Origin of the sequence: Clostridium sp. AF21-20LB (genome assembly GCF_003478795.1) — a bacterium.
In the GTDB taxonomy this organism is placed as follows: Bacteria; Bacillota; Clostridia; order Lachnospirales; family Lachnospiraceae; genus Otoolea; species Otoolea fessa.
This window is the reverse complement of the sequence record NZ_QUGD01000018.1, coordinates 1-54,264: the sequence shown is the minus strand read 5'-3', so window position 1 is coordinate 54,264 and position 54,264 is coordinate 1. Positions and strand designations below refer to the sequence as shown.

Below are 54,264 nucleotides of genomic sequence, written 5' to 3'. Positions count from 1 at the left end.
TAATTCAAAATATAATATTTTTTCTTGTTTTAATATTATATGTTATATAATATTGTATCTAAAGTTATATAATATTGTATCTAAATTATATATCAGTGTACCTTCTTTGTCAATATTTTTCCAAATATCCTTTATGACTCACTCCAATCCATCTTTCTGCTCCCACAACCCTTCACCACGCCGTATCCCGCTCCTCATCACGCAAAAAAACAGACCGTACAACCTATGTTCCATCACATACGCCATACAGCCTGTTTTCATTTTTATCTTAATAAAATCACCAAATAGCTTTCTACCACACCAGAAAAACCCTGCTCTTTCTTCCAATCCCAGAAACACCCGACTGCGTTCCGGTCAAGAATACCATGCCCCACACCATCACAAAAACGGCTGCCACCTCCACATTCTTCCTGTGGAAGTGACAGCTGATGATTCTTTCATCCTCCGTCTGACGCACTATCTGTCCGATGAGAAACTAGCGTCAACCGTTTGATTAGTTTTCTTCTGCTTCCTGATTCTCAAGAGCTTTCATGCTCAGGCTGATCTTGCGGTCTGCCTCGTTGAAATCAACCACCTTAGCAGTGATAACCTGTCCTACGCTCAGTACGTCGGATGGTTTGTCAACATGCTCTCTGGAAATCTGGGATACGTGAAGAAGTGCATCTACACCTGGCTCCAGCTCAACGAATGCGCCGAAATCAGTCATACGTGCTACCTTGCCTTCTACTACGTTGCCTACAGCATATTTCTCAGCTGCGTTTGCCCACGGATTGCTCTCCGGGAACTTTAAGCTCAGAGCAATCTTCTCGCCGTTGATATCTTTGATCAGAGCTTTTACTTTATCGCCTACTTTGAAAACCTTCTTCGGGTTCTCAACTCTGCCCCAGGACATCTCAGAGATGTGAAGCAGACCGTCAGCGCCGCCAAGGTCGATAAATGCACCGAAATCAGTTACATTCTTAACAACACCTTCTACGGTCTGACCAACAGCGATCTTCTCGAATAATTCTTTCTGCATAGCAGCTTTCTTCTCAAGCAGGATCTGCTTGCGGTCGCCGATGATACGGCTTCTTCTTCCGCTCGGATTGAACTCGGTAACTACGAACTCAATCTCCTGACCTGCGTACTTGGATAAGTCTTTATCATAAGTATCAGAAACCATGCTTGCCGGAATGAATACACGGGTTCCCTCAACCTCTACTACGAGACCTTTCTCCATAACCTGTGTAACTTTCTCTTTCAGAACTTCCTTGTTCTCGAAAGCTTCTTTCAGACGTTTCAGACCCTTATCAGCAGCCAGTCTCTTGTAAGATAAAGCAGCCATGCCCTCTCCGTCGTTTACTTTCAGAACTTTTGCTTCCAGTTCGTCGCCGACCTGAACTTTGGTTCTAAGATCTACGCCCGGCTCATTGGTGAATTCGCTTCTTGTGATGATGCCTCGGATTTGCTTCCAGCGATGCTGAGAATGATTTCGTCTTCCTTGACACCGATAACCTGACCGGTAACAGCCTCTCCTGTACGTAATCTCTTGAATGATGATTCTTCAAACATTTGTTCAAAACTTAATTCTGACATTAGTATGAACCTCCTCGATAATTTGATTTGGGGTCGATGCCCCGGCTGTAATACCTACGCTGCGCACAGTACCTGTTATCTCAGGCTTGAAATCTTCCAGTGTCTGAATGTAGTAAGTGTGTTTACATTCCCTGCGGCAAATCTCATACAACTTTTGTGTGTTAGAACTGTTCTTGCCTCCAATCACAATCATAACATCAACCTGTGAAGCTATCTGCCTCGCCTCAACCTGTCTCTCCTGTGTTGCATTGCAAATCGTATTTAAAACAAGTATATCATAATACGTTTTTGAAATTTTTTCAACTAAATCTTGAAATTTATTGTAGTTAAATGTCGTCTGCGCCACGATACAGAGCTTTTCATCCGGTCTGAGTGCCAGATTTTCAAATTCCTCCAGTGACTCGACTGCCAGAGTATACTCATTTCCCCAGCCTTTGATACCCTCGACCTCCGGGTGGTGCTCATTTCCCACGATAATCACGCGGCGTCCGGCTTCGCACTGTTCCCGGACAATCTTGTGGATCTTTTTGACAAATGGACAGGTCGCGTCCACAAGCTCCAGTCCCTGGCGTTCCAGGAGTTCATAGATCTCCCTGCCTACGCCGTGGGAACGGATGACGACCACGCCTTCTTTCAGCTTCCAGTTCCTCCTTCGAATTGATGACCTGTACGCCCTTCTCTTCCAGATCCCGCACCACCTCTTCATTGTGGATGATGGGACCGTAGGTATAGATCGGCTTCTTCCCCGTCGCTATCTGATCATATACCTTCTCGACTGCCCGCTTCACGCCAAAGCAGAAGCCAGCCGTCTTCGCAACTGTGATTTCCATGTTCCTGCCCGCCATTCCTCCTATTCCTCATCGTCTTGGATAAATAAATCCCCTCTGTCTCCTTCATAAAATCCACCTTTGCTCCTGTCTCTCATAGCATCCCGCGAATTCTCCAGAATAGAAATTCTTCCGCCTTTAATCGGCAACTCATTTACCCTCATTGTTATAGTCTATCATACTTTAGACTGCTGGTAAAGTCTAAATCGACGTAAAATTATATAAAATTTACACGATTAACTGATTTTGCAACCGCATTCCGGAATTTACGCCGCATTCAGTCCCCGTCTTCGGAAATTGCCGTTACTCCTTTTGCCTCCCGGCAGCCGGATCGGCGTCCGGATCATCCGACCGGATGCCTGCCAGACGCATAAACTCACGCATCGCCGCCGTCACATAACGCCCCCTCTTGACCGAAAATGTGATCTCCCGCTCAGACAGCGGGTCGTCCAGCTTATAATAGACCAGCCTCGGGTCCTCCGGACGCCACTGTACAATATCAGAACGCACAAACATCGCTCCAACCCCGTTGGAGACGATATTTAAAGAAGTCAGCACCTGATCCACCATCATCACAGTTTTCATCGTAAAACCGCCGTTGCGGCACATTTTCGCGCCTCGTTTATACATATCATTGCCCGGTTTCATCGTGATAAACGGCACATCCTTAAAGTCCTTTAACGGAACCGCCTCCACCTCCGGTTTTAAAAAGGACTTGGACAGAATCTCCTGCCTGGACAGTCGGTATGGCTGCAGCTTCCGGTTAACCGGAAAACTTTCCGGAACTGCCAGAATCAGATTTTCCTTCCGGAATAAATACCGTTTGATCGAAGTATCGTCCTTCTCCATCGCCGTCTCCAACACCAGATCCAGCGACTCATTTTCCAACCCCGCTTTCAGCTCCCGCGTATTTCCTTCTGTTAGGTCAATCGTAACCTGCGGATATTTTGTCTGAAAACGGGCAATCAGATCCGGATACACAAACGAGCAGAAATAAGATGCACCGCCGAGCGCCAGCGTGCCGCCCTGAAGCCCCGCAATATCTTGAAAATACCGTTCCAGATTCCGTTCCAGAAAAAGAATCTTTTCAACGGTACGGATGTAATACGCGCCCTCCTTCGTCACCGTCAGCGGAATCGTACTGCGATCAAAAATCGGCGCTCCCATCTCTTTCTCTGCCTTCCGCACCATGTTGCTGAGTGCTGGCTGGCTGATAAAAAGCTTCTTCGCCGCTTTGGAAAAACTCTTTTCTTTGTAAACCTCATACACGTACTTCATTTCATTCAGCATTTGTCAATTCCCCCTGTCCATTTTCCATCCTGCTTTGCTTAAATGATGTTACGATTCTTGCACACATGACCCGTAACGAATTTTGCCATGGTTCTGCACTTAAATATGGCTGATCCACTTTCCCATATCTCTATGCTAAAATCTGCTATAAACGAATATAACCGCCATATCTAACAGTTATTTTTTATTGTTATTATTTTATCATAAGATTTCTATATCTGTAAACAAATAAACTGTATTTTCCGTCCGTTTTCAGGCAGAATCCAACTTATTTTACAAAACTTCCAGGTGCGTGAATCAGCACTCAAAAGAAGCTGCGAACGCCTGCGCTCTACACATCTAAGGCAGCTAACCTGCGTCCACAGCTTCCATTTTTAATATGGAGGTTTATTCAATTACTAAGCTTTTACAAATTCCTGATGTTTTATATTGCGACTGCTCAAGGGGAAATCACAGCCACAATTCATGCAGTCTTTCATTGACAATTCGTTCTTGATACTTCTTAATATATAGCCATATTATTTGTCGCCCAAACAAACAACCTTGCCGTCTTTTACGATCAGAACCTCTTCTGGTGTTCCCTCGTCGAAGATAACGGTCGGATTGTACTGTACCATGTCGATATGTACGGTCGAGCGTGCCGGCTGTCCATAGTAGAAGCCGTTGCCCATTGCGATGTGGCAGGTTCCTCTTGCCTTCTTCTCTTCCTCAAAGTCTCCGTTGAACATACAAGCCGGGTTAAGTCCAAGTCCGATCTCTGCGATGTTGTCGGAATCTTTAACTTCTGCGATCTGACGGCGGATTTCTTTACAAATCTTCGGATCGCCGCCAACTACCTCTACGATACGTCCTTTTTCGATCCTTAACTCAACCGGTGTGGTCGGGCATCCATAGTAGCAGATAGGTCCATCAATTACCAGTTTGCCATGGGTTGTGTCGATCACCGGTCCTAAGGAAACCTCGCCGTCAGACCATGCCATTGCATCGCCCGGATTTCTCGCGATACCACACTCGATGATCGGCTCCATCTGATTCATTTCCATGTACAGGTCGGTACCAGCCGGTGTGGTGATGTGAGCCATCTTATGACCTCTCCAGATCGCCTGCAGCTTCTCGCCGTCTGCATAAACTGCTTCATAGTCTGCCAGAGCACCGCCGCGTGTGAAGTTGTCGATATTTCTTAAGCAGATGGAAACCTCGCGAAGTTTCTTCTGGTTGATGAGTTCTTTCAGATGGTTATTGTAGATAGCTGCACCGGATGCAGTGGTCATGCCGACAAATACGTCGCATGCATCCATGCCAAGCTCCAGCGACTTCGGAAAAATGGTTGCTTTGTCTTTTCCACGAATCGGCATCATGTATACGCCGTACTCAGCGCCGCAGTTTAAAGCGGCTGCTGCCATCGCCTGGGTCATTCTCTCGTCGGTTTGAGGGTCAACGACAATCAAAACTTCCTCGCCCGGTTTAACAGCCATCAGGTTGCCAAGAAGATACTGTGCACGTTCCATACATTCGATAATTCTGTTATCACTCATAGTTTTAATCTCCTTTTCTTGTTTTGCCTGGTTCCCTTAAATTTTTGCACCTTTGCAAGTGGGAATTATTTCTGTTTTTTTCCTTTTTATCCGGAAAACGTGGACTTTTCAGAACCGGGTGTTCCATATTCCATCTTTGATTCACGTTCTGCACAAATTTGTCGTTTCCCCGCTTTCCGGGTTCCATACATAACTACTGCCCAGATATATTTCACATTTCATACGAATCCGGGATGTCTCTTTCTAAAACTCAAGCTGCCTTTTTGGCTTCTTCCTGATTGAAAATCTCGCGATCCAGTTCGCCCTCCATCTGAGAAATACAGACAGATGCTACCAGGTCGCCTACAGAGTTAGTAGATGTGTGAATCTGGTCGATGATACGATAGATTCCAGCTACCAGTGCGTATGCATCCAGCGGAAGTCCCATCTGCGTCATCAGGGTTAAGCTGATAACCAGACCAATCTGCGGAGTTGCTGCACAGCCAACGCTTAAGAAGGTTGCCTGTACAACCAGCATAATCTGCTGCTGAATACTTAACTCTACGCCGTACAGCTGTGCGGCAAAGAGAACAACGATACCAAAGTATGCACACGTTCCGTTCATCTGAGCGGTACATCCAAGTGGAAGTACGAAACTCGCAATATCTCTCGGAACGCCCATCTTCTTCGGTGCTACTTCCATTGATACCGGAAGAGCTGCTGAAGAAGTACAGGTACTAAATGCGATCATCCAAGGTTCAAACGCTTTGCGCCAGAATTTCATCGGATTTACCTTTCCAATCACGGTAAGGAAAATGCCGTATCCAACAGTACTCATGATGATGCAGGCAAGATAATCGGTTAAAATGAATTTCAGAACCGGTCCGAAGATGGCAACGCCATATTTCGCAAGTGCTACAGTCATCAAACTGAATACACCGTAAGGGATAATTCCAAGAATCATATCGATAACCTTAAACATCGTCCGTGAACAGAGGCTGATAATGTCACATAACTGCTGTGCTTCCTTGCCGATGCTGATGATGGCAAATCCAAGGAACAGGGAGAAGACGATAATCTGCATCATCTCGCCGCTTGTCAGTGCCTGGAATGGGTTGGACGGGATTAAGTCGAGCAGTGTCTGGTAGATACCCGGAAGTTCTTTTACCTCCATTGCTGTCTCTGCCGTTCCCAGCTGCAAGCCGCGTCCCGGTTTGATGATATTGGCAAGTATCAGACCGATGGTTGCTGAAATACCGCCCGTTGCTAAAAACCAGATGATGGTTTTAACGCCGATGCTTCGAAGTTTCTTGATATCGCCCAGCGAAAGTGCCGCGTCGATGATACAGAAGAACACCAGCGGGACGACAATCATCTTGATCAACTTGATAAACAAATCTCCGATGAACTGGAAGAACGGAAGGACATATCCGTTAATGATCTCATTCTCCACGCCGCCCATAAAATTTAAGACGTAACCAAACGCGATACCTGCAAACAATGCAATGAATATTTTCACGTACAACGGAGTTTCTTTTTTCTCCGCCCCATTTTTAGTTTTCTCCACCATGTAATACCCCCTTATGTAATGTTTTTTTATTTCTCGTGTTCCTCATGAGGTTTGACTACATAGTATCAAAAAGCCAGATTATTATAAACAAATATATCAAATTGCGAATAAGTTATAATAATTCAGTGATACAGAGTTAGTTCTGACTTACTTTTTAGGTATTGTTTCCACAATAAAAATAATTTTATTTTTGCAAATCAGTTCCGTGCTGTTTTCTGTAAAATACCAAAAGCGGGTAAAAGTTTTTTCGCTTTTACCCGCTTCTTGCTTGAACCTTCTTCTTAAAGGTTTCTATTTTATTTCGTCTGCATCATCTACTTTTTTAGAAATGGCATTATATGTGAATCATTTTAGCTTTTACTGGTTATCCGAAACATAAACCGCTGCTTCTGTTCCTGCAGTCGAACCAAACACAACCGCCTCGGTCAGCTCATTGCCGGAGAGCACACCTTCACCGTCTACTGCCGCTGACAGGATCGGACCTGCTGCATAAAGACCATTGATCAGCTCGCCGCTATCTTTGTTTAGCTGTTCCGCATTGTTGCTGACAACCAAGGCAGCTGCCTTTCCATCTGCCTCATATACCTGAGATTCCTCAAAAACCGGAATCAGGGAGACATCGGTCGCTACCAGTGCCAGGCAGTCAATTTCCTGATCCTTGCCGTCTACCGTCACAGTGATGCGGTCAAGCGCACCTTCTTCATCGTAAGCGACGCTCTTTAATTCTGTCTTATATTCAACTGGAATCTTCAGCTCTTCGACTTTTTTAAGCAGCGCTTCCTGTGCAAGCTCATTCAGATTTCCCTCTTTTGCCGGGAAACTGCGGGCTACCGTGGAACCTGCCTCCTGTGTCAGATCGCCGTACTCCATTCCCAGTGTGTCGGCAAGCCAGTCTTTCGCCTCTTCGCTGTTCTCCGATACATCTGCCGCCATATCCGAATTGTTCGTATTATTTCCTGCCGTCATAATATCGGACAGATAAATCTCAAAATCATCCGTAAGATTCGCCTGGAACTGCTCATCTGTATTGGCTGCATTGACATACGGCGCCATCTCCGCCATATCTGCCGCCAGCTCTTCGCCCGGTGCCAGAATCAGGATCTTCGACGGATCCATGCCCTCGGCTGCCGCCTGAACCGCCGCGATCAATCCGGCGCTGTCTCCGCCTGCGATGACAAGCTGTGCATCCGATGCTTCTGCCTCTCCGACCGCTTCGGTTGCTTCCTCGCTTGCCGCTGCACTCTCTGTTGTATCTGCCTTACTGCCGCATCCCGCCAGTGCCGCTGTTCCCAGAACCGCTGCCGCCGTCAGAATCCCTGCCTTTTTAACTGTATGGAATGATTTTTTCATAATCGTTCTCTCCTTTCCCTCTCGCCGGAGTTCCTGCAGCTGTCTTCAAACATGCACAGTACCTCCCGGTTGTGGATTTCAGTCTAACATAGACCTGCGGCGAATCAATTAAGGTTTCTTTAATTCTTACGGCGGAAAAAACGAAATTTTCTGTTACTTACACAAATCCGCAATCACCTGTGCAAAAATCTTCGCGCTTGCCACCAGATCACTCACATAGGCAAATTCATCTGCCCCGTGCATCCGGTTGTCCACGCCCGGCATCGACGCGCCAAATGCAACGCCGTTTTTCAGGTCATGCACATATGTGCCGCCGCCGGTGTAGTTGCACTCGCCCTTGTTGCCGGTATAAAGCTCATAAGCATTCAGAAGTGTTCTGACAAACTCGGAATTGCCGTCTACAAAATGCGGCTCTCGCAGCTGCGGGGACTCTAACTTCATGCCGTGGGACGCAAGTTTTGCCTCCACCGGTTTCAACAGGTTGTCATCATTGCCGCCGATCGGGAAACGTCCGTCAAAGTACGCTTCCATCCGTGTCTCCGTCATCGTAAGCATCGTGAATGCCAGAGACAGCGCTCCGGATCCTTCTGCCTGCATCGCCACGCCAAGCGCCTTGCCCTCGGTATCATTCCACGGGAAGCACTCAGTCAGGCTGTGAATCAGCTTCGTCTGTCCGCAGGATGCAAATGGCAGGCGATCCAGAAGCAGAAGCAGGGATGCCAGCGCATTTTTGCCTTCCTCCGGTGTCGAGGCGTGTGCGCCCTCACCGATTGCGGTGATCACGATCGCATCTTCCTCTGCCTGAAGCTCAAACTGTACGCCAGTCTCCTTCGTCACGCCCTCTGCCATCGGACGTACCTCTTCCTCGGTCAGTCCTGTAATTGTCGCATGCGCCTTGCCCGGAACAACATTGATCTTGATGCCAGCCTCGATGGACAGGATCCGCGCATTCTCCGTCGATACCTCAAAAGAAGCTGTCACATGCCCCGGGAAACGTCCTTTTTCGATATTGATAACCGGAAACGAAGCATCCGGGGAAAATGTCATCGGCGCTTCCTTCTCCACTTTATAATAATGTTCAATATCGCTGCTGCCGCACTCCTCATCTGTTCCCAGAATCAGGCGGACATTTTTTGTCACCGGGATTCCCAGTTCTTTGACCGCACGCATCGCATACAGAGCTGCTACCGCCGGTCCCTTGTCATCCGCCGTGCCGCGTCCGTACAACTTTCCGTCTTTTACAATCGGTTCAAACGGCTGTGTCACAGTCCAGCCCTCGCCTGCCGGGACAACATCCAGGTGTGCCAGAATATCTAGCTGGTGCTCACCGTCGTTTAAATCGGCGGTTCCTACATAATTATCGTAATTGTTGATGGAAAATCCATACTCTTCCGCCATTTTGAGTGCCTGTGCCAGTGCGCGGCTCGGACCTTCGCCGAACGGATCGCCCTCCTGGTATGCCGAACGCTCGCTGTTGATGCTGCACAGCGTGCATATGTCATCTAACATCTCCTGCTTGTGCGCCTCGATATACTGCTCGATTTTCTTTTTATACATAAATCTTCCGCCTCGTTCTTTTCCTTTGGTTATTATTTGGACAGAATTCCAGCCAGTACCTGGTTCACTACCTTTCCGTCTGCCTTGCCCTTTACCTTCGGCATCAGGGTTTTCATGATTTTGCCCTTGTCAGACGATGCCGGATTTTCAATGCCAAGCTCTGCCAGAACACTTTTGATCACCTCTGCGATCTGCTCTTCGGTCAGATCCTCCGGTGCAAATTCCTGATAAACTGCCAGACGTGCCTGTGCCTCCTCGCGGATATCCGCACGATCTGCCGGAGCCAGTTCCAGAGTCTCCTTCGTCTGCTTGATCTCTTTCTTTACAACTGCGTCCGCCTCTTCCTCAGTCAGCGGGGAACGCTTGTCGATCTCCGCATTTTTCAGTGCGGATAACAGCATGGATAAGGAATCTTTTCTTGCTTTGTCTTTTGCTTTCATGGCTTCTACCATGGCTGCACGTACTACATCTACTCTGCTCATATGAAATGTCTCCTTTTCTGATTTTTTCTATATTTTCACCATGCCCAGGTGGGACGATGGGAACCCTCTCTTGTTTCACCATGCCCAGTGGTGCGATAGGGGCTCTCTCTTGTTTTACCATGCCCAGGGGTGCGATAGGGGCTCTCTCTTGTTTTACCATGCCCAGGGGTGCAAAACCTGCGGTTTCACACCACTGTCCGGCTGCGCCGTATAGCAGAAATCCCCCTTTCAGCGCCTGAAAAATAAATTTTCCATTCGCTGAAACGGTGCTTTCCGCTGCATGGCTTTAGTTACGCCCAAACTCGCTTAACTTAAGCTTCGGATTCCGCTCTTCCACCATTCCCACACTCCAGCTGTTGACAAACAGAAGCAGTGGATTGTCTTTGAGGTCTTTGATCCGCTTCATATCCGAAGTTCCCTGGATCTTGGCTACGTCGATCTCGTCAGCGTTTTCTACCCAGCGGATGTACTCGTATGGAAGTTTTTCCAGCTTGACTTCTACATTGTACTCATTTTCCAGACGGTAGGTCAGTACCTCGAACTGGAGGACGCCGACTACGCCGACAATGATCTCTTCCATACCTGTGTTGAACTCCTGGAAAATCTGGATCGCACCTTCCTGGGCGATCTGGCTGATGCCCTTGATGAACTGCTTGCGCTTCATCGTGTCCATCTGGCGCACGCGTGCAAAATGTTCCGGTGCGAACGTAGGAATTCCTTCAAATTCTACCTTTTCACCTGTACAGAGTGTATCACCGATCGAGAAAATACCCGGATCGAATACACCGATGATATCGCCCGCATATGCCTCCTCGACAATCTTTCGATCCTGCGCCATCATCTGCTGTGGCTGGGAGAGACGGATCTTACGTCCGCCCTGCACATGCGTTACTTCCATGCCTGCCTCAAATTTGCCGGAACAGATACGCATAAATGCGATACGGTCGCGGTGCGCCTTGTTCATATTTGCCTGAATCTTGAAGACAAACGCGCTGAAATTCGGAGAGAACGGATCCACCATGCCGGTTGTCGTATTTCTCGGCAGCGGCGAGGTTGTCATTTTCAGGAAATGCTCCAGGAATGTCTCTACACCAAAGTTTGTCAGCGCCGAACCAAAGAATACCGGGGATAAATTTCCGCGGCTGACACGCTCCATATCCAGCTCATCGCATGCGCCGTCCAGAAGCTCGATATCATCCATCAGCTGCCGATGGTAATCTGGACCGATGATGGAGTTAACCTCATCGCCCTCTAACGAGAACTCCTGAGATGCGACCTCCTTCTGTCCGCCCATTGCTGCTGTGAAAGTTGTGATCTTCTTTGTGGCACGGTCATACACGCCCTTAAAATTCTTACCGCAGCCGATCGGCCAGTTGACCGGGCAGGTACGGATGCCAAGCACGCTCTCGATCTCATCCATCAACTCAAACGGATCGCGCGCCTCGCGGTCCATCTTGTTGATAAAGGTAAAAATCGGGATGTGGCGCATAACGCAAACCTTGAAAAGCTTGATCGTCTGCGCCTCGACACCCTTAGAACCATCGATGACCATGACCGCCGAATCGGCTGCCATCAGAGTACGGTAGGTATCCTCCGAGAAATCCTGATGTCCCGGTGTATCCAGGATATTGATGCAGAATCCCTCATAATTAAACTGTAATACGGAAGAGGTAACCGAAATACCTCTCTCCTTCTCTATCTCCATCCAGTCAGAAACCGCGTGCTTGGCCGCTTTTCTTCCCTTGACCGTACCAGCCAGGTTGATCGCGCCTCCGTAGAGAAGAAACTTCTCCGTCAGGGTTGTCTTACCAGCATCCGGGTGGGAAATAATGGCGAATGTACGCCGTTTTTTGATCTGCTCCGCTATATTTTCCAAAAAAATCTTCCTCCAAACTTACTACCATTCTTTAACTTTGTCTAAACGTATTTATTCTATATTATTTTAAACGAATACGCAAGTCCAAGTTACGGTTCACTCACGCGCGATCGGTAACAGATCTTAAAAACATTTTTCATCTTCTTCTTGATCCTTTTCTTTAAAAAACATATAATCATACTATTAACGTGGATATATAATAAATAGTAACAGTTGAACATATGAAACCGTTGCGATAACTATACAATCAACATTTTATAAGAGATGTTAATTATTGTAGAGATGCAGGAGATATAAAGGAGTTATTTTATGATTCTAGCTATCGACGTTGGAAACACCAACATTATTATCGGCGTGATCGACGCAAAAAAAACGTATTTTGTAGAACGCATCACGACCACCATCGGAAAACCGAATCTGGAATATGCCGTGGCGCTGAAAAGTATTCTTGAAATTTACCATATCGCCCCAGATCAGCTTGATGGTGCGATCGTCTCCTCGGTCGTTCCGCCGCTTAACCGGACGATTCTTGCCGCCATCCGTAAAATAACGGGACTAAACGCAATGCTGGTCGGTTCCGGCATGAAAACCGGCTTAAACATCCTGATGGACAACCCGAAATCCGTCGGCAGCGATATGATCGTAAACGCAGTCGGTGCCCTTGCAGAGCATGAACCGCCAATCATCATCATCGAAATGGGAACTGCTACGACCATGTCTGTCATCGACAAAAACGGACGCTATGTCGGCGGCGCGATCCTGCCGGGACTTCGCGTTTCCCTCGACAGCATGAGCGCCAGCACTGCCCAGCTGCCGCGCATCAGCCTCGATACGCCGCGCCATGTCATTGGCAAAAATACCATAGACTGCATGAGAAGCGGCGTCATATTTGGCAATGCCGCGATGATCGACGGTATGCTGGATCGCATCGAGGCAGAACTCGGAGAGAAAACTTCCATCATCGCCACCGGCGGCATCTCCAAGATTGTCCTGCCGCTCTGTTCGCATACGATCACGTATGATGGGGCGCTGTTGATGAAGGGATTACTACATTTATATGAAAAAAACAGGAGAACCGAATAATCAAAAAGGCTGTCTCTCGGCAGATGCATCTATATGATACATTCTGATGGGAGACAGCCTTTTTATCACAGTTTATTATGCTGACATCTATTCATTACCGGTCACGGTCACAGCAGCATTTATTTTACAACCTTCAGCTTCATATTCTCTTTCTCAATCCGATCCAGCTTCTCGCCGTCCAGACGGAGTGCAAATCCAAACGGATTTACCACGATTCCATTCACGTAATCCAGATATTTTTTCAGATCGCGGAAGCGGACTTCCATTGCTCCAAACTGATGTTTACGGTCAAATTTGCCAAATTCTACTAAATCCGTAAATGCCGGGTAATAGCGTACACCCTTTCCGGTGGTCAGAACCGGCACTGCCGTCGTCTTCTGCGGGTCAGCAACCGGAACCAGCAGACGCGCACCGTAAAGCTCTTTGCACATCAGATCCTGCATCTGCGGGAATGCCTGGTGCTGTACCAGTGCCTGATAGAACTGATTTGCAGAACGGACCAGGGACGGGTTCATCACGATCTCGGATGTATCCTTTGGTTTCTCGATGATGCTGAACAGCGACATGGACATATGATTTTCCTGTCCCTTGTCGATCACAACTGCCTCAAAACCGCTGCGGTAGAGGTCGTTGAAAAAAGAAATACGCTGTAATGGGCGGATCTCCAGTACCTTCGTCTCTACACCGACCATCTCCAGCCCTTTCACGAACTCATCTGCATACTCGCGGCTGGTGTAAAGGAAAGCAGCCGCCTTGCCGTTCTCTGCACCCAGGAAGAAGTTTTTCGTCGCATGGACAGTCACAACAAACAGTCCCGGCTCTCTCTGAAGCAGCTCCAGAACCTCTCCCATCACTTTTTTTATCTGCTTTATCCTGATGTTCTTTCATCAGCTCACGTAATTTCTCCATTTGAATTCCTCCGGCTCTTTTTAATGTACTCTCGGAATCTTTCTGTGCTTGATTTTGTGAGATGATTTTTTGTCAGCTGTGCCCAAATTTCTGAGGCGTACGCGGTGCGTACGTTGATGAAATTCGGGTACGGCTGGCGGAAAATCAGCCACAAAAGCGAGTGCAGAAAAGACTCCGAGAGTACATTTTATCATGCGCGAGGCTCAATCCGCCTGCGCCTGTCTTTTCTACTCTGTCTGCTGTCCATGACTGCCTGAGTGTCGCATCGCCAAGCTGCCTTTATCACTATATCAGATGGAATACTCCGCTCAACCCCAGTCAGATAACCGTCATCTGCTTGATTTTCAGATTCTTTTTGCAGACTATATCCTCTATATTTTAACACAGAGCCGCCAAACAATCAATCAGAAGAATCTCACACAATCCCTATCAACATTCAGCTCAAATAATGCTTCATGCTTTTTAACGCACTCTTCTCCAGCCGTGACACCTGCGCCTGCGAAATATGGATTTCTTCGGCAACCTCTGTCTGGGTCTTTCCCTCAAAAAAGCGCATATCAATAATACGGCGTTCCCGGTCCGGCAGGCGCTGCATCGCCTCCCCCAGCGACAGATCCTCGACCCAATGTTCCTCTGAATTTTTCTTGTCACTGAGCTGATCCATCACGTAGAGCGGATCGCCGCCGTCCGTATAGACCGGTTCGTACAGGCTGACCGGGCTCTGGATAGCATCGAGCGCATATGCAATCTCCTCTTTGCTGACTCCCAATTCTTTGGCAATCTCGCAGAGTGTCGGCTCCTTTGACTGCTTTTTCAGCAGATTTTCACGGGTATAGATCGCTTTGTATGCCGTATCGCGGAGCGACCGGCTGACCCGGATTGAATTGTTATCCCTCAAATACCGTTTCACCTCCCCCAGAATCATCGGAACCGCATACGTCGAAAAACGGACATTCTGGGTAATATCAAAATTATCAATCGCCTTGATGAGGCCGATACAGCCAATCTGGAACAGATCGTCCACATTTTCCCGGCTGCCCGAAAAGCGCTGTATTACACTGAGCACCAGCCGCAGATTCCCCTTGATATACTGTTCTCTTGCCTCCCGATCGCCCTTTAGAATCCGGCGAAACAGTTCTTCTTTCTCCTCATTACTTAAAAGAGGCAGCTTGGATGTATTGACCCCGCAGATTTCCACTTTATAGACCGGCATTTCCATTCCCTCCGTATGATGGACGATCAACGCAAACGGTTGAATCGTTTTGATTTTTGTTTTGTCACCTATACATTAGAATGGACAATTCAAAGCCCATTTATACCCGGACAAATGTGAACCGTTTTCACTCATTCCAATTTCTTGCCTTTTCTGCCGTTCCATAGTAAAATATATTTTCAGGGATTTTTCGATCAATATTATTTATAGAAAATAGAATTCAACCACAAGGAGATCCATTCATGAACACACAAAAAAAAAGCCCGTTCCCTCTACTGGGATATCGTAAAGGGATGGGGCATTATTGCGATCGTGCTGGGGCATACCGGATATTTCGCCGGTGCGTTCGTCTATCTGTTCCACCTGGCGCTGTTCTTCTTTATCACAGGCTATTTTTATAATGAAACGAAATACGGGGATACGCCGTTTCTCTACTTCGGCTCCCGTCTCGCCGGTGCATGGCCCAGGTATATGTTCTACACGCTGTTTTTTGTCCTGCTTCACAACTTTTTTGTAACGCACAGGCTCTATGCGGGACAGGAACTTTACAACCATACCAGAATGCTTACGGCATGGATGAGCAGTCTTTCCTTCAACTCCCCGGAACAGGTTCAGGGTGCCCTCTGGTTTCTGCCGGTCTGGCTGGTGTCCTCCGGACTCTTTGCCGGATGCGTCTGGTTTGGACGCGCAGCTGCCCGCTTTACCCGGAAAGATAATGTCAAGCTTCCTGTATGTGCATTTGCATGCATCCTGATTGGCCTTGCCGGTGTCTTCTTAAATATGAGAAGCTGCCCGCTCCCTTACAATCTGCAGGCGGCGCTGCTCGTTGTTCCGGTCTATCTCATCGCCTGGCTGATGCAGCAGTTTTTCTCCAATTTCCGCCACTATACGGTCTGGTACGGCTGCCTGATAAGCGCCCTGCTTCTGCACCTGACGAACACAAAGCTTCACATTTTCATCGATCTGGCAAGCATGCACATTCCGGGCGTCTTATTTTATCCGATCTCCATCATTGGAATTTACTTCGTCCTTTCGCTCTCCGACCTGTCCGAGCGCATCAGACCGCTAGCAAAGGTCCTTGCCTTTTTAGGACGCCATTCCTTTGACATTATGGCGATTCATTTCACGCTGTTCAAGCTGATCGATTTTGCCTATGCCCGCTTCATTTTGAAGGAAATACCGGAAACGCTTTCCAACTTCCCGGTCTCCTTCCGCTATGAAATGGGTCCGTTTTACATCCTGATCGGTCTGTTTCTTCCAGCACTTATCGGCTGGTGTATAGACCGCATTGCTGCGAAATTTCTTTCTTGAGGCGTTTCATAATCTTCTTTTCCAGCCTCGATATGTATGACTGTGAGATACCCAGAAGGTCGGCAACCTCCTTCTGGGTCATTTCATCTTCCTGCTCTCTCCCCAGACCAAAGCGCAACTTCACGATTTTCTGTTCCCGCGGATTCAGGCGGTCGATCGCCGCATTCAACAGTTTCCGCTCTGTCTCATCCTCCAGATCCCGGTAAATAATATCCTCATCCGTTCCCAAAATATCCGACAGAAGCAATTCATTTCCATCCCAGTCCACATTCAACGGCTCATCGATCGAAACCTCGAGCTTCGTCTTATTATTTCTCCGGAGATACATCAGAATCTCATTTTCAATACAACGGGATGCATAGGTCGCCAGCTTAATATTTTTATCTACGTCAAACGTGTTGATCGCCTTGATAAGACCGATCGTCCCGATCGAAATCAGATCTTCCACGCCCACGCTGGTGTTGTCAAACTTTCTTGCTATGTAGACCACCAGGCGCAGGTTGTGTTCGATCAGCGCCGAACGCGCCTCTTTATCCTCACTGGTTCCAAATTTTCTTAAAACCTCCGCCTCCCGCACACTGTCAAACGGTGCCGGAAGGATATCGGTTCCCCCGATATAATGAACTTCCCCGTCCCGGTGCATCAGAAATGACCGGAACGACGGCATCATTTTTAAACGAAACTGACCTGGAACTGAAACTTTTATAAACATACGCTTTCCCCCTTATGTTGTTCGCTATGGTTCAGACCATAACGGCTGTTTTTCTTCACAACCAATATTTTTCATTGAGCAGCATCTGATACTCGCCCTTCTGCGACAGCGCCTCCTGTGAAATGGCAATCCACGGCTTCTCAATCACCCGCATACCGCCCTGACCGGACACTTCCATCCGCTCCGCCTGATATGCCGGAATCACGCCGCCGCCCTTTCCGACACTCCGAAATGGGATGTATTGGACACCGTCCTCCCAGGAAAAAAATCTCTCTGCCACACACGCATCCAGCACCTGCACCGGACGCCCCGAAAGCGGCATCGTCAGATGGTTGCCTGTGTCGAGAATCGCCTGCACATGCCGCTCCCTGCCTTTGTTAAAAAGCGTTACCGCGTACTGGTGTTCCAGCTTCATACACCGCTGCATACCAAACCGCCACACCGCAGATGGAATCAGAAAACTCCCCCCCGCGGTAAACAGCCAGAACAGAAGATTCACCCGTATTCCAAGCGGCTGAACCAGTTCCATGCAGCCAGCCGCCAGCATAGATGCTATGTAAAGCCCGATCGCGGCTTCTGCCGCCTCCGACTTCCTACGGATGGAAAATGCCGTCCATGCCATCAGCACGCTCATCGTGGCGCTTAGGAGCATCCGCCCGGCATATCCCAGCGGAACCGGAGCTAACACCATTCCTAACGCATACACGGCTCCCAGAAGACTCCCTGCCAACCGCCCATACCGGCGTTCCGGCAGACGCAGGCAATTCTTCACCACCGACAGAAGCAGGAAATCCGCTGCCAGATTTTGCAGCAGGATGACATCCGCATACACACGATAGGTCACTGTCTCTTCCCACCTTTCTGTCCGACACGGGATATTATAAGAAAAAAGTTCCGCAAAATTTGTCAAACCGAGGGCGCAAAACGCCTGTTTTGATCGCCAAAAATCGGGGGAAAAACGTGAAATTTGAATAAATTCGACATAAGTCGAAGGTCTGAATCGACGATAAAAAAGAATGTGCCTTTTTGTGTAATAGGGGATTCCAAGGAATTTCCTATTACACAAAAAAACACGCATCAGAAATTTTCACTTCTAATGCGTGTCTTTTCCAAAAGCAACTGCTTCTGTATATATTTTGTATTTTTACTAAAGCAAGAGCAGTTCATCTCTCACTCTTATATTATTTCTTATTTCTCAGAAAATCCGGAATATTGATCTGTGTTTCCTGGCGCATCGGGCGGAACGGCTGTGCCGGTGCCGACTGCGGTGCTTCCTTCGGAGCGACTGGCTGTGCCGGTGCTGCTGCAGATGGTGCACGGAAGGTCGGTGCCTTGTAGGTCGGCTGCGCTGCCGCTGCAGTCTGTGCTGCCGGCTGAGCGTATGTATTGCCAGTCGTCTTTGCCTTGAACGGAGTCTTGAACTCAGTCATCGCTTTTGCGACCGGTGTGTTCACACCGTGGGAATCCAGTCCAGTCGCAATAACAGTGATCGTCGCCTCATCCTGTGCATTCTCATCGTACATCGCACCGAAGATGATATTGGCATCGTCGCCTGCAAGCTCCTGTACATAGCTGGCTGCGTCATTTGCCTCGATCAGGCTGATATCGCCGGAAATATTGATGATAACGTGGCTTGCACCCTCGATGGTTGTCTCAAGCAGCGGGCTGGATACAGCCTGCTTAACAGCCTCAAGTGCTTTGTCATCACCCTTCGCATGACCGATACCGATATGAGCGATACCCTTGTCCACCATAACGGTCTGAACATCTGCAAAGTCAAGATTGATAAGACCCGGAACATTGATCAGGTCGGTAATACCCTGTACTGCCTGCTGAAGAACCTCATCTGCTTTCTTCAGTGCATCCGGCATCGTGGTACGGCGGTCTACGATCTCAAGAAGTTTATCATTCGGGATAACGATCAGAGTATCAACAGCTGCTTTCAGTTTTTCGATACCATTGAGCGCGTTGCTCATACGGGTCTTTGCCTCGAAACGGAACGGCTTTGTGACAACGCCGACCGTCAGAATGCCCATATCTTTTGCGATACGTGCAATAACCGGAGCTGCACCTGTACCGGTACCGCCGCCCATACCTGCGGTAACGAATACCATATCTGCACCCTTGAGAGCCTGTGCCAGTTCTTCCTGGCTTTCCTCAGCTGCTTTCTCACCGATCTCCGGCTTTGCGCCTGCACCAAGTCCCTTGGTCAGCTTCTCACCAATCTGCATAGCTGTGGACGCCTTGCAGAACTGCAGTGCCTGCTTATCTGTATTGATACCGATAAATTCTACACCGGCAATATCTTCATCGATCATACGGTTGACAGCGTTGTTACCGGCTCCGCCGACACCTACTACTATAATTCTGGCAGAGTTCTCTGCTTCATTTATCTTTATCTCTAACAAGATACTTCCTCCTTCATTTTCCCATCTGTTCCGGTTTTATCATCTTTATACTAAAATTAGGGTCTTTTAAATCTAGCCTACCTAATACTATATTTGATTTTCAGCAAAAAATCAATCGTTTCTTTTATAAATTTTCAATAAACCAGTCACAATGTTACTGTTCACGCATACGTGCCAGTAACGGAATTTGCCGATTCTTCCTAGTTTTTATCAAACCGGTACATCGGATTTGCATTCGATTCATCGTAGCTGTCCAGATAGAGGGTTCCGGACAGATCCGGATAATCCCGCAGAATATCCGTCAGCTCCGAAAGTTTCCCGTTCATCTCACTGTTGCTTCCCAGCTCAACCTTCAAGCTCCTGATTTGAAGCGTCGCTTCCTTTTCCTTATTAAAACGGATCTCGTCCACCGCAACCTCGTTGACCGACAGCACCTGCGTCAGGTTCAGAATCTCGTTGAAAACGCTGATATCCTCGACCGGCAGCGGCTGATGCAGCACGATATGTCCAAAGGAAAGTCCGGCAATCTTCGGCACACCCGGCAATGTCTCGCTTGTGCTCTCCACAATGATGCCGTCCTTGTCAAAATACATCCGGCTGTTCATGTAGGAAACGTAACCAACCACACTCTTCTCGTAGACGATCACCTCCACGTCCGACGGGCTGCGGAACACCAGCTTGTAATCCTGCACGAACGGAATTGACTTGTGCGGCCGGAAGCGGTACTGCAGATAGCAGAACACCGGATTCCGGCTCAGCCGCGAATCGAAAATAGACGCCTCTATCTGCTCTGCCGTATATTGCCGGTTTCCACTGACATGGATTGTATTGATCCGAAGCAGCGACAGACCGACAAAAAACGCGGCTGCCACAAGAAGTGCTGCCGCCGTGATCCAGATATGTTTTTTTCCACGGCGGCGCCATACCTTTTCCTCTGTCTTTTTTTCAATCTGTATCTTCTCTATCTCCATCATCCTCCCGGCGCCGGATCTCTGCTCCTAATGCCCGCAAGTCCCGGCAAATATCTTCATATCCCCGCTCAATATGTTCACATTCTGATACTCTGGTCCATCCGTCCGCCCCCAGGGCTGCCACCGTCAGGGCTGCACCGCCCCGCAGATCACGGGCACGCACCAAAGCTCCCCGCAAGGTTTCCACTCCGTCAATCCGAGCAATGTTCCCGCTGCATTCGATGTTCGCCCCCATTTTTTGAAGCTCCGCCGCTGTGCCAAACCGGTTTTCAAATACCGTCTCCCGCAGCATACTGGTTCCATCTGCCCGTGACAGCGCCGCCATCAAAAACGGCTGCAGATCGGTCGGAAACGCCGGATACGGTCCGGTTTTCACCGATACCGCCCGCAGGCGCTGTCCGCTGTGTACATATATAAGTTCCGGTTCCTGATAAAGCGAAACGCCCATATGCTCCAGCACCCCGGTCAATGCACGCAACTCTTGTGTCTGCACGCCGTCCACGATCACCTCACCGCTGCAGGACGCAGCGGCAAGAAGATAGGTCCCGGCTACGATCCGGTCGCCGCCGATCACAAACCGACTGTCATGGAGCGGCAATCCGCCTTCTATGATCAGCGCATCCGTCCCGATCCCCCGGATCGATGCCCCCATACCATTTAGGAAATGGCACAGCTGTCCAATCTCCGGTTCCCGCGCGCATCCCCGCAGAACCGTCCGCCCCACCGCTGCCACAGCGGCAAACAGGGCATTTTCCACCGCGCCGACACTCGGAAACGGAAAAATAATCTCTGCCCCGCGAAGTCCCGTTGTCTGTGCATGCAGGAAGCCGTCCGGCTCCGGTTCCTGTATTTCCGCGCCCAGCGCACGGAGTGCCCGCAAATGCCAGTCGATTGGACGTTTTCCGATCATACATCCGCCGGGGCTGTAGACCCCCGCCTCGCAAAAGCGTCCCAGGAGCGCTCCCAAAAGCATAATGGACGAGCGCATTTTCCCCATCGCTTTCTGCTCGATCCGCCAGCCATTCATCTTTGAAGTATCGATTTCCAGACGGTTTCCGTGCAACGCACACCGGCATCCCAGAGAATCAAGAATCCCCATCATACAGAACACATCCTGTATTCTGGGGACATTTTCAAGCACGGTAATTCCGCGGTTTAACACCGACGCCGCCATTATCGGCAAAACTGCATTTTTCGATCCCTGCACCGTGAGTCCGCCCTGAATCCGGCACGGTCCGTGAATCTCGATGAAAGCCAAACAATCCCCTCCCACCGGCATCTATGTATTATTATATGCCAACGAGAGAAAATGGTTCTCATTTTCTACATTTCCCGAAGTGAATATGTAACTTCGCCAAATATTCCTACTGCTCCAGCTTAATCTGGTTCGAGACGCTTAACACCATCCCCATCTCCAGCATCAGGAACATGACGGATGTACCTCCGTAACTGATAAACGGCAGCGTAACACCCGTGTTCGGGATCGTATTCGTAACAACCGCGATATTTAAGATAACCTGAATCGCGATGTGTGCCATCACGCCGATCACGATCATCGCACCCATCAGATCCGGTGCATTTCCAGCAATTACCATGAAGCGGTAAATCATAAACATGAAAATCAGAATGACCGAAATCGCGCCAAACAGACCTAATTCCTCACAGATAATCGAAAAAATCATATCATTCTGCGCCTCCGGCACAAAGCCGAGCTTCTGGAGACTCTCGCCCAGTCCCTTTCCAAACAGACCGCCGGAACCGATCGCGTACAGACCCTGGAGCACCTGATAACCGCCGGAACGTGCATACTGCACCGGGTTGACCCAGACATTGATTCGTCCCAGCTGATAATCCTTCAGGATATGGAGCTTTACCAGCAGATGCCCTATATAGGGGGCGACCGCCAGAAGTCCGACGCCGCCTCCGATGCAGAGAAAAAACGGCCATTTGATCTTGCACGCCACAAACAGCATCACAAACACGATGCCGCAGATGATGATACCAGAACTTAAGTTGTTCGCCGTAACTAAAAGTGCCAGCGGCGCCGACAGCGCCACGATAAATCCGACTGCCCGCAGCTGGTTGATCCGCACGCCCAGATTGGCAATCAGAACCGCCAGAAGCAGAATCAGGGAAATCTTGACAATCTCGGTCGGCTGGAACTGGAGCGGTCCCAGACGCAGCCAGCGCTTCTTACCATGCGATGCCACGCCCAGAGGTGTAAAACGCGTCAGAAGCAGCGTCACGTATGAAACGATATATCCCAGCATCGCAAACCGCGCAAACCAGTGATAATCTATCTTGGAGACGATATACATCGCAACAAAGCTGACACCCGCGATGCCCGCCTGACGAAGCATAAAATATCCCGGATTGCCATAATCAAGCTGCGCCTTATAGGAGCTCGCGCTGTAAATCATGATCAGTCCGAATACCGTCAGGAAAATGATGGTAAACAGCAGACTGTAATCATAAAACCGATGTGGTTTTTTCTTTTTAATTTTTCCCGGTTCCGGCATACTTCCACTCCCCTGCTTTTTGTTGTTACAGTTTCGAAATTCTGCCTGCAAACGGCAGTTTTTCCTCAAATCAGGGCTGCCGCAGACAAATGCCGGCTGCGACAGCCCCCTTAAATACATTAAGCCTTTATTCGTTACTGTTCACGCATACGTGCCCAGTAACCTTTATTCTTCCAATACCGAATTGCTGCGTGCTTTGCACTCCGCAATTCTCAAAAGTCACAATTCCTCCTGCAAGCAATCTTGCGTCGGATTTCCGACCTTTGAACCTTGGTATTACAAATTTCTCACAAACTCTTTGAATTTGCGTCCGCGCTCTTCAAAGTTCTTGAACTGCCCCCAGCTTGCACATGCCGGTGAAAGCAGGACGTTATCGCCCGGATTTGCATAGGATGCACATACCTGTACAGCCTCCTGCAGATCTTCCGCGTACATGATATCATTGAAGCCGTGGCGTTTTGCACACTCGGCAATCTTGTCGCGGGTCTGGCCGATCAGTACCAGATAGCGTACCTTTCCGCCAAAGCTCTCGATCCACTCGTCAAACTCGGAATGCTTATCATATCCGCCTGCAATTAATAAGGTCGGTCCCGGCATCGCTTGATCGCCTGCATCGCTGCATCCGGGTTGGTTCCCTTGGAATCGTTGTAGTATTTGACACCAAAACGCTCGGTTACGAACTCAATGCGGTGTTCAACTGCCTTGAATTCCTTGATCACCTTCTGGATCTTCTCCAGCGGAACGCCCATGTTCATACTGATAGCAACCGCTGCCATAACATTTTCATGGTTATGACGGCCAAGTAGCTTCAGATCGTGGATATTGACAATCACGGTCTCTTTCTCGCCGTCGTTGTATACAATCTCATCCTCTTTCAGGTAGAAACCTTGTTTCAGGGTACGCAGACTGGAAAAATATACCACCTTGATGTCTTTTAAAGTCTCACCAAATTCACGCAGTACCGGATCCTCATAGTTCAGGACGCAGACATCGCCCTCTTTCTGGTTCTTGGTAATGCTCTCTTTCGTCTCGATGTAGCATTCCATCGTCTTATGACGATCCAGATGATCCGGGGTAATATTTAAAATAGCGCTTACATTCGGGTGGAAATCGGTCATGGTCTCCAGCATGAAGCTCGATACCTCTGCAACAGTTACGGTCTCATCCGTTGTCTCCAATGCATGGAATGCAAACGGCTCACCGATATTTCCAACTACAAATACGCTGTCATAGAATGACTTCATGATCTCGCCGGTCAGGGAAGTCGTCGTTGTCTTTCCGTTCGTGCCGGTAATGGCTGCCATACGTCCTTTGGCACAGTGATATGCAAGCTGCATCTCGCCCCAGATCGGAATACCGGTTTCACGAATCATCTCTACAAACGGTGCATCGGCCGGGATGCCCGGGCTTAAAATTGCCAGCTCCACGCCTAACAAATCCGTCTTTTTCAGCTCCCCGAGGACGAACGTGATCGTCGCGCCTTCGTCAAATTTCTTTTTCAGCTCCTCTGGATCCAGTTTTTCATTGCCATCGTAAAGCACTACCTCTCCGCCTTTTGAGAGAAGGAGCTTTGCAGCTGCAATACCGCTGATACCTGTTCCTGCTACTAATACTTTCTGACTCATAATCTTCCTCCTATAATCCTAAGTATGCTATAAGGCAAAGGATTGCCGTAATAATCGAAAATACGCCTACGACCCTGGTCTCAGACCATCCGCAGAGCTCGAAATGATGATGGATCGGCGCCATCTTGAAAAAGCGCTTTCCGCCCGTCTTCTTAAAATAGGTTACCTGAATAATAACAGATAATACTTCCACCAGATAAATCAGACCCACGATCGCGATAAAGATCGGCATCTGCATCATAAAGGCACTGGAAGCGACAAAACCGCCGAGTGCCAGTGAACCGGTATCGCCCATAAACACACGCGCCGGATAGACATTGAACAGAAGAAAGCCCAGAAGACTTCCAACTACTGCGCCGGTAATCGGGCTAATGCCGCTGTTCTCCCCGATCGCCACGATCGTAAAGAACGTTGCTACCAGAATCGTCACACTGGTGCACAGACCGTCCAGACCATCTGTGAAGTTCACGCCATTGTCAGTTCCCAGAATGATGAAGAACAGTGCCGGTACAAACAGCCAGACCGGAAGCTGTAAATACTTGCCGGTAAATGGAATCAGCATCCCTGTTCCGATGTCCGGTGAGGTTACAATATAATAGGCAAAAATACCTGTGATCACAAACTGTCCGATCAGCTTCTGGATCGGATTTAAGCCCTCCGAACGTTTCATCACGATCTTGATGTAATCGTCCAGAAATCCAACCACGCCGAATCCAACGGTCATAAATAGCACCGGAATGATCTTCGGATAATCCCGGATATAGAGCAGAGACGTAATGATGATGCTGGAAAGAATTACCAGACCGCCCATCGTCGGGGTTCCCTGCTTTTTCAGATGCGTCTGCGGCCCGTCATCGCGCACCTGCTGTCCAAATTTCAACCTGTGGAGAAACGGTATCACGATCGGGCACAGCACTGCGCTGACCACAAATGCGATGATAACCGCCAGTATTGTTTCATTTACCATGTCACACCTCTAACTTATCTTCCTATGTATACAGAGATAGTTCCTCAAATTATACACTTCAATAGTATACGTCTTTTTAGGGGAATAATCAACCTCTTTTCTCCACCCCCAGATACGGCAAAATGACCTCAAACAGATCGCGGATCACCGGGGCGGCAATCGTCCCGCCATAGTAGATTCCTTCCGGTTCATCGATGGTGATGAGCGCGATCACCTGCGGATCGTCCGCCGGTGCAAACCCTAAAAATGAGGAAATATATTTTTTCCGGCTCCTTGGAAGTTTCTCCGAGGTTGCCGTCTTTCCGCCGATCCGGTAGCCCTCGATCCGGGCGTTTTTTCCACTCCCCTCCGCCACCACCTGTTCCAGAATATAACGCAGCGTCTCACTCGTCTGCTCCGATAAGATCCTCTCTCCTTTTGGATAGGCAAACACGTGGACTGCCTGACCATCTGCCCGCACGGCACGGATACCGATGTGCGGTGTAATGCGCGTGCCTCCGTTGATCAGGGAGGATGCCGTTGTAATGAGCTGGATCGGCGTGATCTGAAACGACTGCCCAAAAGAGACGGTCGCCAGCTCCACCGGTCCGATCTGATCCGGCTGGTGCATGATCGTCCCCGCCTCACCCGGCAGATCAATCCCAGTCTTTCCCAGCAGACCAAACTGCTTAAAATACTGATAGTACCGCTCCGGTCCCAGCCGCTGTCCGACATCGATCAGAACAGGATTGCAGGAATTCATCATTCCCTGTAAAAACGTCTCCCCGCCGTGTCCGCCCACCTTGTGACACCGAATCTTCCGATCTTCCACGATCCGGAATCCCGGGCAGGAAAACTGATCAGTCAGGTTGACCACGCCCGCCTCCAGTCCCGCAGCGGCGGTCACGATTTTAAATGTAGACCCCGGTTCGTATGTATCATTTAAACAGGGATTGCGCCACATCTGATTGAGGAGAGCTTGTTTATTTTGCGCTGATGCTGCGTGTGACTGCACTTCATTCTTCCAGGATATGTCTTCTTCTGTTTCTGAATCTTCGTTTTTTCCATCTGCCACCAGCTCAAACGGCTCATTCAACGAAAACTCCGGTGCATTTACCATTGCATAGATTTCCCCGTTCTTCGGGTTCATCACGATGATCGAGACGCGGTTCGCATTCTTTTTCTGCATCGTCTGGTACGCCGCCTGTTCCGCGTACATCTGGATATTGACATCCAGGCTCGCCCGCAGATCCCGCCCTGCCTCCGGCTCGATGCGATCCTCCGCCTCATTTTCCAGCTCGATCCCCGCCGCGTCCGTGAGCGTCAGGATCTTGCCATCCGTGCCCTTTAAATACTTCTCATACTGTACTTCCAGACCGATGATCCCCTGATTATCTCCCCCGGTGAATCCCAGCACCTTCGATGCCAGACGTCCATATGGATAATATCGTTTATAGTCCTCATCCACCTTGACTCCCTCCAGGCGCATTGCCCGGATCGCATCGCCCCGCGTTTTCTCTACATTGGACTGGATCACCTCCCTGGAAGATCGCTTTTCCGTCTTTTTCCGCACCTCCGCCTCCGGAAGTCCCAGTTCTTCGCTTAAAACCCGGATAACTGTCTCCGGATCTTTTACCTGATTATGAATCACTGAGATAGTACATACAGTCCGGTTATCAGCGATCACCGTTCCGTTCCGGTCAAGGATCCGCCCGCGCGGCGCTTTGATACTGCGCTCCCGCTGATGCAGCTCCTCCGCCATCTGGCTGTAATAATCCGCTTTATACAGCATGAGGAAGAACAGTCTCCCCGCCAATCCTGTCATGCACAGGCAGATGGCGGCGCACAAAAAGACAGTTCTTCCTCTGTGATGCGTCCGGTTCCGATTCATACTGCTTCCTGTCTGATCTCATTGCTACAGTATATCATAAGAACCGTTTCTTTATTCTGTATTTTCGTTACTGTTCACACACGTGTGCCCAGCAACGGGATTTTGCCGATGCTACGCATTCCAAATCGGCAAAATCTGCTGCCAGAACTGTATCGTACAGATTTTTCAGTTCAGAAAATTCCTACCTGTGAACAGTTACGTATTTTCCACGCAGGATAGATAAGTCTTCCCGACAGGCACAATTCTTAATCTCCCGCTACCTGCGCTTCCTGGGAAGCTGCCGTTTCTCCGGCATTATCCGCTGTTCCGGTGCCTCTGCCCGTTCCAGCCGTTTCACCGTTTCCAACCGCCGCCGATTCATCCTGCACATTTCCCATCGTATCCGGATAGCTGTACTCGTCTCCGGAATCGATAAATTCCTCATCGTAGTTCGCCCAGCCGCCCTCCGGAGCCGGAGTCGTCTCTGCCGGTGTTTCAGCTGCATTCGGATCCTCGGTCGCTGTGCCGCTTATAATGCCTTCTTCCTGGCTGGAAAGATTGGTCTCGAGATCCTGTGCCGCGCCGCCTGCCGGGAATACATTCTTATATGGAAGGACTTCCGCCATGATCTTGCTGAAAATCTCGCTGGCAAAAGTCGAATGTGCCTGCTGCTCGCCCGGCAGATGCGGGGTATCTACTACCACATAGCAGAGTACCTGCGGATTGTATGCCGGTGCATAGCCGATAAAGGAAACCAGATAATTCTTCTCCGCACGCGGCTGCTTCTGCGCCGTACCTGTCTTACCAGCCACTTCGTAACCGGCAACTGCCGCCGCGCCCGCGGTACCGCCATCACCTGATACTGTCTGGTAAAGCGCATTATTAATGAAGTTCGAGGTCGATTCCGAAACCGTCTCTCGCACCAGATTTGGGGAAACGGATTTGACAACGGATCCTTCGTCGTTCAGAATCTCTTTTACCACATGCGGCTCATAATAGGAACCGCCGTTGATTAAGGACGCATATCCGGCTGCCATCTGCACCATCGTACAGTTATAGTTCTGTCCAAATGCGTTGGTCGCCAGAGAAGCCGGATCCATATTGGACGCCTGATAAATCAGACCGGACGCCTCGCCCGGAAGGTCGATGCCCGTCTTCTCGCCAAATCCGAAAATCTTCTGATACTGGACAAACTTCTCTTTTCCCTCCAGTGATACAATACGCATCATAACGACGTTGCAGGATTTCATCAATCCCTGTGTGATCGTCAGCGGTCCGTGACCGGCTCGGGCAACACACCGGATATCCCAGTCTCCGAAATGCAGTTTTCCGCCGCACTCAAAGACCTCGTTTCCGGAAATCGCGCCTTCCTCGATCGCCCCGGCTACCGTAAATGCTTTCTGTGGAGAACCCGGCTCATAGGAGTCGCTCACGCAGAAGTTTCTCCACATTTTATACCACGCCTCGGACTTCGTCTTTTCATCCATCGCCTGGATTTCCTCATCCGTATAGTAGGTGCTTAAATTGTACGGATCATTCAGATTGTAACGGGTCGTCGTATCCATCGCCAGGATCTCACCGCTGTTCGGATCCATGACGATCGCCGCCGCCAGATTACTTCCAATGCCCGCCTGCCACTCATCCAGATATTTCTGGACAATCTTCTGGATGTTGACGTCGATCGTCAACTCCAGCGTCTTTCCGTTCTGCGCCGGTTTTACCGTTCGCTCGACGTTCGAATCGCCGTTTAAATAACCATACTCACGACCGCTCACACCGTTCAGGATATCATTATAATACTGTTCAACACCGCCGGATGCATTGCCATCCTTGAGGGCAAAACCAACCACATTGCATGCCAGCTCATTGTACGGATACGTTCTCTTATATTCTTCCTCGAACCATACGCCCGTGATACGCTGGTTGCCGCCTTCCTCCGTCGGCAGCGCCCGGTATTCCTTGTTCTTGTCCTTCTCATAAGTCTCAAACTTCTCTTTGTCTTCCGCTGGAAGCTGTTTCGCATAGATCACATACTGGCTGTCTTTTTTCTCCTCGATCATCGCCTGCAGCTCGTCCCGCTTGTAACCGAAGCACTCCACCAGCGCGTCCAGCGTGGCATCGAGATACTGGTAGTTCTCCTCCGTATCCAGAATCTGCTTCGGATCGACGACCAGATTGTAAACTTTCTCGCTAATCGCCAGATACGTCCCGTTCCGGTCGATAATATTGCCGCGCTTGTAGGGAATCGTGCGGCTCTCATAGTCCTGATGGCTCAGGACTATCTGATTGTACGACTCGCCCTTACTTTTTACCAGATTATAAAGCACCAGCACCAATGCAAACAAAGCCAGCATAATTACCAGGACGGTAATTGCCAGCTTTTCCTGCATATATTTCCGAAAGGTCTGTCTGCCGTTAGTGTTTTGGGATGTCCTCATACTGTCTTACATACTCGCTTTCCGTCTTGTCATATAAAAGAATCTGATCCTTATTTGCATATACCATGCCGAGCTCTTCGGTCGCCACTTTATATACATGATCCAGATCCACATACGTGTCAATCCGGGTCTGAAGTGCATCATTCTCGGACTTCAGGTTCTCCAGTTTCAGCTCCAGATCCTCAATGTGGTTGATACGGGTCGTGATCGACGCCTGCTTATGCAGATAATTCATACATAAAACCAGCGTGATCAGCGCAGCGATGGTCAGCGCCAGCACATACGTTCCGTTCATGTAAAGCGCCTTTTCCTGGTTGCGGCGCACGGCGTGTTTATGCCGGTACTCCTCTCTCTCATCTCTTTCTGGTCTTATCTCCACGGTTCTCTGAACTTTTCGCACGGTATTACCGTCCACATACGTGGAGGCCGATACATGTTGTCTCCTTCTGACAGACATAACGTTCCCTCCCTGCTCTTTCGCTTTTTCTCTCTTTTATCTCCCCCGCACCTGAAACGATCTCTGTTCTGCGGTGCAGTTATGCTTTTGTTTATGATTTTTCAAATACCCGGAGCTTTGCGCTCTTGGAACGCGGGTTTTCTTCCATCTCCTGATCGGTCGGAAGAATCGGTTTTCTTGTAATCACCCGGCCGCGGCTTTTGCGTCCACAGACACAGACCGGAAAATCCGGCGGGCAGATGCATGGATTTTCATTCGTCCGGAAACGGTTCTTTACGATTCTATCTTCCAGGGAATGGAACGTAATGATCGAAAGCCGTCCGCCCGGTGCCAGGCGCTCAATCATCGTATCGATCGAATCTTCCAGCACATCCAGTTCCCGGTTTAACTCGATCCGGATCGCCTGAAACGTACGCTTTGCCGGATGACCGCCGGTCGCCCGGACCTTTGCCGGAATCGATGCCCGGATAATCTCCGTCAGCTCGCCTGTCGTCTCAATCTCTTTTTTCTGTCGTGCCTGTACGATGTGTTTTGCAATATTCTTCGCAAACCGATCCTCACCGTAGTCCCGGATGATCCGGTACAGTTCCATCTCACTGTAGGTATTGACGATGTCCTTCGCGGTCTGCTCATTTCTCTGATCCATCCGCATATCCAGCGGCGCATCGTCCTCGCGATAGGTAAATCCCCGTTCCGCTGTGTCAAGCTGGAAAGAAGAAACACCCAGATCCAGATAAATTCCATCCACCTGCGGAATCTCCAGCTCATCTAACACCTGTGCAATCCGCTCATAATTGCTCCGCACAACGGTTATCTTATCTCCAAAGGGAGCCAGACGTTCTGACGCAGCCGCAATCGCGTCCGCATCCTGATCAATCCCGATCAGGCGTCCGCCGTCTCCCAGCCGTGCCGCTACCTCGCTCGCGTGACCGCCGCCTCCCAGTGTCCCATCCACATAGATACCCTGGGGCTTTACACAGAGACTGTCAACCGTCTCATTTAATAATACTGATTTGTGATTAAATATCATATGCCAAGGCCTTCCATATTTTCTGCAATCTCTTCCATGTCATCATAGACATTCTTCTCCGCCCAGGTCGCCTTGTTCCAGATCTCGATCCGGCTTCCGACGCCGACCAAGACAACCTCCTTCTCGAGTCCTGCAAAATCCCGCAGAACCGAAGGAAGCAGGATTCGTCCCTGACGATCCACCTCACACGCCGAGGCACCTGCCAGAAAGAAACGGGAGAATTTTCTGGCATTCTGATTGGTAAGTGGGAGTGCCTGTAACTTCTCTTCGAACTTTTTCCACTCGGTGTTATCGTACACAAAAAGACAGCCATCCAACCCCTTTGTCACCACAAATTCGTCTCCAAGCTGTTCCCTGAACTTCGACGGAACGATCAAACGTCCCTTCGCATCGATTGTATGATTGTATTCTCCCATGAACATATCAATCACCCGTCATCCGATGTGTACCACTTTTGTGTCCCGAAAATCCATTTCGTTCCACTTTTCACCACTTTCTACCACTTGTTATGTTTATTTTAGTACATGCCCATCAAAATGGCAAGGTCTAAATCGAAAAAAAATCAGAAAACTCAGGCACCGGTTCTTTTTTCGAACACATGTACCTGAGTTTTCTGTACTTATCTATATTTGTTTCTATATCCACTCTTATTTTATAGCGCCGTCTCCAGCCCTCTTTCAGTCTCCGTCTCCAGCCCGATATACTGATTTAAGAGTTTGTCAAGCTCCACACTGTAGTGATAAATTGTGTCATATGCTGCCTTTGTGTCAATATTTTGATTCAGCTGCTGTCTTGCCCGTTCAATCTTTTGAACTAATTCTTCTCTCATATCCGCCATCCTATGCATTCTCCTTTTCTATTCTCTAGTGCCATTCCTCCTTACTTCACTGTCATTTTACGTCTTCCACCAGCAAAAAGCAAACTATTTCGACCGATTAAATTCGACAAAAAAACGACGTTTGTTACTGTTCACACACGTGTGCCCAGCAACGGGATTTTGCCGATGCTACGCATTCCAAATCGGCAAAATCTGCTGCCGGAACTGTATCGTACGGAATTTTCAGTTCAGAAAATTCCTACCTGTGAACAGCAACCGACGTTTGCATATAACAATAGGGCAGGATCCCGAAGAATCCCACCCTACTATATAAATACATTATTCAGAATAAATCTGCTCTATCCTATTTCACGCCAAAGATAGCCATGAATGTACCTGCTGCTACGGCAGTACCGATAACACCAGCTACGTTCGGTCCCATTGCGTGCATCAGAAGGAAGTTGCTCGGATCTGCCTCAGAACCAACCTTCTGGGATACACGTGCTGCCATCGGAACTGCAGATACACCTGCGGAACCGATCAGCGGGTTTACCTTACCATGAGTTACCTTGCACATAATCTTACCGAAGATAACACCTGCTGCAGTACCCAGAGCGAATGCAATCAGACCCAGAACTACGATCTTGATGGTATCCAGGTTTAAGAAAGCCTCTGCACTGGTAGTAGCACCTACGGAAGTACCCAGGAAGATAACGACGATGTACATCAGGGCGTTGGAAGCAGTCTCTGTCAGCTGCTTAACAACACCAGACTCACGGAACAGGTTACCAAGCATAAGCATACCAACCAGCGGAGCAGTTGTCGGCAGAATCATGCAGACAACGATTGTAACAACAACCGGGAACAGAATCTTCTCCAGTTTGGATACCGGACGAAGCTGCTCCATACGGATCTCTCTCTCCTCTTTGGTGGTAAGGAGTTTCATGATCGGCGGCTGGATAATCGGAACCAGAGCCATGTAGGAGTAAGCTGCTACGGCAATCGGTCCCATCAGACCTGTCTGACCAAGTTTACCAGCCAGGAAGATAGAGGTCGGGCCGTCTGCACCACCGATGATGGAGATAGCAGCCGCAGCCTTATCGTTGAATCCCATGAAGATAGCCATGAAGTAAGCGCCGTAGATACCGAACTGAGCAGCTGCACCAAGCAGGAAGCTCTTCGGGTTAGCGATCAGCGGACCGAAGTCTGTCATCGCACCGACACCCATGAAGATGAGGGATGGTAAGATACTCCACTCATCCAGTAAATAAAAGTAATGTAAAAGTCCACCAACTCCGTTCGATGAGTCTTCAATCGATCTCATAATATCCGGATAGATATTTACAAGCAGCATACCAAAGGAAATCGGAAGAAGCAGTAACGGCTCGAATCCTTTTCCGATTGCCAGATACAGGAAAATCAGCGCTACGAAAATCATAACGATGTTTCCAAATGTCAGGTTTAAGAATGCTGTCTGCTGAAGAAGATTGGACAATGTAGTTGTTATATATTCCATATTAATTCCTCCAAACGGAATAACATATCCCGTATTTTTTCAGCCAGTTTTATAAAAATTAGATTAGTTTAATGTAGCAAGAACTGCGCCCGGTTCTACCATATCGCCTACTGCAACATTAACACTGGCAACGGTACCGTCCTGAGGAGCTACGATCTCGTTCTCCATCTTCATAGCTTCCAGAAGCAGGATAACCTGACCACGTTTTACAGCTGTGCCAGCTGCTGCCTTAATACCAAGGATCTTACCTGGCATCGGGGATGTGATGGTTACGCCGCCTGCTGCCGGTGCTGCTGCTGGAGCCGGAGCTGCTGCTGGAGCTGGAGCTGCTGCTGGAGCCGGTGCTGCTGCGCCTGCAAATCCTTCTTCTACGGTTACCTGATATGCTGTACCATTTACGGTGATAGTATAATTCTTCATTTTAAATTCCTCCAGATTTTATCGATGATTATTTACGTGTAATGGAGCGGATATTTACGCTGTCTGCCGGTACGCCGGTTGCTGCTGCGATCGCTGCAGTGATAACTGCTACCAGTTCTCCATCGTTTGCCGCATTGCCTGCTGCTGGTGCTGCGGTACGTGCCGGCGCTGCTGCCGGTGCTGCAGTCTGTACAGGTGCCGGTGCTGCTGCCGGTGCCTCTGCTCCTGCTTTTTTAGCCTTTACATTTGCCTCAATCTCGTTAACCTTCTTGAAGCTGCTGATAATTAAACTGATGAAGATCAGTACCAGGAATACGGTACCCATACCCATCAGGGTATTTAATGCTGCCTTCTCCATCTTCTCACCGAAGCTGTAGTTTACAACAAAGGATAACTCAGTCGGTACCAGAGAAGTACCGCCGTAGCTGCTTACGCTCTCCTCAGCGGTCAGGGAGAAAGTCAAGTTTCTCTTCTCAAAGGAAGCCTGAACAACTGCTGTGTAGCTGTCATCATCGGCGCGCTCTACGGTCACGCTCTGAATCTCACCCATCTTGCCTAAATCGTCCTTAGAACTGGTCCAGGAAGAAATTGCAGACTCAATGACTGTGTTTTTCTGCTTCTCAGCCTGTTTCAGCTGTGCTGCCAGATCTTCGTCACTGTAGCTGGCGAACTGCTCCAGATAGCTCTTAGCGCCATCGCTCATGGTCTGCTCGATCTCCGGAGAAATCGGCTCTACCGCTTCTTCAGAAGCGCTACCACAGGCGGACAGAGCGAAAAAGCAGACTGCCATGCAAAGTACAAGCAGCATTCTTTTCATATTCTGTTTCATAAATGTGTCACCTCGTAATTAGATCGTTCCATGCTTTGACGGACGTCCCTCTTTCTTCGTGAATCATATCCTGACAGCATCCATGTTTCTTTCATGGCGCCATCCGTGATACTTCCCACCTATCTGTGTTTGCAGGTGTTTTTGCAAAATTTCCAGAGCTTGTCATCCACTCCGGGAATTCTCCATCTGACACGCTGCGGCAACAGAGGATTGTACAATCTCCTCTGCATACATAAATGGCATGCACTTCCGTCTATGCGAATCCGACTTTAATAGCCATGCATACATAAACATCTGTACCACTGACTTGTTATTCGATTCTCACATAAGCGCTGTCCGGTGCCTGACTGATGACAAACACTGCCCTCATCCCTGTTTCCGGAAATGATTCCGGCAGCCAGCCGCACTGACATCCCTTTTTTAGCACTACAACTCCGCCGACGGTTCTGATTATATAATCATTATACAATATGTAAAAACACGCTGCTTCCATGCAGTACTAAATCCGGAATCTGCATTCTCCGACCTTTCCCTGCCTGCGTCTTAGCGCAGCTGTCTGCCTGCGAACCACTGCTTTCACAGTTTCCTGCTGACAAACGCCCCGCTTTCGCACTACTTCTGTGCCCGCCATCCCGATTCTGCGCTTTTGCCGATATAACGCATACCGAGGCTCTTCCTAATTTGCAGCCAGAAGAGCCTCGCATCTTTCGTCAAATCCGCACCGGAACAGCCGCAGCTTATCTTGCACATACAGTTGATATAGCAGTTTGAAACGTCATGTTATGCCAGATTACTTATGCTGGTTTCCTCCATCCCATAAGCAAGTCCATTTTTTTGCCTGTTTAACATTGTATAATGAGGTCGGCAAAAAAGCAAGTTATTTCCGTTCGAATTTGTTTACTTTTTCATTTTTTTAACTGAATCAGCTCCAATATCTGGGTACTGGTTCAAATCATATTTATATTATACCCCTGCCGGACCGGACGGCTGCACCGGTGACTGGCTTCCGGTTATCGGAGTCTGTCCATCCGTCGAACCGCCATTTCCCGCCGCATTCTCCTCCGGCAGAACTACCGTGCAGCTTCCGTCTGCCGCTGCCTGCCAGGTATTTCCATCCATCTCGAACGTAATACCTGCATACATCGCGCCGCTGGCATCCAGGTAATATTTCTTACCGCCAAGATCCAGCCAGCCGGTCCGCATCACGCCGGACTCATTCATGTAATACCACTTTCCGCCGACTGCCTGCCAGCCCGTCGTCATGGCGCCGGAGCCGTCAAAGTAATACCAGCTTCCGCCCAGGTTCTGCCAGCCCGCCTGCATCGCGCCGGATGCGTTCAGATAATATTTCTTGCCGCCCGTCTCCAGCCAGCCGGTCTGCATCAGACCATTGTCCGCCATGAAATACCAGCTTCCATCGACCGCACGCCAGCCCGTCGCCTGTTCGCCGGATGCGTCAAAGTAACGCCAGCCGCCGTCCAGCGTCTTCCAGCCGGTAATCATATGACCGTCCGCCTCCAAATAATACTTTTTGCCCGAAAGCTCCAGCCATCCTGTGGACGGATTGCCCGCCGCATTCATATAGTACCAATTCTGACCATCGTTGATCCACGCCGCTTTCTGCATCACATGGTTCTGATAATAGTAACGGTTCCCCGCGATCGTCCGCCAGGTATTGCCCGGAATGATCTGCGTATAATCTTTATACAGATAATCAATATCCACATTGCCGTTCACGCCCTTGACCGAACCGGTGTTGGACGCCTGCCACATCGAGGTCTTTGAATATGTATACTTCTGCTGGTATTTTGCCACCCATATATCATACGAAATCTTCGACATATCGATCTTATTGGCAATCCAGTATTCATTTGCATAGACCATCGGATAATATCCTGCATCCTGAATCCGCTTACAGAACGCGTTGATCACATCGCTGACCTGAGACTGCGTCAGGGTTCCCAGCGTATTAGCATCCTCGGCATCAAAGACAACCGGGAAAGAGATAGGATAATCCTTGATAAGATTCAGGACAAAATCCGCCTCCTGCTGCGCCATTTCGACCGAAGTCGCATACGAATAAATGTACGCGCCCAGCCGCAGCCCTGCCTGGCTCGCATTTGCCGCGTTCATAGCGAAAAACGGATCCACATTACCGCGGAACCGGGTTGCCAGCATCGCAAACTGTACATTATCCGATGCCACCTGACTCCAATTTACATTCTGCTGCCAGTAAGACACATCCACGCCGCGCGCAATCGCACCGATCCCCTCATTCTCCGTCACCCGGTACACGCCAAGCCCTGATGTGACCGCGCTCACACTCCCATTGGAAACAGAAGTCGAACCGCCAGAGCTGCCTGTACTTCCCGAATTGGAGCTGCCCGAACCGCCGCCCGGCCCCGCATTCGAGGATGACGATGTAAGAGAAGAATCTCCCGCCGGTCCTGCCAGCGCTGTCATCGGCTGAAAGCACAGCGCTGCTGCCAGCATGCCAGCCGCTGCCCGTGAAAGCACACGCGCGCGCCCCATCCTTTTTTTGTTCACTCTATTCCGATTCATGCCAAAAAACCTCCTTGATTATCCTTTTATCCCTGTTGTCTGTTCACCATTTATATACATTTCCCCGCCTGATCCGGTGGGGCATATGCGAAACAAATATGGTTCATCCACACACTGTGTAACCAACAGCAAAACTTTTCCTATTATGACCTAGTTTAACAGATACTCCCCATCCACTTCAATAGAGAAACTTTAAATAAAATCTGTCAAATTTATTACAGAATGCTTCCCTTTATGCTAAAAGAATGAAGCCGTCCATGCCAAAAACAGGATTTTCAAGCAGAAAAACACAATAATACCGGAACAAAGCTTTCCCCCGTTCCGGCATTTCATTTTTGCATATTCAGTTTTCCGCAAAATTCCACTTTTCTTTATTCCTGCAAAGGAACTTCTGTTCTCCTGAAAGATTTTTTCCTATTTCCGATTCCGGTTCATCAGGCGGATAATGTACAGAAACAGGTTGATAAAATCGAGATACAGCTGCAGCGCCGAGAATACCGATGCTTTCTGAAGCAGCTCCGGATCCGCAGAGAAAATCTGGTAATTATCCCGGATCTTGGTTGTATCATAAGCGGTAAAGCCTAAGAATACCACGATACCGGCATAGCAGAGCACTGTCTCAAAGCTGCCTAGATTTAAAAACATTGAAAGCAGACCAAAGAGAATCAGAAACAGCAGTCCGCCAACAAGCAGTGGACGGATTCCGCTCAAGTCCAGCTTGAAGATCAGGCTGACACCCGCCATCATTCCGAAGAACAGCGCGGTTGCTGCAAATACAAACACCATCTCCACAACACCGAAGATCAGGAAATACATCGAGAAAACGACGCCGTTTAAAGCTGCATAGAATAGAAACAGCCCTCTCGCCGCTCCCACCGATAACTTGTGAATCCGGGCACTCAGCCAGATCACCGTCAAAAGCTCCAGTCCCGTCAATGCGAGGGTCGCATACGGAACCTGAAATACATACAGAATCGCTCCCGTCACGTATCCGGCTAATGCGATGCCAAATGTCACAAGAAGCCCTGCAAACATCCATAAATATGTCTTCGCTACATACTGTCCCAGTGTCTCATGGCGTTCCCCCGCCATCTGCCAGGACTCATTCATTGGTTCATAGCCCATAATTCTGCCTCTCTTTCTGACCAGCGGCAAGTGCCTCTGCCCTCTGTTTCGAATCTCCGTTTTATCTGCCGCTTGCGCGGCATCCATCCAGGAAGAAACACTGTCACCTATCTTTTGTAACGTAAGAATATCACACTTTCTGAAAAAAATCCAGTGTCACCCCGTTTTGTCAATCATTTTCGAAACCATTTATAACTGTTTACAGGTTATGAAGCTCCCGCCTCTTTTTCTTCCACGGAAGCGGCACATTCCATTTTTTCAGTGCACTGAAAAAATAATAATAAATATTAAAGAGAACCGTTGTGATCGTCCAGGTCAGCGGATAGCTGAATACCACTGTCAGGATATCCGGGCGGATCGGAACAGCGATCAGGATCCAGACAACCCGCAGGACGCACACGCCCAGCGCCGTCATAATCATCGGAATCCAGCAGTCTCCCACACCGCGCAGTGCGCCGGAATAAATCTCAATACAGAGGTATGTCACAAATGCCGGCACCAGGAAGTGAAGAATCTTCATGCCGATCGCGATTACCTCCGCATCCGTTGTGAACAACAGATAAATATAGCCGCCCGTCAGATACAGGATCGTGCTCAGCCCCACCGTGATAATACAGGAAATTCCCAGGCAGACGTACACGCTGCGTTTCACACGGTCCAGCCGCCCCGCGCCGTAATTTTGTCCGACAAAGGTCGTGATGGAGATCCCCAGCGCATTAATGATCATCCAGTAAGTGCTGTCGATCTTTCCATATGCAGCCCACGCCGCCACCGTGTCTGTTCCCAGTGCATTGACGCTGCTCTGGATCACGAGGTTGGAAAAGGAATACATAACCGACTGGAGTCCAGCCGGAAACCCAATCCGGATGATCCGCACCAGAATCACCGGTGTGATCCGCGTTTTCCGGATCTCAAACCGGTACGAGCCATCCGCACGCATCAGCGTTCCCAATACCAGACACGCGCTGACCACCTGGGAAAGGATCGTCGCCACCGCCGCACCACGCACGCCCATCCGAAGTCCTACTACAAACAACAGATCGAGCGCAATGTTTGTAAAACAGCTGATCACAAGGAAATAGAACGGTCTTTTGGAATCACCGATCGCCCGCAGGATTCCGGCACCCATATTATATAAGAGGTTCGCCGTGATTCCGACAAAATAAATGTGCAGATACCCGCTTGCATTGTCCATGATATCCTCCGGCGTCCCCATCAGGCGAAGCGCCGTGTCGGAAAAAAGGAGTCCGCCAACCGTCATGAGGATACCGCACAACAGCGAAAAGGCAATCGCCGTGTGGACTGCCTCGCTGACCCGCTGACCGCGTCCCGCCCCGTAAAACTGGGCGATGATAACTGTCGCACCCGAAGAAAGTCCTACAAAAAAGCCAACCAGCAGGTTCGTAAGCATCGATGTGCTTCCGCCGACCGCCGCCAGCGCTTCCTTTCCGACAAAACGGCCTACTACCACCGCATCTGCCGTATTATAGAGCTGCTGAAAAAAAGTTCCAAATAAAATCGGGAAGAAAAATAGCAGAAGCTGTTTCCAGATCACTCCCTCTGTGATCGCATTTGCCCGGTCAGTCTCCCCGGTTTGTCTGACTCCCTCTTCCCGTCTGGTATCTTTCATCCAATCCACCCCCTCTTATGTTCTTTGTCTCTGTTTCCTGTATGCATCCTGCTCACAGATCTTTCACCTATAGGAATTCATATGTCTTTTCGTTATTCTTCTCCCGCAAATCCCATTTCCAACTCAATTCAGCTCCGCAATCCGCGAGATCCCCACATAGATATGAGAAATCTTGTACCAGGTAGCAAAATCGACCACGCCCGTCTGCGGAAGTCCAAACACCGACTGGAACGCCCGTACGGACGCCTCCGTTCCGGGTCCGTAGATCCCGTCCGGCGTAACCCGCGGGATCGCTGTATACACAGTCGCCACCGCGTCAAGCTGCTGCTGCAGCTGCCGCACCTTATCGCCGCTGGACCCCACCTTAAGCGGTTCCCCCGGATAGGAGATCGGGATTCCTGATATCTGTTCCGCAGTGTTGATGTAAATACTATTTCCATAGAAGCGCCGCAATATCTCGATCGCGCTGTATCCCTGTTCTCCCAAACTGCACGAACCCCACTGGGTCATCCAGCCCGGGCAGGACACCCGCCGCCCGTCGCAGTACTGTGTCAGAATCGGCTGCCGCACACCGGGGCGGGACAGATAGTTGTCAAAAATGTCGTCCACCACCTCTGAGATCGGCTCGAAAATATCACGCCCGTAAATCCACTTGTGATCGAATGCCGTCGAGGAAGTGATTGTAAAATCGTAGCCCTGGTTCCGATACCACTCCGTATACACCCGGTTCAGTGTAAATGACATGATCGCAAGCACATTGGCGACGATCGTGCTACGCGGCCAGGTCGCGTAGATCTCGCTCGACGCCACGTTTTTGATATAATCCCGGTATGCCACATAGTAATCTTTTGCGGAGGCATTGGTCGGTACGCCATCATGCACGACGATCGTCTGCGGCACCACCACGCGGCTCAGCACGATCTCGCCGCTCTCCTGCACCGGTTTTACCTCATCTTCGGCAATCTTGGGCGGATAGGAACCATATAAGGTATGGTCCGGAATCTGGATATTCTCCTCCGCTCCGGTCTGAGCCGGAAGCGGAATCATCCGGATCGGCTGGACTGCCAGCACGCCCGCCAGCACCTCCGTTCCTTTTACCTTCACCGGCTCATAGCCTCTGCCCTCACTTCCACCGTATAATCCGCATACGGCTTTTCCCGGTTCTGTTCTTCCAGTGAAAGCAACGCAGGAGGCGCCGCTACCGCAATCTCCTCCGTCTGCCCGGATAAATTGGTTCTAAGCACTTCCTGCGTCTGTCCTGAATTGCCATAGCTGACCGAAACCTCTGCTCCCTCAATCGGGAAATTGTTTTCACGGTTTACCACATCGATCCTCAGATAGCCGTCCTGCATTCCAGTTGTCTCACAGATTCGAACACGGTCGAACAAATGATAGCGCATACACGCAGCCTCACATTTATTTTACATGGTCATTTACAGTTTATATCCAGCATCTTTTATCTATGCCGGTTTTTATCCGATTTTTTAATGTTTTACTGCCGTATCTTTCTTATTTTTCTCCTCTAAATCGCTCTCGTCGCCTCTGCCAGCCACACCTTCTCTTCCTCCGTCATATACGGAGACAGCTTCTCATACACGCCCTTATGGTACGCGTTCAAAAGCTCGCGGTCGCGCGCTTCCATCAGCGATACGTCGATCGTGTCCAGATCGATCGGAACCCAGGTCAGATTTTCAAATTTCATGAACTGACCAAATTCATTCTTCACATCCTTCACACAGAGCATCAGATTCTCCGTCCGGATGCCAAATTTTCCTTCCAGATAAAGACCCGGCTCATCAGAGGTAACCATGCCTTCCTCCAGAACCGCATTTTCAGCGGGCGATGTGAGCAGCCTCCATCGGATGGAATTCGGACGCTCATGCACACAGCCCAGATAGCCGACACCATGCCCTGTTCCATGGTTGAAATCCAGGCCGTTTCTCCACAGGAGTTCGCGCGCAATATAGTCCAGGTTGATACCGCGGCAGCCATACATAAACTTCGCATCCAGCAGACGCAGCATCGAGCACGCCACCAGCGTACAGCAGCGTTTTTCTTCCTGCGTGATCGGTCCGACCGCGATGGTACGCGTCACATCCGTCGTTCCCTCATAATACTGTCCGCCGGAATCGACCAGATACAGCCCCTTATTCGGCACACTGCTCTTCTCTGTCTCAGACGCCGTATAGTGGCACATCGCCGCGTTCGGTCCCCACGCAGAGATCGTCGTAAAGCTCATATCCAGGCAGTTTTTTTGTTCCAGGCGCAGCTTATCCAGATATTCCCCGGCGGTCCACTCATCCAGTCCTTTTTCACCTGCATGTTCCTTCATCCAGCGCAGGAAACGGGTCAATACCAGACCATCCTGCACATGCACGCGGCGCATATTTTCCTGTTCCACTGGATTTTTGACTGCTTTTGCCGCTGCCGTCGGGTTCATCGCCTCGATCACTTTCACACTCGCATCCAGGCACCGGAACAGACGGTAATTGATCTTCGACTTTTCCAATAATACACGCTCATAGCGGAATGCGGATGCAATCTGGTATACCGCCTCATATGGCATGATCCGAACGCCCAGTCCATGCAGATAGGCACGTACTTCCTCGTTCAGCGTCTTCTCATGAATAAAGAGGAATAATTCCTGTTTTGTCACAATCAAGTAGGACAATACAACCGGCGTATGTACAATGTCATCACCCCGGATATTTAAAAGCCACGCGATATCATCAAGACTCGTCAGCAGATGCACCGTCGCCTGACGCTTTTTCATCTCCCCGCGCAGATCTGCAATCTTCTCCTCCGCCGGTTTTCCCGCATAGTTCTCTTCCAGAATCCAAACCGGGTTCATCGGAAGCGCCGGGCGGTCGTCCCAGATGCTTCCAACCAGATCCTCACCCTCCGAAATGCGTACCTTTTTCCCGGACAGTGCTTTCGCGATGCGCTCGCCCTCTGCCGTATCGACCACTCTGCCGTCAAAACCCAGAACACCCTGTTCCGGCATATGTTTTTTCAAAAATTCCAGCGTCGTTGGCACGCCCTCCTGACCGGAGCGGTAAAGTTCCACCCCGCTGCCGGAAAGCTCTGCTGCCGCCTGCACAAAGTATCTTCCATCCGTCCAGAGACCTGCGTCCTCCATCGTAATGACCGCCGTTCCCGCCGAACCGGTAAAGCCTGTCATATATTTCCGGCATTTGAAATACCCGCTCACGTATTCCGAGCCGTGGAAATCCGATGTTGGAATCAGATATGCGTCCATTCCACGCTCCGCCATCTTCTCGCGAAGCTGTTCAATTTTCGCCCGAACCTCACGTCCCATTTTTCTGCCTCCTGTTGTTTCTCTATTATCCATTTTTCAACGCATCTTCGATCGCCTCCGTGATCGCCTCACTGTACGTCGGATGCGCGCGCATCGCCGTCGAGAGCTGATATGCCGTAAGACCGTTGGCGATCGCCGTTGCCATCTCTCCGATCATGTCCGTCGCACGCGCACACATGATCTGCGCCCCGATCAGCGTGTTGGTATACGCCTCAAAAATCAGGCGCACAAAACCGCGGCTGTTTCTCGCCAGAAGCGCTTTTCCATTTTCCGTCATATATGCCACACCGCACTTGATCTTCATATTATAAAGGCGGGCGTCATTTTCCGTAAATCCAACCGCCGCAATCTCCGGCTCCGTATAAATACAGGTCGGCACAACCGGAAGCACGACATACATACCGTTCGGCACGACCGAAAGCTGCATCCGGTGTCCGCGTCCCGCCAGGTTTTCGACCAGATAAGCCGCATGGGACGCTGCCACATGGGCAAGACGTTTCCGCGCCACGGTATCGCCGATCGCATAGACATTTTCCTGCGTCGTGCGGTAGGTTCCCTTGATGAGCGGACGCCCATTTTCCAGCTGTACCTGACAATCGTCCGCCAGAACCTTCGACATATTCGGGCGTCTGCCGACTGCCACCAGCACGCGGTCCGCCGGGCTTTCCTTCCAGCCGCGCTCACAACGGTAATTGACCGACACCGTGTCATTGCCGCGATCCTTGATCTCCATGACCTGTACATTGCAGTGGACTTCAATACCCTTAGAACGCAGATTTGCTTCCATCTGCTCGGAAATCATCGGATCCATCGACTCCAGCAGACGATTTGCCTGCTCCAAAAGCGTCACGCGGGAACCGAGCGCCGCGAAGATCGTCGCGATCTCCACACCGATGACACCGCCGCCGATGACCGTCAGACAGTCAAAATTCCAGTCATCCATCCGCAGAATATCACGGCTTGTCATAACCTGCGGCAGATCAATTCCCGGGATATCCGGAATCACAGGGCTGGAACCGGTTGCCAGAATCACATTTTTTCCTTTCAGCGTCAATGCGCCTTTGGAGGTCGTTACACGCACCACATTATCCGCATGCAGGCGCGCATCGCCGTGAATCATCTCCACCTCCGCTTTTTCTAACATTCCCTGAATCATTGAGCGGAATGATTCCACGGACTCATTTTTATAAATCTGCATCTGCCGCCAGTCAAAGCTGACCTTCTCCGCCACGATGCCAAACCGGAATGCTTTCAACATATCCCGGTAGACTGCCGTCGCCTGCAGAAGCGCCTTGGCAGGAATACAGCCGGTATTGACGCATGAGCCGCCCAGCGCTTTTTTCTCGATCAGGACTGCATCCATCCCCATCGCCGCCGCACGCAGCGCTGCCGTATATCCCGCCGGTCCCGCACCGATAATAATTAAATCATAGATATGATCCGCCATATAAATATCCTATCCTCTCATTCTATGGGCTTTCCATTACACAAAAAACTGCCGCAGAAAATCACTTTCCCGGGCAGCTTTTCATCAATTTTATTTTTACAGCAGATGAATGTTGTGAGCCTCTGCCTCTGCGCGCACACCGTCCGGCCAGATCGACGCCTGCACCTCTCCGATATGTGCTTTCCGCAGGAAGAACATACAGATACGGGACTGACCGATACCGCCGCCGACTGTATACGGAAGCTCTCCCTCCAGAACTGCTTTCTGGAATGGCAGCTCCGCGCGTTCCTCACATCCCGCCTTTACCAGCTGCTCTTTCAGGGAATCCTCATCAACACGGATACCCATGGAAGAAAGCTCCAGTCCGATATCCAGAACTGGATAATATACCAGAATATCGCCGTTTAATTTCCAGTCATCATAGTCCGGGGCACGACCATCGTGCTTCTCACCGGATTTCATCTTGTCACCAATCTGCTCGATAAATACCGCACCGTGCAGCTTCGCAATCTTGTACTCGCGCTCCTTCGGTGTGCAATCCGGATACATATCTTCCAGCTCCTGGGTCGTCACAAATGTGATATTTTCCGGAAGATAACGTCCAATGTACTCATACTCATATGCCATATAGTCCTCGGTCACTTTCAGTGCCTTGTAAACCGAACGGACAATGGATTCCAGTGTCTCACGGGTACGATCTTTTTTACTGATGATCTTCTCCCAGTCCCACTGATCCACATAAATGGAATGGATGTTGTCTGTATCCTCATCACGACGGATCGCGCTCATGTCGGTGTAAAGGCCTTCACCTTCCTGAAATCCGTACTCTTTTAATGCCTGACGTTTCCATTTGGCGAGAGAATGTACAATCTCAGCCTTCCGATCTTTCTGCTCCAGAATCCCAAAGGATACCGGGCGCTCTACGCCGTTTAAGTTATCGTTCAGACCAGATTCCGGCAGTACAAAAAGCGGTGCGGACACACGAGTCAGATTGAGCTGTTTTGCCAGTTCTCTCTGAAAAAAGTCCTTGATTTCCTTGATAGCAACCTGTGTTTCTCTCAAATCCAATACCGGTTTATAACCAGCCGGAGTAATTAAATGTTCCATCTGTTACATCCTCTCTTTTTTCCCGGTGCGTGTCCGGTTCCCTGCCGCACTGCCGATTTCTGCAGCCGCAGTTCATCCTTTTAGTCAAAGCTTGCAGGCACGCACCTTTTAAGTCATTTCTTGTTATTGTACTGCATGGAATTTCTACTCAAAGAAACTCACCTGTGGACAATAACCGTTTGGTAGCTATTATATCATTTATATAGGAAAATGGGAACAGGTAAAATAGGAAAATAACTTCTTTAAAATAAATGAAGGTGTTCGCACGCTTTATAAATTCCATCTTCCCCGATCGGCGCCGTCACGTAATCGGCTACTTTTTTAAGCGCATCCACTGCATTTCCCATCGCCACGCCGATGCCGGCTTCCTGCACAACCTCAATATCATTCATGCTGTCGCCAAATGCCACTGTATCGGAGAGATCTTCTTTTTCTCCAAAATACACCGCCAGCCTGCGGAGTCCGTCCGCCTTGGAATTGCCTTTCTCGACCACATCCGCGCCATGTCCGCTCGCAAACATCGGCAATTTCAGGGTCGGAAATTCCCGTTCCATCTCCTTCACCTGTTCACGGCTGCCGACAAACGCCAGTGTCCGGACCGGCATCGTGAGCATCTTCCACGGATCCTGGAACTGCCGCCCGCAGCTTCCCCAGAAGCGGATATCATTAGCCGCAATGATCTCCGGATGGATATAGTAATCTTCATCCCCCACCGTCATGCCGATTCCGAAGCCCTTTTCATCGCAGAAACTCAGCACCCGGTGCAGGAGTTTCGGATCAAAGATGTGCTCAAACAGCAGCTTATCTCCCACTGTGATCTTCGTCCCGTTCATATGTACAATCGCATCCGGACGGACGATGTCCCGGTACGATGTACTGTAATAATTATCCATATCGCGCCCCGTTGCCAGCACAATCTTGTACTTCGGGCGCAGCTTTTCAATCGCCTCCAGCGCACTCGGTGTGATCTGATCCGTCCGGTGGTCTAAGAGGGTCATGTCTAGATCAAAACTTATCATGATGTTCTCCTTGGGGTTGGTTACTACAAAAGGTCACAGCCGAAGACTCTGCTATGACCTTTTCTTTTAATTATCCACGTTTTCATCATACCATTTTTCAAATTTGGAGTCAATATTGGGAAAATATTCATTCTATTGATCCATTCCATTGATTCGTAAAATTCCACTCAACCATCAAAATTACATCAAAAAGCAAACATCCGGCAGCGAAAATTTAGAAGTCATAGTTGATTTTTGATGTAATTTTGATATAATGATACGCATATAATACTTCAACAAATGGCGGTATATGTCAGCTGAACATTTGGCAAAGTGCAGCTATGATTTATTTTCGGGGTATGGCGTAGCTTGGTAGCGCGCTCGGCTGGGGGCCGAGAGGTCGCAGGTTCAAATCCTGTTGCCCCGATTTTTAGCGTATTCTTAGAGTTCTTAATAACTGAAGGGAAGAAAGCCGGGCAGCTCTCACCGCCCGGCTTTCTTCCTCTCAGTTCACACCCCATGCAAGCTGAATCTCCATCTCTAATTTCCGCAGCCACAGCCGCCATTATTACTGCAGCCGCAGCCAGACTGGCTGTCTCTTCCTGCATCGTAGCCATCCCGATAGCCGATGGCATAACCATCGTTGAAACCTCTCCGATAGGAATTTCTTCCGTTATTTCCACAGCTATTCCAGCCCCATCCATTGTTTCCGCAGCCGCCGCATCCTCCGCAGTGTCCACAACCATTACCCCAAGACCAACACATATGATAATCTCCTTTTCATTTTTCATTGATACTATATCATATGCCTGTCAACGCAAAGTGTGTCCCACTTCCCCGGAAGCCACACTGTCAGCCGTTTCAAGCATCTGTCCCAAAACAAGCCACCAGCCATTTTCTCTGCATCATGGCAGCAAAAATGGGCGCATGCCAAACACATCACGCCCACTTTTATCTACTTACACCCGGAAGTTCCGGCTCTTAAACACATACACATGTGCGAACAGTGTCACCAGCACAACCGCCGCCAGCACCAGATCGCCCGTACCGCCGCCCAGATGAAACGCCATGCCAAACAGCGACAGCGTATCAATCGCAAACAGCCATTTTTCAACTGCATACACCTTTTTCAGGTATATTTCTTCGGATCGATCGAATCCGATATAAAATCAGGAAATCTTTGCCGCAGAACAAATCAATTGTCTCTGCCAGTCCCAGACACCCCGTTAAAAAGAACAGTATATCCATCCGCATTCTCCTCCCCTAGAACCGTTTCCAGGTTTCCCTTGAAAACAGCAGAAGTAGCGGAAATATCTCCAGACGTCCTGCCAGCATATCAAAGATTAAAACCAGTTTTGAGAAATTACTGAAAAACCCAAAGTTTCCGGTCGGTCCGACCAGTGCCAGACCCGGTCCGATATTATTAAACGTAGCCGTAACCGCCGTAAAATTCGTCACCAGATCGTATTCATCCAGAGAAATCAGTAGAACAGATACCGCAAAAATGAGCACATACGCAACCATAAACACATTCGTCGAGCGCACAACCTCATGCTCTACGATCTTTCCATCCATTTTGATCTTCTCCACTACACTCGGATGCAGGTACTGCTTCAGTTCCTTTTTTACCGATTTAAGCAGAATCAAGACGCGCGACACCTTGATACCGCCGCCTGTACTGCCCGCGCAGGCGCCGATAAACATCAAAAGTACCATAATCGTTCTTGAAAGCTGCGGCCATTTATCAAAATCCACCGTGGCGTAACCGGTCGTCGTGATAACCGAACCGACCTGGAATGCTGCATCCTGGAATGCCTGCAGTGCATTGCCGCAGAGTGATACTGTATTGACTGTAATGATGCCAACCGCCGATGCAATGATTAGAAAATATGCCCGCACCTCCTGCATTTTAAAGGCCTGTCCTATTTTTCGCATCAGCAGGAAGAAGTAAAAGTTAAAATTCACTCCGAACAGAATCATAAACACCGTCACGACATTTTTCTGAAATGCCGTGTAGCTCGCCAGACTATCATTCCGGATTGCAAAACCACCCGTACCTGCTGTTCCGACCGTGATCGTGATCGCGTCGAAAATCGGCATTTTCCCAAGAATCAGAATCACAGCCTCGAGGATCGTCATTCCCAGGTAAATCTGGTATAACAGCTTCGCCGTCATCTGGACCTTCGGAACGAGACGGCTCACGATGGGTCCTGGGCTCTCCGCCTTCATCAAATTCATATGGGAACCGCCCACCATCGGCAGGACACTCAGAAGGAATACCAGAACGCCCATACCGCCAATCCAGTGCGTAAAACTCCGCCAGAATAATAAGCAGTTCGGCAGCTGCTCCACACTGCTCAGAATACTTGCACCGGTCGTCGTAAAGCCCGATACCGTCTCAAACAGGGCGTCGATCGGATTCGGAATATAGCCGCTTAATACAAACGGCGCTGCTCCCATCACACTGAGTAAAACCCAGCTTAGAGAAACCGCCACAAAGCTCTCCGCCACATAAAAGATCTGGTTTTTCGGTTTTCGGCGTACTAGAAGCATACCAACCATCAGGCATACTGCCATCGTTGCCAGAAAGCACCATACCTCCGACTCACGGTAAATCAGTGCCACTGCCGTCGGAAGCGCCATAAAAGCCGCCTCAAAATTCAGGATCCAGCCTATGATATAAAATACAATCGAATAATTCATCTATGCCGCCTACTTTCTCAGGATGTCACGGATATCCCGCAGACCTTTCTGGCTCGTCAGGACAATCACTGTATCGCCCTGCTGGATGCAGTCCTGTCCACGCGCGATCTTGATATTGCCGCCGCGGTTGATGCATCCGATCAGCAGGTTGCTCTTGAGATTCAAATTCATCAGCGGAATGCCCGTCACTTCCGACTCCTCGCGGATCACAAACTCCAGTGCCTCCGCCCGACCATCGAGAATATGATACAACGTCTCCACATTGCTGCCGATGGTATTCTGCATCGCGCGCACATACTGTAAAATGTAGTCCGCCGTGATGTATTTCGGATAAATCAGACTTCCCAGGTCCAGCTTGCTGATCAGCTCGTCAAAGGCGATCCGGTTAACCTTCGTCACCAGCTTCGCGCTGGAATTTTCCTTCGCATACAGCGCAAGGAAGACATTTTCCTCATCCATATTCGTCAGGGTGACAAATGCCTCCGCCGTCATCAGCCCCTCTTCCAGAAGAAGCTGCCGATCCGTTCCGTCGCCGTTGAGGATCAACGCATCGTCCAGAAGCTCTGTCAGAACCTCGCAGCGCGCTTTATCTTTCTCCACAATTTTAACCCGGATCTTCATCGCCGCCAAAAGTTTCGCCAGATAATAAGCAATCGTACCGCCTCCGACAATCATCGTATTTCTGACCTGGTTTGTCTGGATGCCGATCTTGCGGAAAAATTCTGCCGAATTTGCCGGGGAGGCGATAATCGACACCATATCCCCGTTTTTAATCACAAATTTACCATCCGGGATCGCCACCTCATCGCCGCGCTCAACACCGCCTATCAGGACATCGCAGCGGAATTGGCTGTCAATATCCATGACCGAAAGCCCGTCCAGCTTAAACTCCGGTTTTACCTTAAATTTCAGAAGCTCTACCTTTCCCTTGGCAAATGGATCGATCTTGATCGCTGACGGGAAGCGCAGAATTCTCGAAATCTCCGTCGCCGCCGCATATTCCGGGTTGATAATCATGGAAATTCCCAGCTGCTGCTTGATAAAGGTAAGCTCGTTGCTGTAAATCGGATTCCGCACACGCGCAATCGTGTGGCAATGCCCCACTTTTCTCGCAATCAGGCAGCAGAGAAGGTTCATCTCATCCGACCCTGTCACGGCAATCAGCATGTCCGCCGTCTGCACACCTGCCTCGATCTGCATGGAAATGCTGGCACCATTTCCCACCAGTTTGATCGCATCGATATCATCTGACACCCGCTGCATCCGCTCCGCAGACGTATCGATCATCACCACATTGTAATCCTCCCGGACAAGCTGCTCCGCCAGCGTCGTACCAACCTTGCCGCATCCGATAATGATTATATCCATAGTTTCCTCCGTTATTTTCTGTTTATCCGCCATACCGATACAGAAAATCTCTATTTTATATACAAAATAAAAAATCTGCCTTAACACTTTCCTATGACGGAAAAAGGGTGCCTGAAAACCGCGCCCTAATCCATACGGAATTATTATAACACCTTCTGCGAGTTTTTGAAATATAAATTGTGTTAAGAGGGCATTTTGTGGGTGTTTTGAATATATTTGTCTCTTTCGATCCCAAAAGTGTCTACCCGTGTACAGTAATTTTCCTCCCTTTTTGGCAAGATAAATTTCTTGACTTTTTCAGAAAAAACAGTATACTTAATGTATATTTGCAGATATGGTTCATCGGTAGAACGCTAGCTTCCCAAGCTGGAAAGGCGGGTTCGACTCCCGTTATCTGCTTTTTTTGATGGATGCGGAAACCCTTGTAAATGCTGGATTTTTCCTTTATTTACAAGGGTTTCCGGTGTTTTTGGCGCATCTACCACGAAAGCATATTTCAGTATAAAGAACCCCTTTTTCTGGGAAAATATCACACGAAAAAAGGGCTGTTTTTCCTTTATTTTCAAGGAATGACAGCCCCTTATTATACGCTTATATTGTGTTTTTCATCATATTTTATCGTATATGTCCGTCCTCTGCTATCCGATCTGCGGTAATCATCCAGCCATCCGAATCAAACGCATACGCCTGTCCGTCAATCTGGCAGACTGCATCGTGCCGGTAGGTGTACCCACTCAGCAGATACCACCAGCGCCCGTCCTGGCACACCCAGCCAGTAAGATACTTGCCAGACACCCAGCCGTCCGCAGTCTGGATCCACGGTGCTCCGCTGACAAAACACTTCCGGATCGGCTGCACCTGCTGATCCTTACTGTATCGCTTGGCAGAGTCAGCACCTGCCGGAGCTGTCCGGATGATGAGCGAAGATGCAGTGATGCTCAAGCCGTGTGCGCCGCTCTTGATGTCCTTGAGATCCGCCGCTCCGGCATCGCTGTCGGCTTTGACTGTCGCTACATCCATTTTAGGCCAGGTCTTTTTAAACGCCTCAAAGGTGCCGTAACGCTGTTTAAGAATGTTGGTGCCGCTGCCCCAGTCCGGCAGATAAAGATGTGCCTTGTCCACGATGCTACGCCAGTCTCCGCCCCAGGCAAGTCCTAAAGCTTTTGCCAGCTCTGCGGCCCTTTTAAACATACCTGTGCTGTCATTGTAGGCATCGTCTGACACGCTGCCATCGCCGTCCACATCCATCTTAAGATAAAAATCAAAGGCAATCCCCACTGATGCTGACTGCTATAGCTATTGCCTTTGGCATTGGTTACAATGTTGCCAGGCTTGGTACGTCCTTGCGCGTACAGAGCGTCCTGCTCCGCCACCGTCCGCAGTGTCTCTCCGATGGCTACTGTGATACCCTCGGTCGCACAGGCTTTGATCCAGGCGGACGCAATGCGCTGGAGACGTGGATGGCATAATGTGATATCTCTCATAGATTTGTCCTCTTTTCTTTATGATATGAAAAATATGACATTTTGTTTTCCGGGGTATCTTGCAAAGAATTTTCGCATATGCTATAATGCCGATAGGCTAAGAGATAGTAGTTGTCCATCACAGGCAACGACAAAACCCCCAAGGATCGCGACTCCTTGGGGGTTTTTATTCCTACTATCGGCTTTCGTCGATTTTCCCCTATTGTTGCGATGTCGCAACGGCAGCCATGCCCCGAACTGCCACGGGAGATAGTCGGATCACCTTCTTCTACTCTTCTTTTCCTGACTGCTTAAAAATCTGGTTTACATACGTAGACAATCCCGCCACAAGGACGCCCTGTGTAAGTGCCGTGAAAACTGCCAGCGCGATATCCTGACCACTGCCGCAAGCACAGGTAGCGAACACATAGATGGCACAAATCGCAACGCCAATCAGCCCATTAATGAGTGGGATGTATTTGTCTTTCACTGTCTCGCTCTGCTTCAGCCACATCCCAATAAAGTACAGCACTACTGCTACTACAAGTAATTCCGGCTTTACATAATCTTTAATCTGCATACCTTATCCCTCCATCTGCTTTTCCAAATCTGCGATCCGATGGTTTGCTACCCGGATCTGTTCCTGCATCACTGCCTCGGTCTCCTCTAATTTATATGTACGCTCAATTACTGTATGAAAGCAATTATGAATGATGAAGTCATGGAACGACTGATTGATACGCTGATGTAGTTGCAGAAGAAAGAAAGCACCGATCTGCCTCTTTTGAAAAAGCAGCTTGCAGAAACGGAAAAAGGTATTAACAATATGCTCAACGCCAGTGAACCTCACATGGCTAAAGTCACGTGCTTCTCGGCCGTTTTAAACGGCAAGACTAAATATCGGCGGATACGCCAGTAACTTAGAATTCGTGCGGATACGCACTTTTTCCACGCCGGATACGGCTGGTTTCCACATTACAGGTAGTCCGCTGTATATCTGCCTGCGTTTATGCTGCTTTTAAGTTGTTTACTCTACATAAAGCTTTCTTAAATCTCCATAAACACATGAGGTTCTACGCTTCACTGCAGGTACTTTTGCCTCCAGTGAAGACCTTCCCGTTTCCGGCAAGGGTTTTAAAAGTTCCCGTATAAAATATCTCGCTCCGATATTATAGGATGCTGACAGGTCGCAGTTGTACTGTTTTCCCGTCCGGAAGGTACATAGGCTATGGTTCTCCTGATTTCTTACTACCGCTCCGCTTCCGTCACAGGCCAGCCTGCTGGTGTTCCGGGCACTGACCCTGGACACACGAATTCTGTTCCGATGTGCCTGATGTTCACACAGTTTCTGAATATCCCGCTTTCTCCATAAATGAAGCTTTTGTTTCTTTTTTCCGGATATTTTTCCCTGCATTTCCAGATACTCA

General features: G+C 49.4%; 42 protein-coding genes, 2 tRNA genes and 5 pseudogenes. 5 read left to right on the top strand and 44 right to left on the bottom strand.

The window, feature by feature from the left end:
- Positions 1-493: 493 nt before the first annotated feature.
- The 9 genes and pseudogenes from rpsA to DWX76_RS09885 form a co-directional block, all read right to left on the bottom strand.
- A pseudogene (rpsA, locus tag DWX76_RS09930) lies at positions 494-1,575 on the bottom strand (30S ribosomal protein S1).
- A pseudogene (ispH, locus tag DWX76_RS09925) lies at positions 1,556-2,405 on the bottom strand (4-hydroxy-3-methylbut-2-enyl diphosphate reductase). Before ispH ends, rpsA begins: the two co-directional pseudogenes overlap by 20 nt.
- A gap of 300 nt (positions 2,406-2,705) precedes the next feature.
- Positions 2,706-3,692, bottom strand: a complete 987-nt coding sequence (locus DWX76_RS09920) for a LysR family transcriptional regulator (protein WP_118481745.1) — start codon at positions 3,690-3,692, stop codon at positions 2,706-2,708.
- Between the two features lie 518 nt (positions 3,693-4,210).
- Positions 4,211-5,227 carry an aminopeptidase gene (locus tag DWX76_RS09915; protein ID WP_118472903.1) on the bottom strand — a complete coding sequence of 339 codons (1,017 nt, stop codon included), beginning with the start codon at positions 5,225-5,227 and terminating at the stop codon, positions 4,211-4,213.
- Positions 5,228-5,477: 250 nt separating this feature from the next.
- Positions 5,478-6,776 carry a dicarboxylate/amino acid:cation symporter gene (locus DWX76_RS09905; RefSeq protein WP_118570581.1) on the bottom strand — a complete coding sequence of 433 codons (1,299 nt, stop codon included), beginning with the start codon at positions 6,774-6,776 and terminating at the stop codon, positions 5,478-5,480.
- 357 nt (positions 6,777-7,133) lie between these two features.
- Positions 7,134-8,126 carry an FAD-binding protein gene (locus tag DWX76_RS09900; RefSeq protein ID WP_118570580.1) on the bottom strand — a complete coding sequence of 331 codons (993 nt, stop codon included), beginning with the start codon at positions 8,124-8,126 and terminating at the stop codon, positions 7,134-7,136.
- Positions 8,127-8,279: 153 nt separating this feature from the next.
- Positions 8,280-9,683, bottom strand: a complete 1,404-nt coding sequence (pepV, locus tag DWX76_RS09895; RefSeq protein WP_022360229.1) for a dipeptidase PepV — start codon at positions 9,681-9,683, stop codon at positions 8,280-8,282.
- A 32-nt stretch (positions 9,684-9,715) separates the two neighbouring features.
- Complete coding sequence (locus DWX76_RS09890; protein ID WP_118570579.1) at positions 9,716-10,165, bottom strand: GatB/YqeY domain-containing protein; 450 nt, start codon at positions 10,163-10,165, stop codon at positions 9,716-9,718.
- Between the two features lie 286 nt (positions 10,166-10,451).
- The gene (locus DWX76_RS09885) at positions 10,452-12,041 is read right to left on the bottom strand and encodes a peptide chain release factor 3 (protein WP_106999734.1); all 1,590 of its coding nucleotides are present in this window, start codon (positions 12,039-12,041) and stop codon (positions 10,452-10,454) included.
- 309 nt (positions 12,042-12,350) lie between these two features.
- Here DWX76_RS09885 and DWX76_RS09880 point away from each other — a divergent pair, with 309 nt between their 5' ends.
- Positions 12,351-13,124, top strand: coding sequence for a type III pantothenate kinase (locus DWX76_RS09880; protein ID WP_118570578.1), 774 nt, complete (start codon positions 12,351-12,353; stop codon positions 13,122-13,124).
- Positions 13,125-13,243: 119 nt separating this feature from the next.
- Here the strand turns inward: DWX76_RS09880 and DWX76_RS09875 are convergent, their stop codons facing one another.
- Positions 13,244-13,975: an SseB family protein gene (locus DWX76_RS09875; RefSeq protein ID WP_243022528.1), complete on the bottom strand. Its 732-nt coding sequence runs from the start codon at positions 13,973-13,975 to the stop codon at positions 13,244-13,246.
- Positions 13,976-14,469: 494 nt separating this feature from the next.
- A complete protein-coding gene (gene sigG, locus DWX76_RS09865; protein ID WP_106999731.1) occupies positions 14,470-15,246 on the bottom strand; it encodes an RNA polymerase sporulation sigma factor SigG in 777 nt (258 codons plus the stop codon).
- 312 nt (positions 15,247-15,558) lie between these two features.
- Between sigG and DWX76_RS09860 the strand changes: the two genes are divergently transcribed.
- Positions 15,559-16,557: an acyltransferase family protein gene (locus tag DWX76_RS09860; protein ID WP_243022527.1), complete on the top strand. Its 999-nt coding sequence runs from the start codon at positions 15,559-15,561 to the stop codon at positions 16,555-16,557.
- On the opposite strand, the gene sigE is transcribed toward DWX76_RS09860, so the two are convergent.
- The 25 genes and pseudogenes from sigE to DWX76_RS09730 all read right to left on the bottom strand — a co-directional run bounded on the left by sigE (position 16,511) and on the right by DWX76_RS09730 (position 47,324).
- Positions 16,511-17,269: an RNA polymerase sporulation sigma factor SigE gene (gene sigE / locus DWX76_RS09855; protein WP_106999729.1), complete on the bottom strand. Its 759-nt coding sequence runs from the start codon at positions 17,267-17,269 to the stop codon at positions 16,511-16,513. The two genes, DWX76_RS09860 and sigE, sit on opposite strands and share 47 nt — an antisense overlap.
- Positions 17,270-17,324: 55 nt before the next feature.
- Positions 17,325-18,113, bottom strand: a complete 789-nt coding sequence (locus tag DWX76_RS09850) for a sigma-E processing peptidase SpoIIGA (protein WP_181357137.1) — start codon at positions 18,111-18,113, stop codon at positions 17,325-17,327.
- A gap of 337 nt (positions 18,114-18,450) precedes the next feature.
- A complete protein-coding gene (gene ftsZ, locus DWX76_RS09845; RefSeq protein ID WP_022360220.1) occupies positions 18,451-19,677 on the bottom strand; it encodes a cell division protein FtsZ in 1,227 nt (408 codons plus the stop codon).
- A 200-nt stretch (positions 19,678-19,877) separates the two neighbouring features.
- Entirely contained in the window at positions 19,878-20,651 is a 774-nt protein-coding gene (locus DWX76_RS09840) for a cell division protein FtsQ/DivIB (protein WP_207722914.1), read from the bottom strand.
- Positions 20,623-21,906, bottom strand: a complete 1,284-nt coding sequence (gene murA / locus DWX76_RS09835) for a UDP-N-acetylglucosamine 1-carboxyvinyltransferase (RefSeq protein ID WP_118570575.1) — start codon at positions 21,904-21,906, stop codon at positions 20,623-20,625. Before murA ends, DWX76_RS09840 begins: the two co-directional genes overlap by 29 nt.
- Before the next feature lie 106 nt (positions 21,907-22,012).
- Positions 22,013-23,167, bottom strand: a complete 1,155-nt coding sequence (locus tag DWX76_RS09830) for an FtsW/RodA/SpoVE family cell cycle protein (RefSeq protein WP_117795227.1) — start codon at positions 23,165-23,167, stop codon at positions 22,013-22,015.
- 276 nt (positions 23,168-23,443) lie between these two features.
- Positions 23,444-24,792: pseudogene (murD, locus tag DWX76_RS09825) on the bottom strand (UDP-N-acetylmuramoyl-L-alanine--D-glutamate ligase).
- 10 nt (positions 24,793-24,802) lie between these two features.
- Entirely contained in the window at positions 24,803-25,759 is a 957-nt protein-coding gene (mraY, locus tag DWX76_RS09820; protein WP_022360215.1) for a phospho-N-acetylmuramoyl-pentapeptide-transferase, read from the bottom strand.
- Between the two features lie 88 nt (positions 25,760-25,847).
- Positions 25,848-27,629 (bottom strand): peptidoglycan D,D-transpeptidase FtsI family protein, encoded by a 1,782-nt coding sequence (locus tag DWX76_RS09815; RefSeq protein ID WP_118570574.1) that lies wholly within the window; start codon positions 27,627-27,629, stop codon positions 25,848-25,850.
- Positions 27,630-27,874: 245 nt separating this feature from the next.
- On the bottom strand, positions 27,875-30,046 hold the full coding sequence (locus tag DWX76_RS09810; RefSeq protein ID WP_243022526.1) for a peptidoglycan D,D-transpeptidase FtsI family protein: 2,172 nt from the start codon (positions 30,044-30,046) through the stop codon (positions 27,875-27,877).
- Positions 30,024-30,446 carry a cell division protein FtsL gene (locus tag DWX76_RS09805; protein WP_412694045.1) on the bottom strand — a complete coding sequence of 141 codons (423 nt, stop codon included), beginning with the start codon at positions 30,444-30,446 and terminating at the stop codon, positions 30,024-30,026. The genes DWX76_RS09810 and DWX76_RS09805 overlap by 23 nt, the downstream gene beginning before the upstream one ends.
- 148 nt (positions 30,447-30,594) lie before the next feature.
- On the bottom strand, positions 30,595-31,533 hold the full coding sequence (rsmH, locus tag DWX76_RS09800) for a 16S rRNA (cytosine(1402)-N(4))-methyltransferase RsmH (protein ID WP_022360211.1): 939 nt from the start codon (positions 31,531-31,533) through the stop codon (positions 30,595-30,597).
- Positions 31,530-31,955 carry a division/cell wall cluster transcriptional repressor MraZ gene (gene mraZ, locus DWX76_RS09795; protein WP_022360210.1) on the bottom strand — a complete coding sequence of 142 codons (426 nt, stop codon included), beginning with the start codon at positions 31,953-31,955 and terminating at the stop codon, positions 31,530-31,532. Before mraZ ends, rsmH begins: the two co-directional genes overlap by 4 nt.
- A 230-nt stretch (positions 31,956-32,185) precedes the next feature.
- The gene (locus tag DWX76_RS09790) at positions 32,186-32,371 is read right to left on the bottom strand and encodes an aspartyl-phosphate phosphatase Spo0E family protein (RefSeq protein ID WP_106999723.1); all 186 of its coding nucleotides are present in this window, start codon (positions 32,369-32,371) and stop codon (positions 32,186-32,188) included.
- A gap of 343 nt (positions 32,372-32,714) precedes the next feature.
- Positions 32,715-33,866: a sodium ion-translocating decarboxylase subunit beta gene (locus DWX76_RS09785; protein WP_022360208.1), complete on the bottom strand. Its 1,152-nt coding sequence runs from the start codon at positions 33,864-33,866 to the stop codon at positions 32,715-32,717.
- A gap of 63 nt (positions 33,867-33,929) precedes the next feature.
- Positions 33,930-34,286: a biotin/lipoyl-containing protein gene (locus DWX76_RS09780; RefSeq protein WP_106999722.1), complete on the bottom strand. Its 357-nt coding sequence runs from the start codon at positions 34,284-34,286 to the stop codon at positions 33,930-33,932.
- A 28-nt stretch (positions 34,287-34,314) separates the two neighbouring features.
- Complete coding sequence (locus tag DWX76_RS09775) at positions 34,315-35,115, bottom strand: OadG family transporter subunit (protein WP_022360206.1); 801 nt, start codon at positions 35,113-35,115, stop codon at positions 34,315-34,317.
- A gap of 963 nt (positions 35,116-36,078) precedes the next feature.
- The gene (locus tag DWX76_RS09765; protein ID WP_243022525.1) at positions 36,079-37,677 is read right to left on the bottom strand and encodes a GH25 family lysozyme; all 1,599 of its coding nucleotides are present in this window, start codon (positions 37,675-37,677) and stop codon (positions 36,079-36,081) included.
- A 414-nt stretch (positions 37,678-38,091) separates the two neighbouring features.
- Entirely contained in the window at positions 38,092-38,802 is a 711-nt protein-coding gene (locus DWX76_RS09760; protein ID WP_107000382.1) for a Bax inhibitor-1/YccA family protein, read from the bottom strand.
- 199 nt (positions 38,803-39,001) lie between these two features.
- Positions 39,002-40,432 (bottom strand): MATE family efflux transporter, encoded by a 1,431-nt coding sequence (locus tag DWX76_RS09755; RefSeq protein WP_118570571.1) that lies wholly within the window; start codon positions 40,430-40,432, stop codon positions 39,002-39,004.
- Positions 40,433-40,555: 123 nt separating this feature from the next.
- Positions 40,556-41,832 (bottom strand): annotated as a pseudogene (locus DWX76_RS09750) (peptidoglycan-binding protein).
- 122 nt (positions 41,833-41,954) lie between these two features.
- The gene (locus tag DWX76_RS09745; RefSeq protein WP_118570570.1) at positions 41,955-43,751 is read right to left on the bottom strand and encodes an aminopeptidase P family N-terminal domain-containing protein; all 1,797 of its coding nucleotides are present in this window, start codon (positions 43,749-43,751) and stop codon (positions 41,955-41,957) included.
- Positions 43,752-43,776: 25 nt separating this feature from the next.
- Positions 43,777-45,198 carry a dihydrolipoyl dehydrogenase gene (gene lpdA, locus DWX76_RS09740; protein WP_106999716.1) on the bottom strand — a complete coding sequence of 474 codons (1,422 nt, stop codon included), beginning with the start codon at positions 45,196-45,198 and terminating at the stop codon, positions 43,777-43,779.
- 96 nt (positions 45,199-45,294) lie between these two features.
- Positions 45,295-46,305: an aspartate--ammonia ligase gene (asnA, locus tag DWX76_RS09735; protein WP_022360200.1), complete on the bottom strand. Its 1,011-nt coding sequence runs from the start codon at positions 46,303-46,305 to the stop codon at positions 45,295-45,297.
- Positions 46,306-46,547: 242 nt separating this feature from the next.
- Entirely contained in the window at positions 46,548-47,324 is a 777-nt protein-coding gene (locus DWX76_RS09730) for an HAD family hydrolase (RefSeq protein ID WP_118570569.1), read from the bottom strand.
- A gap of 332 nt (positions 47,325-47,656) precedes the next feature.
- Here DWX76_RS09730 and DWX76_RS09725 point away from each other — a divergent pair.
- Positions 47,657-47,730: transfer RNA gene (locus DWX76_RS09725), tRNA-Pro, on the top strand.
- 113 nt (positions 47,731-47,843) lie between these two features.
- Here DWX76_RS09725 and DWX76_RS09720 read toward each other — a convergent pair.
- The 5 genes from DWX76_RS09720 to trkA form a co-directional block, all read right to left on the bottom strand.
- Positions 47,844-48,068: a hypothetical protein gene (locus DWX76_RS09720; RefSeq protein ID WP_022359096.1), complete on the bottom strand. Its 225-nt coding sequence runs from the start codon at positions 48,066-48,068 to the stop codon at positions 47,844-47,846.
- A 194-nt stretch (positions 48,069-48,262) separates the two neighbouring features.
- Positions 48,263-48,427, bottom strand: coding sequence for a hypothetical protein (locus tag DWX76_RS14495; protein ID WP_243015170.1), 165 nt, complete (start codon positions 48,425-48,427; stop codon positions 48,263-48,265).
- Positions 48,414-48,551, bottom strand: coding sequence for a hypothetical protein (locus DWX76_RS14490; protein ID WP_243022524.1), 138 nt, complete (start codon positions 48,549-48,551; stop codon positions 48,414-48,416). Before DWX76_RS14490 ends, DWX76_RS14495 begins: the two co-directional genes overlap by 14 nt.
- A gap of 15 nt (positions 48,552-48,566) precedes the next feature.
- A complete protein-coding gene (locus tag DWX76_RS09710; protein ID WP_118570568.1) occupies positions 48,567-50,006 on the bottom strand; it encodes a TrkH family potassium uptake protein in 1,440 nt (479 codons plus the stop codon).
- A gap of 9 nt (positions 50,007-50,015) precedes the next feature.
- Entirely contained in the window at positions 50,016-51,374 is a 1,359-nt protein-coding gene (gene trkA / locus DWX76_RS09705) for a Trk system potassium transporter TrkA (protein WP_022359093.1), read from the bottom strand.
- A gap of 328 nt (positions 51,375-51,702) precedes the next feature.
- On the opposite strand from trkA, the gene DWX76_RS09700 reads away from it, so the two are divergent.
- A tRNA-Gly gene (locus DWX76_RS09700) sits at positions 51,703-51,773 on the top strand.
- 216 nt (positions 51,774-51,989) lie between these two features.
- On the opposite strand, the gene DWX76_RS15130 is transcribed toward DWX76_RS09700, so the two are convergent.
- Positions 51,990-52,652, bottom strand: coding sequence for a M15 family metallopeptidase (locus tag DWX76_RS15130; protein WP_412694044.1), 663 nt, complete (start codon positions 52,650-52,652; stop codon positions 51,990-51,992).
- A 2-nt stretch (positions 52,653-52,654) separates the two neighbouring features.
- Here DWX76_RS15130 and DWX76_RS15125 point away from each other — a divergent pair, with 2 nt between their 5' ends.
- Entirely contained in the window at positions 52,655-52,843 is a 189-nt protein-coding gene (locus tag DWX76_RS15125) for a hypothetical protein (RefSeq protein ID WP_412694043.1), read from the top strand.
- Between the two features lie 283 nt (positions 52,844-53,126).
- Here DWX76_RS15125 and DWX76_RS09690 read toward each other — a convergent pair whose 3' ends face one another.
- Complete coding sequence (locus DWX76_RS09690) at positions 53,127-53,417, bottom strand: phage holin family protein (protein WP_022359091.1); 291 nt, start codon at positions 53,415-53,417, stop codon at positions 53,127-53,129.
- A 447-nt stretch (positions 53,418-53,864) separates the two neighbouring features.
- Positions 53,865-54,264, bottom strand: a pseudogene (locus DWX76_RS14075) (IS200/IS605 family accessory protein TnpB-related protein); the annotation flags it as partial.

What these genes read in the sequence shown, in the direction of transcription:
- DWX76_RS09760 (WP_107000382.1), bottom strand. Translation starts at nt 38,802, where the DNA reads ATGGGCTATGAACCAATGAATGAGTCCTGGCAGATGGCGGGGGAACGC.
- lpdA (WP_106999716.1), bottom strand. Translation starts at nt 45,198, where the DNA reads ATGGCGGATCATATCTATGATTTAATTATTATCGGTGCGGGACCGGCG.
- DWX76_RS09815 (WP_118570574.1), bottom strand. Translation starts at nt 27,629, where the DNA reads ATGAATCGGAACCGGACGCATCACAGAGGAAGAACTGTCTTTTTGTGC.
- DWX76_RS09755 (WP_118570571.1), bottom strand. Translation starts at nt 40,432, where the DNA reads ATGAAAGATACCAGACGGGAAGAGGGAGTCAGACAAACCGGGGAGACT.
- sigG (WP_106999731.1), bottom strand. Translation starts at nt 15,246, where the DNA reads ATGCCGGTCTATAAAGTGGAAATCTGCGGGGTCAATACATCCAAGCTG.
- DWX76_RS09905 (WP_118570581.1), bottom strand. Translation starts at nt 6,776, where the DNA reads ATGGTGGAGAAAACTAAAAATGGGGCGGAGAAAAAAGAAACTCCGTTG.
- DWX76_RS09775 (WP_022360206.1), bottom strand. Translation starts at nt 35,115, where the DNA reads ATGAAACAGAATATGAAAAGAATGCTGCTTGTACTTTGCATGGCAGTC.
- DWX76_RS15125 (WP_412694043.1), top strand. Translation starts at nt 52,655, where the DNA reads ATGCTGACTGCTATAGCTATTGCCTTTGGCATTGGTTACAATGTTGCC.
- trkA (WP_022359093.1), bottom strand. Translation starts at nt 51,374, where the DNA reads ATGGATATAATCATTATCGGATGCGGCAAGGTTGGTACGACGCTGGCG.
- DWX76_RS09810 (WP_243022526.1), bottom strand. Translation starts at nt 30,046, where the DNA reads ATGAGGACATCCCAAAACACTAACGGCAGACAGACCTTTCGGAAATAT.
- asnA (WP_022360200.1), bottom strand. Translation starts at nt 46,305, where the DNA reads ATGGAACATTTAATTACTCCGGCTGGTTATAAACCGGTATTGGATTTG.
- mraZ (WP_022360210.1), bottom strand. Translation starts at nt 31,955, where the DNA reads ATGTTCATGGGAGAATACAATCATACAATCGATGCGAAGGGACGTTTG.
- DWX76_RS09915 (WP_118472903.1), bottom strand. Translation starts at nt 5,227, where the DNA reads ATGAGTGATAACAGAATTATCGAATGTATGGAACGTGCACAGTATCTT.
- rsmH (WP_022360211.1), bottom strand. Translation starts at nt 31,533, where the DNA reads ATGATATTTAATCACAAATCAGTATTATTAAATGAGACGGTTGACAGT.
- DWX76_RS09745 (WP_118570570.1), bottom strand. Translation starts at nt 43,751, where the DNA reads ATGGGACGTGAGGTTCGGGCGAAAATTGAACAGCTTCGCGAGAAGATG.
- DWX76_RS09785 (WP_022360208.1), bottom strand. Translation starts at nt 33,866, where the DNA reads ATGGAATATATAACAACTACATTGTCCAATCTTCTTCAGCAGACAGCA.
- pepV (WP_022360229.1), bottom strand. Translation starts at nt 9,683, where the DNA reads ATGTATAAAAAGAAAATCGAGCAGTATATCGAGGCGCACAAGCAGGAG.
- DWX76_RS09880 (WP_118570578.1), top strand. Translation starts at nt 12,351, where the DNA reads ATGATTCTAGCTATCGACGTTGGAAACACCAACATTATTATCGGCGTG.
- DWX76_RS09720 (WP_022359096.1), bottom strand. Translation starts at nt 48,068, where the DNA reads ATGTGTTGGTCTTGGGGTAATGGTTGTGGACACTGCGGAGGATGCGGC.
- mraY (WP_022360215.1), bottom strand. Translation starts at nt 25,759, where the DNA reads ATGGTAAATGAAACAATACTGGCGGTTATCATCGCATTTGTGGTCAGC.
- DWX76_RS09790 (WP_106999723.1), bottom strand. Translation starts at nt 32,371, where the DNA reads ATGGCGGATATGAGAGAAGAATTAGTTCAAAAGATTGAACGGGCAAGA.
- DWX76_RS09890 (WP_118570579.1), bottom strand. Translation starts at nt 10,165, where the DNA reads ATGAGCAGAGTAGATGTAGTACGTGCAGCCATGGTAGAAGCCATGAAA.
- DWX76_RS09830 (WP_117795227.1), bottom strand. Translation starts at nt 23,167, where the DNA reads ATGCCGGAACCGGGAAAAATTAAAAAGAAAAAACCACATCGGTTTTAT.
- DWX76_RS09900 (WP_118570580.1), bottom strand. Translation starts at nt 8,126, where the DNA reads ATGAAAAAATCATTCCATACAGTTAAAAAGGCAGGGATTCTGACGGCG.
- DWX76_RS09920 (WP_118481745.1), bottom strand. Translation starts at nt 3,692, where the DNA reads ATGCTGAATGAAATGAAGTACGTGTATGAGGTTTACAAAGAAAAGAGT.
- DWX76_RS09765 (WP_243022525.1), bottom strand. Translation starts at nt 37,677, where the DNA reads ATGAATCGGAATAGAGTGAACAAAAAAAGGATGGGGCGCGCGCGTGTG.
- DWX76_RS09710 (WP_118570568.1), bottom strand. Translation starts at nt 50,006, where the DNA reads ATGAATTATTCGATTGTATTTTATATCATAGGCTGGATCCTGAATTTT.
- DWX76_RS09780 (WP_106999722.1), bottom strand. Translation starts at nt 34,286, where the DNA reads ATGAAGAATTATACTATCACCGTAAATGGTACAGCATATCAGGTAACC.
- DWX76_RS09840 (WP_207722914.1), bottom strand. Translation starts at nt 20,651, where the DNA reads ATGATGGAGATAGAGAAGATACAGATTGAAAAAAAGACAGAGGAAAAG.
- DWX76_RS14490 (WP_243022524.1), bottom strand. Translation starts at nt 48,551, where the DNA reads ATGGATATACTGTTCTTTTTAACGGGGTGTCTGGGACTGGCAGAGACA.
- DWX76_RS09690 (WP_022359091.1), bottom strand. Translation starts at nt 53,417, where the DNA reads ATGCAGATTAAAGATTATGTAAAGCCGGAATTACTTGTAGTAGCAGTA.
- DWX76_RS09730 (WP_118570569.1), bottom strand. Translation starts at nt 47,324, where the DNA reads ATGATAAGTTTTGATCTAGACATGACCCTCTTAGACCACCGGACGGAT.
- sigE (WP_106999729.1), bottom strand. Translation starts at nt 17,269, where the DNA reads ATGTTTATAAAAGTTTCAGTTCCAGGTCAGTTTCGTTTAAAAATGATG.
- DWX76_RS09875 (WP_243022528.1), bottom strand. Translation starts at nt 13,975, where the DNA reads ATGGGAGAGGTTCTGGAGCTGCTTCAGAGAGAGCCGGGACTGTTTGTT.